Genomic DNA, 57,671 nt, shown 5'->3' on the forward strand with positions numbered 1-57,671 from the left:
TTTGCAACAAGCAAAGTAACAAAAGAGGCTGGAATCCTACAAGAGGGTTTCAGCCTTATTTTTTTGCCGTGTAAAACTTTTACCGGACAGCAATATTTTCAAATAGAATAAGGAAAAAACAGCTTTTAAACTCATTTATCGGTACCGTCCCCAAAAGTGTGTAAGCTCCCAAGTTCTTATATTTGTAGTGAACTTAAAACTCAAACAAAGAACAATGAAGCTTACAACAGAACAAAGATCGGAATTACTTTCTGAAATGGCCTCCAGTGAGGCTGGATTTAATGAGTTATTTCGCGTACTTTTGGAGAGTTTTTCCAAGCAGGAGCGCGCCCTCTTTCTCGAGGAACATAAGGGTGAACAAGCCAATGGCTTCCGTCCTCGGCGTTGGCGGGGTCATGGTTGGAGTTTTCAACTTCGCATCCCTCGCACGCGCTCCAATGCATTTCAACCCATCATTCTTGGTATTTTATCCTCTCAGGAGAGTGAGCGTACACAGCTTTTTTACGAGTTGTATTCTCGTGGACTTTCCTGTGAAGATGGTAATGTCCGATTTTTGTAATCGTGTAAGTTCCATTATTACTTTCTTTTTGTTTTGTCAACTACAGAGATAAGAATAAAGGGGCTTACACACTTTTTTAGGGCAGTATCCAGCTGATAGGCTTATTGTATCAGCTGACATAATAAGGATATTTTGAAATACAATAAGGATTTTTAGCACGCTTTATTATGTGCAGTATGATATTTCATAAGACCATCTAAAGGTGTTCTATATATTCGACCGATACGATATCCTAATGATTTTGCTACTTCCTGAAGTTCTATCCTTAGAAAGAAAGCTATACTCCCAACAAAGTTTATCGGAAGATTGGGACGATGATATTGATCTACATTTCTTCTAAAGAAACACTCGAACTCGTAAATTATAAACTTATGTATATCAGGATTATTCCGATTTTCTCCTATAAACAAAGCAAAAGTGGCTAAAAAACGATTAGGAAAAGGTTCTCTATATACTCTTTGGATAATTTGATCGGGAGTTAGTTGGTATTTTTCAAAAAATAAGGTAGATATTTTATCTGGCATTTGGTGCTTTAGAATGTCAGCAACAAGATGCTTTCCCATAACTGCTCCACTGCCTTCATCGCCCAATATATAACCTAATGGAGATACGTTTTCTACGATGTTCTTGCCATCATAAAGGCAACTATTAGAACCTGTCCCTAATATACAAGCAATGCCAGACTCGTTGCCACACACACTGCGAGCTGCTCCAAGTAAGTCTGATTCCACTTGAATATTAGCCGTAGGAAAAACACGTTTTATTGCAGATTTTACAATAGCTGATTGTTCACCTCGGCAGCCTGCCCCATAAAAATAAATAGCTTCTACACACTCTGGCAGCTGGGGTAATTCCTTGGTTAATATGATTACTATTTCTAATTCATTCAGCATAAAAGGATTGATTCCTTGCGTGCTGAATCTAGAGAATTCTTTATTGCCTTTTAGCAACAACCAATCTGTCTTAGTACTGCCACTGTCTGCAATCAGAACTATGTTAGTATTATTTTCCATCATTGGATAAATTGACTATTAACTCATCGTTAAAACCACCAATAAACAAATTATTTCTATAGTTTTCAAATTTGCTTGAACCATGAGAGAAAGAAATGGTATTCCCTAGTTTGTCCAAAGCATAAAGCACTTTTCCAACAGTGAGTAAAGATAGATCTGCTGCTGGAATGTATCCCTGATTGGAAGAATTAATTAGCAATACTTGGGCTGAAACTAATTTATCCAAAGAGGCTTCAAGAATGAATGTTGGAACTCGAAACGTCTCCTGAAGTTCTGCTATTTTTGGCGCAGTATTCCCTCGTTTAAATCTCTGAAAAACAAATATACAGATAGAAATACTTAAATTATCTAATGAAGTATTATTCCAATTCCTATTCCGGCCATAGGCATATTCTCCTATATGTTGATCTGCATAACTTAAAGCCGTACCATAAAGAATAATATACCAAAGAATGCGTATCCAAATCATGATGAGCGGTAGTGCTGCCAATGAACCATAAACAGCATTGTAGCTTGTCATCATCATTTGCAAATAGAAGTATCCATATACACTGCATTGTATGAGAATCCCCACTGGTAAGCCAGCAATGAATGCACTGCGTAAACGTACACTGGTGTTAGGCATAAAGCTATAGAGTAGCGTAAAGAAGAGTATCATAAGAATATATGGTACACTCCAAAGTAATGGCACCTGCTTGATGAAAGGTATATATCCTATTACGGACTCTAAAGAATTACTCAAGAAAATAGATAGTCCAGAACTAATAATCAAGAAGATAGCAAGAAAAATAGCTGCAAATATATAATCTTTTATTTGTGCAAAGATGCTTCGTTCTTCCTTTATTTGCCATATCTGGTTGAAGGTTGTTTCTATACCGCTCATTAAAGACCAAATCGTATAGAGTAGCATTAAAATACCCACACCTACAAAGACACCCTGCTGAGCATTCAACAAATAGCGATTTGCAAAAGTTAAGAGAGTATCAACGACTTGAGGTTGAGAAGAAAAAGCTGCATGTATTTGACTATCAATGTAATTATCTAAACCAAAGCCTTTAGCAATTGCAAAAATAAGGGCTAAAACAGGAACTAAAGCTAATATGAAAACATAGGTAAGTGCACCTGCACGAAAAGTCATACGCTCGTTCCAAAAGATACGCCCTGCCAATAACAAGCGTTGGAGCAGAGCTTGCCAATAATGCTGAAGATGCGGAAAGGACGCAAGCCATTGACCTTGCACCAGTCTGTTCTCAAAATCTTTCAAAGTCACAATAATTTATTAAGATGTAGATTGGTTTGGGCCGCTAAATTACGAATAAATTTGTAAGTTTGCATTCAAATCTCATAGAACATGCGACACTTGTGTTATTTCATACTTTTGGCACTATCTATATTCCAGCCACTTAAAAGTCAAAATCTTAATTTTAATCGTACACTCCGTGCAGATTTTATATTTTCTGGCAATGTTGACAAACAAGATATTTCTATTGAAGAACTCAGTTCTTTCAATGGGTGGGCAGGACGTCGTGGCCATTTAGACGAGGTGCCTATGCGCGGGAATGGCCAATTATGTTTGCAAGATGCGCGGACAAAAAAAGTTTTGTATCGACATTCTTTTTCAACGTTATTTCAAGAATGGCTGACGACTGAAGAAGCTAAAAAAGTAAATAAAGCTTTTCAAAACGTATTCTTAATGCCAATGCCAACAGATTCAGCCTTACTCAGCATCGAGCTATACGATACACACTCTAAAGTTGCATCAACTTTTTTTATGGGCATCCATCCCAAAGATATCCTTATTCGCTCCCTTGATGGTTTGCAAACGGCTCCTTATAAGTATCTCTGGAAAGCTGGTACTTCAGACAATAATATAGATGTTGCTATTGTGGCAGAAGGATATACAGAAGCAGAAAAGCATAGTTTTTATGCCGATGCCATTATAGCGATGGAATCGTTGTTTTCACATGAACCATTCAAAAGCAGAAAAGATTGCTTTAATATTGTAGCTGTAGCTTTGCCTTCACAAAATAGCGGTATTAGCATTCCCCAACAAGGACTATGGAAGCAAACAGCCCTATCTAGTCATTTTGATACTTTTTATTCTGATCGCTATTTAACAACATTGAATCTGCGCAAACTTAATGATGCCTTACAAGGTATCCCCTACGAGCATATTATTATTTTAGCCAATACGGATAATTATGGTGGGGGCGGTATTTATAACTCCTATACACTGACTACTGCAAAACACAATGCCTTTCGTCCTGTTATTGTGCATGAGTTTGGACATAGCTTTGGAGGTCTAGCAGATGAGTATTATAATGATACGCAATTCTCTGATACATATAATGCAGCAACAGAGCCGTGGGAAGCAAATATCACAACTCATCCTAAAGATTCTAAATGGAAGGATGTACGCGGAGCAAAGATGTATGAGGGCGCAGGTTATCAAGCTAAAAATGTATACAGAGGCTTTGAAAATTGCCGAATGAAAACAAATGAACATCCTGAATTTTGTGGCGTTTGTCAACGTGCGCTGAATCAACTTATAGACTTTTACACGAAATAGGAATCATGGCAAAGAAGCAAACAACTCGAAAGACTGCCAATAAAAATAAAACAAAAGATAGTAATGTTAATATCAAGTCGGTCTTCAGCCCTGAAGGCGGATGGAAAGAACTACTGTGTGGAGAAAAGCTAAAATTTATCTTAGGTTTGATTACCTTTGCGTTAGCTTTGTATATGTTACTATGTTTCACTTCATTTTTCTATACAGCAAGTGTTGATCAGACACAACTAGAGAATAATATAGGCAATCAACTGTTTGTTAACTATGGAGGAAAGCTAGGTGCATATATCGCCAACTATTTTTTTAATGAGGCCTTTGGCGTGTGTTCCTATTTCTTACCCATATTCATGATTGGATTAAGTCTGAAGTTCATGGATACGTATGGAATTCGCCTTCGTAAATGGTTTGTAAATTGTTCTGTTCTGATGATTTGGGGATCTGTTGTACTAACTCTTCTTTCTTCTAAAGAATTTCTTAATGTTTTCCCTGCAAAACTTATGAAAATTCCTTTCCAACCAGACTGGGGAGGAGGACATGGCCATCTTGTTAGTCAATATCTTACAAACAACATTGGATTGATTGGAACCGTCATTCTGATGATAGTGACTGGTATTCTCTATTTGATTTACTTCTCAGGACAGACTATAGAATTTATCCGCATACTTTTTAATCCATCTAAATATAGAGCAGAGCATTCTGTGACGAATGGTACAGAAGAAGAAAGTGATAAGGGTAGCAAAGAAGATGACGAGGATTACACTGAAGAGCTGAATGATGAAGACTCTAATGATGAATTAGAGGAACTGCATAGCGAAGAAGACATTATATCTAATTCTGAAGATGATGCAAAAGACCTACTGAATCTTACAGAAGAAAATCTGACGGATGAAGAAAATAGTGACGCTGCTACTACGATAGATTTAGGTGATTCAGAAACGGAAGTGGCTCCTAATGACATTATACCCTCTCTTACGGTTTCATCTACAGTAGAGACAGATATCAATGAAGAGTTGGAGATAACAAAGGCTGACGAGCCAGAGAAAGGTGCTAGCACTAAGACAGTTGCCTCTCCACTAGAAGTACTAGGTCCGTATGATCCACGTAAGGACTTAGAACATTATAAGTTCCCCACTCTCTCCTTGTTGAAGAAGTATGAGAATGAAGGTCCAAGTATCGATATGGAGGAACAAAAAAGTAACAAGGATCGTATCGTCACAGTTCTTCATGATTTTGGAGTAGAAATTACTAATATCAAAGCAACGATTGGTCCGACAATCACGCTTTATGAAGTTACGCCCGCCCCAGGTATACGCATCAGTAAGATTCGTAATTTGGGAGATGATATAGCCCTTAATCTTTCAGCAGAAGGAGTTCGTATTATTGCTCCTATGCCAGGGAAAGGTACAATCGGTATTGAGGTTCCAAACCGCAATAAGAAGATTGTTTCAATGGAAAGTATCTTGAACACTAAGAAGTTCAAGGAAGCCAACTTTGCTCTCCCGATTGCGCTTGGTAAAACTATTACGAACGATGTATACATGGTGGATTTAGCCAAGATGCCTCACTTGCTGGTTGCTGGTGCTACAGGACAAGGAAAGTCTGTTGGTTTGAACGCTATCGTCACTTCATTGCTCTACAAGAAGCATCCTGCTGAATTAAAGTTCGTTATCATTGACCCTAAGAAGGTAGAGTTTAGCATTTATGCACCCATAGAGAAGCATTTCTTAGCTAAGGTTCCAGACAATGAAGAACCTATTATCACTGATGTAAGGAAAGTTATTGAAACTCTCAAGAGTCTTTGCGTTGTAATGGATCATCGTTATGACCTACTAAAGAAAGCGCGAGTTCGCAATATTAAAGAGTACAATGAGAAGTTTATCAACCGTGAGCTGAATCCTGCTAATGGGCATGAATTCATGCCATACATTGTCATTATTATTGATGAGTTCGGTGATTTGATTATGACTGCAGGCAAGGAGGTAGAACTTCCGATTGCACGTATTGCTCAATTAGCGCGTGCGGTAGGAATGCACATGATTATTGCTACACAGCGTCCGACAACAAATATCATCACTGGTACAATCAAAGCAAACTTCCCTGCACGTATGGCCTTTAAGGTATCTTCTGGTATCGACTCTAAGACGATCTTAGATCGCACAGGTGCTCAGCAACTTATTGGTCGTGGCGATATGCTCTTCTTGAGTGGTAACGAACCAGTACGCGTGCAATGTGCCTTTGTTGACACTCCTGAGGTAGAACGAATCAATGAGTTCATCACAACTCAGCAAGGTTATATTTCAGCCTTTAAACTTCCAGAAGTTGCAGAAGAAAGTGATGGAGATGGAGCAGGGAGTCGTGATGATAGTGGACAACGTGACTCAATGTTTGAGGAGGTTGCGCGCTATATAGTTATGAACCAAGCTGGTTCTACTTCACTCATTCAGCGCAAGTTCTCCATAGGCTATAACCGTGCAGGTCGTCTGATGGATCAGTTAGAGAATGCAGGTATTGTAGGGCCTGCAAGAGGAGCAAAGCCACGAGAAGTCCTCGTGCAAGATGAATTCCAACTTGATCAAATGCTGGGTATTTAAGACTATAAATATTAGAAATAAAAATACAATGGTATGAAGAAAACACTTTCTACTTTACTTTTATCCTTTGCGCTATTGCCCTGTTTTGCGCAGAGTGCTAGTCAAATTCTCAATCAAGTGGCTGCTAAGTTACAAAATACAGGCGTTAAGGCTTCTTTTGAGGCTACCACCTTCAAAGGACTTAATCCTAATGGCACAGTTCTTGGTACTATTCAAGTAGAGGGAAATAAGTTTAAGATTCAGTCAAATAGTATGACAACTTGGTTCAATGGTACGACACAATGGACCATGATGTCAGGAAGTGACGAAGTGAATGTAAGCACTCCTACTGAGGCAGAGATTCAGAAGATGAATCCTACGGCATTTATTAACCTCTATCGTGACAACTGCAACTATTACATGGAATCAGACACCTACGATGGAAAGATGTGCCGTAAGATAACGGTAGTGCCTAAGGCACGCGCTTCTTTTCAGCGTCTAGTTGTACTAGTCGATGCTAATGGCAATCTTATGAATGTTCGATTGAAGGATGCGAAAGGCAACTGGATGCGCTTCCGCATTAGTCAGCTTCAGACAGGTGTTAAGCTTAGTAAGAGCACATTTGAATTTAGTAAGAAAGACTACCCAAAAGTGGCAGTAATAGACTTACGATAAACATTAAATATATAAATTATGGAAACTATACGTTGCCTAATTTTAGGTTCTGGTCCTGCTGGCTATACTGCTGGCATTTACGCTGGACGTGCAGGATTAAATCCTGTTATCTACGAAGGTTTGCAGCCTGGTGGACAGCTCACAACTACAAGTGAGGTAGAGAACTTTCCAGGCTTTCCTGAAGGTGTTGAAGCGTATGATTTGATGGATAATATGCGTCAGCAAGCAGAGCGTTATGGCGCTAAGATTCGTTCTAATATAGCTACTAAGGTAAATTTAGATAAAGCCCCCTACTCTGTTACATTTGATGATGGTTGTGAGATATTATGCCACACGCTGATCATAGCAACAGGAGCTGCTGCTAAATATCTTGGCTTAGCCGATGAAGAAACCTATAAGGGACACGGCGTTAGTGCTTGTGCCACCTGTGATGGTTTCTTCTATCGTAAGAAAACTGTAGCTGTTGTAGGTGGTGGCGATACCGCCTGTGAAGAAGCAAGTTATTTAGCTGGTTTAGCAGATAAAGTCTATCTGATTGTACGCAAACCTTTCCTACGCGCTAGCAAGACGATGCAGGATCGCGTAATGGAGAATCCTAAGATTGAAGTTCTCTTTGAAACCAATACTGTTGGACTCTTTGGTGAAGGAAAGTTAGAGGGAGCTCATTTGGTTCATCGTAAAGGAGAAATAGATGAGAAGCTATACGATTTGCCCATTGATGGATTCTTCTTAGCCATTGGTCATAAGCCTAATAGCGATCTCTTTACGCCCTGGGTTAAGACGAATGAGCAAGGATATATCCTCACTGAAGAAGACACTCCTTTGACTGGTGTACCAGGAGTTTATGCGGCTGGTGATGTTGCAGATCCGCTCTACAGACAAGCTGTTACAGCGGCTGCTAGTGGTTGTAAGGCTGCTATTGAAGCCAATCACTATCTCCAAGAAAATCATCTATAATAATCTCTCCATATAGGCCCTCTCCTTCGTGGAGGGGGTCTTTTGCTTCTTTATCGTGAAAGCTATCTTCCGAGTCATTGCTTTTCTTCTGCTACTCGTCACATTTCACTCGTGCGGTACACAGAAGAACTTATCTAACACCAACTTTCAGGCGTTGGCCTATGCAGGTTCAGCACTAGGCATTCGCATTGAAGAGCACGATAATCACGCACTCTTCCTTGAGGCTGCAACGTGGTTAGGCACACCCTATGTTGTGGGAGGTGCTACGCGAAGTGGAGTGGACTGCTCTGGCCTGACTATGACCATTTATGCACGCATCTATAATAAGCAGCTGCATCGGCGTAGTGTGGAACAATATGAAAAGGACGCTCAACTCAAAGGACGTCGTCAGTTGCAACAAGGCGACCTTGTGTTCTTCCGCACACCCAATAGTGGTGAAAAATGTGGTCATGTGGGAATATTTCTGAAGGACGATAAATTCATCCACGCTGGTAGCCGTGGAGTTGTTGTAGAGAGCCTAGAAAGCTCCTATTGGCAGCAATTTTGGCTAGCGGGAGGAAGTGTACGATAAAGGACAGGTAACGTTATACAAAGCCTAATAAAGCCCTTATAGTTTATGACAGATAGCATCATTATCCCCATTGAACGTCATCCACTTGAGCCTTTCTTACCTCCTCATGCTCGCCTGCTGATGATGGGAAGTTTCCCTCCACAGCAGAAGCGATGGAGCATGAACTTTTTCTATCCTAATTTCATCAATGATATGTGGCGTATCTTCGGTATTATATTCAAGGATGATAAGGACTTCTTTGTAGATGCAAAGCAGAAGACATTTAAGCTCAATGAGCTAGTGCCCTTTCTCACTGAGTTAGGGTGCGGCTGCTATGATACGGCCACAGAGGTGCGTCGTTTGCAGGACAATGCTAGCGATAAATTCTTAGAAGTTGTCACTCCTACAGATCTGCCTGCACTCTTGCATCGCTTGCCAGAACTTCAAGCTATCTGCACCACGGGGCAGAAGGCTACGGACACCTTCGTTGATAACTTCTGCGGAGAGCAGCCTACTGTGGGTAGCTACTCCACCTTTCAGTTTGAAGGACGCTCTCTGAGGCTCTATCGCATGCCTAGCAGCAGTCGAGCTTATCCGATGCGGTTAGACAAGAAAGCGGCCATCTATCGCCGTATGTTTGAAGAGTTGGGAATGTGTCCCACTCACTGACGGCGATATTTTGGTTTCTTGCCAAAATAGAAGCCCGCGTAGATATTGAGATAGTTCACTGAGTTCGCTATTGTCAAGTGTCGGCTATGATAGCCATAGAGATGCGTGACATACGACACACCGACAAATTTATCCCCAGTGTTCCACACAAAACCTGCACGACCTATAAAGTCTACTGCCACATAACGAATGGCGTTATAAAGCAATTTATCGTACTTCACCTTAGTGCCTTTCTCGGCTCTATAGCCCAATGCTGGTGTTGCCGATATTGACAAGAGACAATTACGAGCACACACCCAATTATAGGCATAGCCTGCGCTCAAGCAGAAGTCTTGGTAACTGAGACGTGAGAACTTCAACTCATCGCTCATAACAGACGGCACAGAATCTCTCTCATTCAGCGGAGAGGGCAGCTGAGTATAATCGAATATTAGCTTCTGTTTGTCGTAGCGAAAGCCCATGATAACGCTTCCTGCAGAGCGTTTCTGCAACGTACTCTGATTGTACGCTGCTGGATAGGAGAAGCGGCGGTGATTAAAAATATAATAGGCATTCAGACTCAGCGTGTTGACTTCTAAGCCATGAAAGTCGGTGCCGCTAAACTGAGACTTATCTATACCGTCGAATCCTTGCGTCTTACGCAGTCTGAACTTTCCGTTGTTATGAATATAAACAAGGTCTCCCCCCACTTTGCTGCTATACACGCTGAAGTCAAACTCCGCTGATTTGCCTGCACTCGAAGGTCTACTAACATCTACGCTGTATCCCAAGAATATCCAACGCCAACCAAGGTACGGGCCAATCTTGAACATGGGCTTAGGGCGGAATGAGAGTGTCTGATAATGATGCTTCTCAGTTTTAGCCGACATAGAGATCACTTGGAAGAAATTACTATTCTGTCCCATCACGGTCCAATCATAGTGGTTAGGCTCTATGTAGATGCTATCCGTCTTATCCAAGAAACGTATGCCCCTCTTTATGCTTTTCCCCGTTCGCTTCAAGAAGTTGCCAAATGAGCGTTCTGGCAGGAAAAGTTGATCTCCTGGCATGACGCCAGTGAGAGCTGTGTCCCCACACACGCTATCCACCACCTGTTGGGCCTGCGCCCCTACAGTCAGTAGCAAGAAGCAAAGGATGAGTAAAACTCTTTTCATTCGTTTACTAAAGGATTATATTTTACCCAGAATGCGGTCCATCACCCAGTTCACTGAAGTTGCACTCACGCAGTCGCAGGTACACACACTTTTGTTTTGCAGATGCTCCACCACATTGCGTATCAGTGGCAACTGCACATATTCGGGGGTATCTGGACTAAACTCATGCCTACCCTGCGCATCATGCAACACTATTGGCGCATAGGTAAAGACAGAGAAATGCAATTTACCTTTATCGCCAATGATTTCCACACTGTCCTCACGAGCAGAGTCGTGGGCCACAAAGCACCATGAACCGCTACCTGGCAGTCCATCATCAAAGCGGAAGCAAGCACTCACACTGTCCTCCGTCTGATAGAGTCCACCGCGATTACCTGTATAGCCTTCGGCGTCAATGATAGGACCAAACATCTCTTGTAGCAAGTCGAGCTGATGAGGGGCTAAATCGTAGAAATACCCTCCACCTGCAATGTCTGCTTGCACACGCCATGGCAGATTCTCATCGTTATAGTCGAGGTCACGAGGAGGCACGGCAAAGCGTATCTGCACGTTGATAACGTGCCCCACTGTGCCTGCTTTTATCAACTCTCTCACCTTCTGAAAGTAAGGCAGATAGCGCCGATAGTAGGCCACAAAGCATGGCACCCCCGTCTTCTCTGAAATCATATTCACACGGCAGCAGTCCTCGTAGTTGCTCGCTAGCGGCTTCTCCACATAGCACGGCTTACCTGCTTTCATAGCCATGATGGCATAGGTGGCATGCGTACTGGGCGGTGTGGCAATATAAACTGCATTGACGTCGAGGTCATGAATCAAGCTCATCGGGTCGTCATACCATTTGGGAATGCCATGACGCAGGGCATAGTCGCGCGCTTTGTCTTTGTTGCGGCGCATTACAGCAACGACCTTCGAGCCCTCTATAAGGCTGAAGGCTGGTCCACTTTTCTTCTCTGTGACTTCACCACATCCAATGAAGCCCCAACAGATATTTTTCGACATGATAACAGCGTGCTTTTATTCGTTTCGTAATGCTTTCATATAGGTGTCCACCACGTCTTCTATGATCGGTGCTGGCACCATCTCTCTCACATTTTCTCCTCGCCGGATGGCGGCTCTTATCTGCGTGCTGCTCCAAGAAAACAATGGAGCATTGACCACATGAATCGTTGCCTTTTCGTGCCCTTTAAGGGGCTCTACTGAGCTTCCTCGACGGGGATAGACAATGATGTCTGTAGTAGCGAGGATCTCCTCATAATGCGCCCAATGGTCGAAGGACACCCAATTGTCGCCTCCGATGAGGAGTTGCAGTCTGCAATGGGGATAGGCCTTCCGGAGAGCTTCTAACGTGCGCCAAGTAAAGGAAGGGCGCGGGAGGGAGAATTCAAAGTTGCTTGCCTTGATATGGCGTTCCTCTCTCACAGCCTCACAAGCCCACCTCAGGCGGTCGGCCTCAGGGGCTAAGTCGGTATCCTCCTTCCAAGGGTTCTGTGGCGACACCATGAGCAATACCTCGTCAGAGAGATGCTGTTCCACCACGGCCCTTGCTATGCCGATATGGCCTAAGTGAATGGGGTTAAACGACCCTCCGAAGATGCAGAGTCGCTTCACCGCAGTAAGTATTCGCTCACCACGCGGTAGATGTCGCTTTGTGCCTGTTCGAGGTTGTCGTTGGTCACGATACAGTCAAACTCTGGTGCGCGACTTATCTCATATTCCGCACGGGCGATGCGGTCATTAATCACCTCGGGCGTATCTGTTCCGCGCTTCTCCAAGCGTTCTCTCAGAGCAGCGATGGAGGGCGGTTGGATAAAAACTGTCAAGGCACGTTCGCCATAGGCTTGCTTCACATTGAGTCCGCCTATCACGTCCAAGTCGCCAATGACATTCTCGCCTTTCGCCAACTGCTGGTCCACCTGGCTGCGTAGCGTGCCATAGAAGCGGTCTTTATACACCTCGCAATACTCCAAAAAATGGCCTTGCTCGATATGTTCTTTAAACTCTTCGGGACTAAGAAAGAAGTATTCCACACCATGCTGCTCTGCTCCGCGAGGAGGACGGGAGGTGGCACTGATACTGAAATTTAGATTCAGTTCAGGGTGCTGCTCAATGAGGTAGTGTATCAGCGTACTCTTGCCCGTACCGGAGGGGGCACAGAAGATGATCACTCGCCCTTGACCCAACTGGTTTTCGTTTTTTTCTTGCATAATCTTCTCTGATGCGCTCCCCCAAAGGGAGTTTGTATGTGCGCGTGTTGCTTCGCTGTTCTACATCACGTTGAGCACCTGCTCTTTGATTTGTTCGAGCTCATCCTTCATCATCACCACGATGTTTTGCATCTCGGCTTGATTCGACTTCGAGCCCGTTGTATTGATTTCTCGTCCCATCTCTTGTGCGATGAAACCGAGCTTTTTCCCCTGCCCTGCATGACCTGTGTCCATCGTCTCACAGAAGTAGTTCAGATGATTTGTCAAGCGTTGTTTCTCTTCGCTGATGTCGAGTTTTTCGATGTAGTAAATCAACTCTTGTTCCAGTCGGTTCTTGTCATAATCCACACCGCGTAGCTCTTCCAGTCGGGCTTCGAGGCGTTCGCGTATTTTCTGCACTCGGCTTTTTTCGAAGGGTTCAATCTCTTTCATCAAGCGTGCGATATTGTCGATTTTCTCCTTAAACTTCCGATAGAGAGCTTCGCCCTCCTGCTTGCGGAAGTCCACCAAGTGTTGAAGCGCCTCTTTGATGGCTGCACTCATCACGTCCCATTCCTCGTCGGTAAGCTCCTCAGAGGTCTGCACCGCCGTTGTATCGGGCAGGCGCACCAGTAGTTGCCAAGCCTGGCTATCATCAAAAGGCAAGCCCGCCTCTTCGCTGATGCTGCGCAGTTGGGCCACATAGCTCTTCACTGCTTCGGCATTGATAGGAGCAGTTTCAGCAGCATTTTCATTTTCGGTCCAGATGCTGAAGTCCACCTTGCCACGCTCCACAAAAGGCGTAATCATCTTACGGATTTCTATTTCGCGTTCGCGATAGAGCGGAGCAATGCGTGCATTCAAGTCGAGCGACTTAGAATTCAGCGATTTAATTTCCACATGGATTTTCTTTCCTCCAAAGTGTGCATCAGCCTTGCCATAGCCGGTCATAGATTGTATCATTTCGAATAGCGTTTTATAGACTAAGCAAAATTACAACTTTTTCTCCATTTCCCTAATATCTCCCCTCCTCTTTTTTCAGCATTAACACATTTAAAACAGCTATTAACACATTCCCCAGATTAGCATATAAAAGTGGTTCATCCCCGAATTGAGGTTAGTACAATGTCTCTCGGTGTTTTTCATACATCAATCAGCCACCTCAAATAAAATAGAAAGCCAAATAAATAAAAATCCTTATCTTTGCCACCATAAGGCAAGTATCAACCTAAAACAGATTTAGGAAATAACAAAGACAACCTCCTCTAAACTTAAGTTTAGGAGCTGTCAACCAAAAGATAATTTAACAAACAGAACTGTCAATCTTTTTCAGTACAGAGCATATCTTTGCGCTATAATCTATATTGTATGGGAAAAGTAACATTACGTTTCTACATTTTCTTTATCGCATTCAGAATGTCGATAGTATTTATTCATGCTCAACGCACACAAGTATTGATGAATAATATAAATACTGTTATGATCTCTACTGGAAATAATTCTCATGCGTTACCAGTACTACGCCTTGGCTCACAAGGCCAGCTTGAGTTAAGCTTCGATCATATGTCGAAAGAGTATCATCGTTATCTCTATAGAATAATACATCTCGATGCTGATTTCAAAAAGTCAATAAATATTTTTGAGAATGATTGGGTGGCAACTTCCGCAGAATGGACTGTAATAGATGACTATGTTGAAAGCATGAATACTGTTACTAATTACACTCACTATCGAATTAGGATGCCAAACAGCAATGTGCGTCCTTTGCTAAGTGGTAACTATAAATTAGAAGTAGTTTTAGATGAAGATGGTACGCTAACCCCTGCACTGAATGCCTACTTCTTTGTTATTGATTCAAAAGTAAATATCAAACTTGATGTGACTACCGATACAGAAGTTGATAGGAATGCCACTCATCAACAAGTTCGGATGTCTATTGATACACGTCAATTAAATATACGAGCCCCAGAGGAAGAACTGCGAACTATTGTCCTTCAAAATCATCGTTGGGACAATGCAGTTTGGAATCCTAAACCTGACTATATAAATGGAACAAATCTAGAATGGCGCCACCAACGAAGTCTAATATTTAATGCAGGGAATGAATATCGCCGCTTTGAAATACTTTCCACGCAATATCCAGGAATGGGGGTGGATAATATGAAATGGACAGGTACTGAATACCAGGCAAATTTATTAACAGCCGAACCAAGGCGTAACTATTTAAATGATCAAGATCGAAACGGACAAATGATTGTTCGAACTCAGGACAATAATGATGCTTTATCACAAAGCGAATATGTTTGGGTAAATTTCAGTCTTACAATGCCGCAGATGAAAGATGCTGATATTTATGTTTGTGGTGATTGGAGTTATGATAGGTTCTCTCCTAAATACAAACTTACCTACGATGAGCTTTCGCAGACTTACCTTGGAAGCATTTTCTTAAAAACAGGTTTTTATAGCTACTTATATCTTACAGTCCCTCATTCAAGCGATGAGGGATTTACAGGACCTGTTGAAGGGGATTTTTTCCAAGCTGAAAATGAATATACAGTACTGACCTATTATCGCAGAATAGGCGATCGTTATTGGCAAATGGTTGGTATGTCAGAGATTTCGTATGATAATAAACGACTAACTCAATAAAATAATACAAGCAAAATGATAAATATAGTTTTTTTAGATGGCTTTACACTCAATCCTGGCGATTTAGACTGGCTATGCTTTGAAAAAATAGGAAATTTCAAAGTCTATGATCGTACAGAAAGTACTGACATTATCCAGCGCGCAAAGGATGCAGATATTCTTATTCTCAACAAAACGAGATTAGGAGAAAAAGAAATGCTCGAATTACCACAATTACGTTTGATTTGTGTAGCTGCTACTGGATATGATGTAGTAGATATAAATGCTGCTTCGCGTAGAGGAATCATAGTCTGCAATGCGGCAGGCTATGGCACAACGGCGGTTGCCCAAATGGTTGTTGCTCATCTTTTGAATGTTACTAATAGGGTTAGTCATTATGCAGAAAAGAATCGTAATGGTTTTTGGAAAAACTCATTAGACTTCTGCTGCTGGAATGAGCCTTTAATGGAACTTGAGAATAAGCGGGTAGCCATTGTAGGTTTTGGTAGTATTGGGCAAAAGGTAGCTGAAATGTTGCGACCTTTTGGCGTTTGTCTTTTTGCTGTTTCTTCAAAAAAGGAACTACCTGTCGATATTGGTCATATTTCACTAGAAGAAGCTTTTAGCACATGCGATGTTGTCAGTCTGAATTGCCCACTAACTTCTAATAATGTGCAGATGATAAATGGGGCGCTACTTGAAAAGGCCACCCCTAACCTTATTCTAATAAATACAGCTCGAGGTCGTTTGGTAAACGATGAGGATTTGGCCGAAGCACTTAAGATAAACCGAATAGCAGCTTATTGTGCAGATGTTTTGTCTGAAGAACCTCCCTGTAATGATAATCCTCTTCTCGATTTACCCAACGCTTTTATTACCCCGCACATTGCATGGGCCACATTAGAAGCCCGCCAACGCATTCTCCGCATCGTTGTTCAAAACATTGAAAGCTTCCTCGCAGGTAACCCTCAAAATATCGTCAATAAGTTGTAACTTCGTGGCAAAATTCAAAAGCTATGGATATAACGTTTATCAACGTTTGCGACTTTATAGGAACTTTGGCCTTTGCTATTTCGGGTATTCGATTGGCATCGGCCAAACATTTTGATCTTTTCGGTGCCTATGTTGTTGGATTAACTACAGCTATAGGCGGTGGTACTATGCGTGATGTAATGCTTGGCCTATCGCCTTTTTGGATGACAAACTCTTTTTATCTCATTTGTTCCGCTATCGCTTTAGTATGGGTCATAATTTTTCGAAAACTCCTTGTTCGACAAAACAATACATGGTTCCTATTTGACACAATAGGTTTAGCCCTTTTTACTGTTACAGGAATGGAAAAAACATTACAAGCTGGTTTTCCATTTTGGACTGCAATCATAATGGGCTCTATAACGGGAGCTGGAGGAGGTGTACTTAGAGATGTCTTTATCAATGAGGTTCCTCTTATTTTTCGTAAAGAAATCTATGCATTAGCCTGTGTCATTGGAGGTTTTGGCTATTGGATTTGTGCGCGGTATATCGTCCCCCCACTCTATTGCTCTATTATCTGCGCATCACTGGTGATTCTTATGCGCTTTTTGGCTGTTCGATACAGACTTCATCTTCCCGTTTTAAAGGCAGAAGATGAAAGTAAGAAAGCACAAAACTAATTATTCACGATATATGATTCTTTTTCCACTTCACTGAAGTATAAATGCAAGTTTTGTACTTTTCATATCGCAGATTATATTATCTTCCAAGAGAAAGAAAGATTTATCTGCAAAATTCTAAACTTTTATTGCCGCTTCAACCTTTTCGACTTAACTTTGCAAAGCAAAGCTAAATTTGTATATGGAACCACTGAAACATGAATGTGGCGTAGCATTAGTACGCCTACTCAAACCTCTAGATTATTATCAAGAGAAATATGGCTCTTGGCAATATGGATTGAGTAAACTCTACTTGATGATGGAGAAGCAGCACAACCGTGGCCAAGAAGGCGCCGGATTGGCTTGCGTTAAAACCTTAGCAGCACCAGGAGAAGAGATTATCTACCGTGAACGATCAATGGGGGCTGGGGGTATCTCTCAGATATTCTCTGCAGTGCGGCAACGCATAGATGAGTATTCGGCTGAACAGCGTCAAGATATGGATTTTGTAAACTACCATCTTCCCTATGCAGGGGAGATTTATATGGGCCACCTTCGGTATTCAACTACTGGCAAGCGTGGCCTTAATTATATCCATCCCTTTATGCGACGTTCGAATTGGCGCGCTAAAAATCTTTGTATTTGTGCTAATTTTAACATGGCTAATGTGCCTGAAATCTTTCAAACCATTGCATCTAAAGGCCAGCATCCGCGCATGATGTCGGACACTTATATTCTCCTTGAACAGCTTGGGCATCGTCTTGATCGAGAAAGTGATCGTTGCTTTGAAGAAGCAAAGAATTTGGGCTTACAAGATAAGGATATTACAAGCTATATTGAAAACCATATAGATCTCTCGAATATACTCAAATTGAGCGCTCCTGTTTGGGATGGAGGATATGCTATCATGGGGGTAACGGGAAGTGGGGAAACTTTTGTTATGCGCGACCCGTGGGGCATTCGACCTGTTTTCTTCTACAAAAATGAAGAAGTTTTTGCCGTTGCTTCAGAGCGTCCCGTTTTGCAGACAACCTTTGATATTGATAGTGAGGATATCATTGAAATAAAACCGGGTGAAGCTTTACTCTTAAATAAAAATTGTGAGTTGCGCCACGTCCAGATTCTTGAACCACGCAAGTTTGCTGCTTGCTCCTTCGAACGTGTCTACTTTAGTCGAGGGTCTGATTGCGATATTTATCAAGAGCGTAAAACCTTAGGTAGAAGTCTTATACCTGCAGTATTGAGAGCTATCAATAACGAATTAGACAACACTGTTTTTTCTTATATCCCCAATACTGCCGAAGCTGCCTATTATGGCATGATTGAAGGATTTGAAAACCATCTTAATGGCCTAAAAACTAGAGAGATTGAAATCTTGATAAAACAAAAGCTTCCTTCAGAGGAATTTGAACAAAAAATCCACAATATCCTTAATCGCCGTATCCGAGCAGAGAAGATTGCTTGGAAAGATATTAAAATGCGCACCTTCATTGCAGAAGGTAGTGCAAGAAATGATCTTGCGGCTCATGTCTATGACATTACTTATGGGGCGTTAAAACCATATGTTGATAATCTTGTTGTCATAGATGATAGCATTGTTCGTGGTACAACTTTGCGCGAAAGCGTCATCCGAATACTTGACCGCCTTCATCCTAAACGCATTGTTATTGTTAGTTCAGCCCCCCAAGTTCGCTATCCAGACTTTTATGGCATTGACATGAGTAATATGGATGATTTCATAGCATTTAGAGCAGCTATTGAATTGCTGAAAGAACACAAAGAAACGGGGCGTATCCACAGTATATATCAACGTTGTAAAGAGCAGTTGCTATTGCCCAAAGAAGAACAATCCGAAGTTGTGCGTGACTTATATGAAGGTTTCTCACAAGAGGAAATTAGTAATAAAATGGCAGAAATGCTACGTCCTGATGGAGTTACTTGCGAAATAAAAATAGTGTACCAAACCTTAGAAGGATTACACACGGCTTGCCCTGTGAGTCCTGGAGATTGGTATTTTTCCGGACACTACCCTACACCAGGAGGTATTATGCGCGTGAATGAAGCTTTTGTGGATTTCTATGAGCATAATTCTGATAAGTTTGACATTGATAAACAGCAATACTAAGATATGCGAAGTATAACATTAGTACTCAGCGATGGGACAAAGTTCCATGGTAAATCTTTCGGCTACGAGAAACCGGTGGCTGGAGAAGTGGTATTTAATACAGCTATGATGGGCTATCCGGAAAGTCTTACTGACCCCTCCTATGCGGGACAGTTGATGACTCTGACTTTTCCGCTTGTAGGCAACTATGGCATACCTCCCTTTACTGTAGAGGAAAAGGGCATAGCCACATTTATGGAAAGTGACCGCATTCATGCAAGTGCTATAATTGTCAGTGACTATAGCGAGAAGTATTCCCATTGGAATGCCAAAGAAAATTTAGCTGATTGGCTCAAACGTGAAGAAGTTCCAGGAATTTGTGGTGTTGATACACGCCAGCTCACAAAGGTTCTTCGCGAACATGGTGTGATGATGGGTAAAATCATCTTTGATGATGAACCGGCCAACATTCCTGAAGCTGAATACGAAGGCATTAATTATGTAGCTAAAGTATCGTGCAAAGAAGTTATACACTACAATCGAGGTGCTGGTAAAAAAGTGGTACTAGTAGATTGTGGCGTAAAAAACAATATTCTCCGCTGTTTGCTTGATCGTGGTGTCGAGCTCATACGAGTGCCTTGGAACTATGATTTCAACAATATGGATTTTGATGGCCTTTTTCTTGCAAACGGACCTGGCGACCCAGACACATGTGTGGAAACTGTAAAAAACATTCAGAAATTCCTCGCCAATCCCAAGGTGCGTCCTTGCATGGGTATCTGTATGGGTAACCAATTATTATCAAAAGCAGCAGGAGCTTCTATCTATAAGTTGAAATACGGGCATCGTAGTCACAATCAGCCTGTTCGTATGGTAGGCTCTAACCAGTGCTTTATCACAAGTCAGAACCATGGCTATGCTGTTGATAGCACAACTCTTCCTTCTGATTGGGAATCATTATTTGTCAATATGAATGATGGATCTAATGAAGGTGTAAAACATAAGAAAAATCCATGGTTTTCCGCACAATTCCATCCAGAAGCTTGTAGTGGGCCTCTAGATACAGAATTTCTCTTCGATAAATTTGTAGAACTCTTGTAAAATTAGGTTTCTTAGTATGAAAGATAATATTCAAAAAGTATTACTCTTAGGCTCTGGAGCCTTGAAAATCGGTGAAGCTGGAGAGTTCGACTATTCCGGTTCGCAAGCCTTGAAAGCCCTTAAAGAAGAAGGTATAGAAACTATTCTTATCAATCCCAATATCGCTACGGTTCAAACCAGCGAAGGTGTTGCTGATAAGATCTATTTCTTGCCTGTCACTCCTTTCTTTGTTGAAAAGGTTATTCAGAAAGAAAAACCACAAGGCATTATGCTTGCTTTTGGTGGACAAACGGCTCTCAATTGTGGTGTAGAGCTCTACCGAAGTGGTATTCTTGAAAAATACAACCTGGAAGTTCTAGGTACTCCTGTCCAAGCCATTATGGACACGGAAGATCGTGAACTTTTTGTAGAAAAACTTGATGAAATTAATGTTCATACCATCAAGAGTTATGCTTGTGAAAATATAGAAACAGCGCGAAAGGCAGCTAAGAAATTAGGCTACCCTGTCATTATCAGAGCTGCCTACGCATTGGGGGGGCTTGGTTCTGGATTTTGTGATAATGAAGAAGAGCTAAATAAAATTGCAGAAAAAGCATTCTCTTTCTCTCCGCAAGTTTTAGTAGAAAAGAGCTTAAAAGGCTGGAAGGAAATTGAATATGAAGTGGTGCGTGATAACTACGATAATTGTATCACTGTATGCAACATGGAGAATTTCGATCCTCTTGGCATTCACACAGGAGAAAGTGTTGTTATCGCGCCCTCTCAAACCCTTACGAATGCTGAGTATCATAAGCTGCGCGCATTGAGCATCAAGATCGTTCGCCACATTGGTATCGTGGGTGAATGTAATGTGCAATATGCTTTCGACCCTTATTCGGAAGACTATCGCGTTATTGAGGTAAACGCACGTTTGAGTCGTTCCTCTGCTCTTGCCTCAAAAGCTACTGGCTATCCTTTGGCCTTTGTTGCAGCCAAGTTAGGTTTAGGATATGGCCTCTTTGAACTGAAGAATTCAGTAACTAAAACAACCAGTGCTTTCTTTGAACCTGCACTCGACTATGTAGTTTGCAAAATTCCACGTTGGGACTTAGGAAAATTCCATGGTGTTGATCGAGAGCTAGGTTCCAGTATGAAGTCTGTGGGTGAAGTGATGGCCATAGGACGTACCTTCGAAGAAGCCATCCAGAAAGGCATTCGAATGGTAGGTTTAGGGCTTCATGGTTTTGTAGGAAACAAAGAACTCAAAATCGCAGATATTGAAGGAAGTCTTTCAGCTCCAACAGATAAACGAATACTTGTTATCGAGAAGGCTTTCTTCGATGGAATGAGCGTTGATCGTATTCATGAACTGACCAAGATTGACAAGTGGTTCCTTTACAAACTTGAACATATCTTCAAAATCAACAAGGACCTCAAAGCATGCAGAACTATCAATAATTTAGATAACGAGCTGCTGAAAACGGCTAAGATTTATGGCTTTACTGATTTCCAAATAGCACGTGCCTTAGGTATGGAAGCTGATGTGGATATGGAGAAAGCTGTACTTGTTGTGCGCGAACGGAGAAAACAAGCAGGTATCGTTCCTTATGTTAAGCAAATCGATACACTTGCTGCTGAATACCCAGCACAGACCAACTATTTGTATCTCTCCTATTCTGCCGTTGCTCATGATGTGCAGTTTGAAAATGATCATCGTTCTGTGGTTGTTCTTGGCTCTGGAGCTTATCGTATAGGCTCTTCTGTCGAATTCGACTGGTGTGGTGTGCAAGCTCTCAATACCATTCGTAGAAACGGCTATCGCAGTGTCATGATCAACTACAATCCTGAGACTGTTTCTACAGACTATGATATGTGCGACCGTCTATATTTTGACGAATTGACTTTTGAACGTGTCATGGACATCCTCGACCTTGAGAATCCATATGGCGTTGTCGTATCTACAGGTGGACAGATCCCCCAAAACTTGGCAATGCGTATGGATCAGCAGAACATTCCTATTCTGGGAACTCAAGCCAAGTATATCGACAATGCTGAAGATCGCGAAAAGTTCTCGGCAATGCTAGGACGTATCGGTGTAGATCAACCAGAATGGAGTGCATTGACGACACTAGAGGACATTCGCAAGTTCATTGACAAAGTAGGCTTTCCCGTTCTAGTGCGTCCTTCCTATGTACTCTCAGGCGCTGCTATGAATGTTTGCTCTAATGATGAAGAATTAGAACGCTTCTTGAAACTTGCGGCAAATGTGTCCAAGAAACATCCTGTAGTAGTGAGCAAATTCTTGCTCCATGCAAAGGAAGTGGAAATGGATGCAGTTGCAAAAGATGGTGAGATCTTTGCCTACGCTATCAGTGAGCACGTAGAATTTGCTGGTGTACACTCTGGAGATGCTACCATTCAATTCCCTCCCCAAAAACTTTATGTAGAAACGGTTCGCCGCATCAAGAGAATTTCTCGACAGATTGCACACGAGTTGCATATTAGTGGACCATTCAATATCCAATTTTTGGCAAAAGAAAATGATATTAAGGTCATCGAATGTAATCTGCGCGCCTCTCGTTCATTCCCATTTGTAAGTAAGGTACTGAAGATAAATCTTATAGAATTGGCTACCCGAGTGATGCTTGGTCTTCCTGTGGAAAAGCTCAATAAGAACCTTTTCGATTTAGATTATGTCGGTGTAAAGGCCAGTCAGTTCTCATTCAATCGTCTACAAAATGCTGACCCAGTGCTAGGTGTTGATATGGTTTCAACGGGTGAAGTAGGTTGTATTGGTGAAGATTCCAGAACAGCGCTGCTGAAGAGTATGTTGTCCGTTGGCTTGCGAATACCAAAGAATAGTGTACTCCTCTCAACGGGTAACGGACTTCAGAAAGCCGATATGCTGACTGCATCACAGTTATTAGCACAACGTGGTTATACCATCTATGCTACAAAAGGAACAAACCAATATCTAACAGAAAATGGCATCAAGAACACTCGTGTATATTGGCCCACTGAGGAAGGAACACCACAAGTCATCGACTTACTTCGTGAGAAGAAAATAGATATGGTTGTAAATATCCCACACGATCTCTCCAGTAGAGAAATTACAAATGGTTATCGTGTACGTCGTACAGCCATTGATTTAAACATACCACTACTCACAAACGCCCGACTTGCGAGTTCTTTCATCCATGCATTTGCAACGGTTGATATTGACGACTTAGACATTAAGAGCTGGGATGAATATTAAAAAGAATAAGTCCTACTATATTATCGCCACTTCCTGAATACCAGAAAGTGGCGATTTGCTTAATAACAACAGCAGGAAAAGTCTGTGTTTTATGCGGACTTCTTTCATTTACAGCTTTTCTTTATATTCTATTTTATAAAATAACGTGAGTTCGACGAATTCAGAACAGAGCAAGCTGTGTGTCAATTGTCCTTTGTACATTGATAGATGGTTTCTTTGGAAATAGGCAATAGGCTGCAATGCCCCCTAATAACCTCAATTCGGGATAAGCAGTTTTTCCTTTTCCTCAAAAAAGTTTCAATAAAAGCCTAAAAAGAGGAACTGCTTATCCCGAATTGAGGTTATTAGGCAAAAAAGGCACTCGAAAAGAACTTGCAAGTATAAATGTGTCATGTAATTTTCGTAATTTTGCCTTACAAATTTTTGAAGCAATCAAATCATTAGGAAAAATAATACAATGGGTGGTAGGTATAGTGCTTAGTCTATACCTACTCATATTATTTGTAATAAACTTCTCTCTAACTCAACGCATCATAGCAAATGGTATTCAAGAAGCATTGTCAGAGAAGTTACACACCACGGTAACAATTGGTGGTATCAATATAGGTCTGTTTAATCGCGTCATCATTAAAGACCTAAAAATAAAGGACCAAAGCCAGCACCCCTTACTTGGATGCGAATTGGCAACAGCTAAAATTGAAATAAAACCGCTACTATGGGGAGAGATTTCTCTAAGAACTATTTCGCTCTTAGACGCAAATATACAACTCTATAAGAAAACGGCGAACTCCCCCACGAATTTCCAATTCATCATCGATGCACTGAAATCAAAGGAGGAGAAAAAAGAAGCTGCACTAAATCTTCGTATCAATAGTATTATCTTGCGCCGTGTCAATCTCACCTGGAATGAATGGCACAAAGCACAGACTCCTGGGAAAATCAATTTTTCTCACCTCTCTGTAAGAGATATTAGTTCCAATATTAGTTTAAAACGTCTCACTCCAGATAGTATCAATCTTCGTGTGCGTGCTCTCGCATTTGAGGAGCGAAGCGGTTTGGATGTTGAAAAACTAACGCTCCGGCTTGTTGCCAACCATCATAAAGCAGTGCTGACAAACTTCGATTTACGGTTGTCAAACTCTTTTATAAATCAAAGTCGTATCATTTTTACATACGATGACAGCTCTACACAAACACTTGGACATACCCTTACATGCCGAGGCATTATAGATCAAGCCCAGCTGTCAACGGAGGACTTTGCTTTTGCTCTTCCTGTGCTTAAAGATCTTAAAGAAACTTTTTCACTATCCACTGATTACTCGGTGAACAACAATAGGTTAAAATTCAACAATATTCGAATAAAGAACCAAAATAAGAATCTAACTCTATTAGCTTCTGTTGCGCTAAATAGAACAAAAGGAGAAATCAACAACCTAGCCCTAAACATCCGCCAGTTCTCACTAACACAGTTTTTGGGAGAGAAACTTTTTACGCATTTCAGCCACAAACAAATGCCCGCTATTCTCACGCGCATAGGAAATGTTGAGTACTCTGGCATTGCACGAATAAAATTCGGCGAATCCTATTTAGCTAAAGGTCTATTGAAAACTAGCATTGGAAACTTCAATGAAGAGCTTGCTTATAAAGGCAAACGACTATCAGGAAATATTGAAGGAAAAGATTTTGCATTAGCCGAAATGATAGGAAAGAAAGAACTCCCCTCTCAAATAACATTCAAACTCAAAGGAGAGATGTTGCTTGACAAACAAACACCAGAAGCAAATGCCAATATAAATTTGGAGAAGTTTGAGTATAACAACTATCTCTACCACGGTGTTGCAAGCCAGCTAAAACTAGCAAAGCAGCATTTTGCTGTAAATCTCAAATCAACAGACCCCAATGCGCTACTAGGAGCAAACATTGAGGGAAATCTTGAAAAGTTGATACCCCAGAATATCCGCGTAATAGCAGATATTCACAAGCTGACCCCATCCGCTCTACACCTGACACAACACTTTGGAAAAGCCAGCTTTTCTACATCGCTTAAAGGAACATTGAAGGATATGGACTTCAAAAATCCTGTTGCCCAGTTACAAATACGCAACTTTAATATGTTTAATACTGATTCCGCCTATCAGTGTCAGCAACTAAATATCTCAACCACTACACAGTCCTTACACCTGAGAAGCGACTTTGCAGATGCAGACATCCAAGGGCCAATGGATTTACAGAGGGTCAAAAGGTGTGTACTCCATATCTTGTCTAAATCAGTCCAAGGCCTTAAAAAACCGACAGTAAAAGGGAAAGAAGACAAATGGGCTTTTAATGTACAAATAAAGAAAACGGATATTTTCCGCCGTCTCCTCAATATCCGCGTGTACACATCAAGTATCACGACACTCCGAGGCTATATTAATCAAGAAGGGAATGCCACATCTGTTGTTTTCGATACAAAAGACATCTCATACAATGAGCTTAAACTGAAATATATAAGCTTGTACTTCAACAGTAAAGAAGAATATAGCGAACTATTACTACAAGCTAAGAAAACCTTTGGAGAAACCGATATCCAAATGGTCATTGACGGAAAAACAGAAATGGGAAAAGTACTAACAAATGTCTATTGGGATGAGAATAGAAATCACGAAATTGGAGGCTCGTTAAAATTTACTACTAAATTCTCAAACGAAGGAAAACTTATCAACATTGATATTCACCCTACTAACTTTCACATAGGAGATAGTATCTGGGATATTGACAAAGGCCAACTTGCTTACATGCAAAAGAGTCTTGACATTAGAGTTTTTTCAATAAGACACGCCGACCAAAAACTAAATATTTTTGGAAAACTATCCTCCAGCCCGAAGGACTCAATTTGTGCTGAACTAGAAAAGATAGATGTAGCTTACATCATGAATCTTGTGGACTTTCACGCAGTAGATTTTACGGGGAAAGCATCAGGAACAGCAAGTCTTTCCCATGGTCAAAGAGGCAACCAACTTTCTGCAGATTTACACATTCCAGACTTCTATCTAAACGATGGACCTCTTGGTGATCTACATCTATTGGGAAGCTTTGACTTCCCTAATGAGCAAATCAATCTTGATGGAGATATCGTTGATGGTGATACAGCTAGAACGAAAGTAAAGGGATATGTCAATCTGCATCAGAAACAATTACAACTAGACATCAATAGTCAGAAAACAAACTTAGTATTTTTGAATCGTTATATCAGTGGAATCTTTGATAATTTCCAAGGAAGAGGAACGGGATATTGCCGCATCTTTGGCCCTCTCAAAGATTTAGATTTTGAGGGAGATGTGGATGCATGGGCAAAAGCAAAAATTCAAGCGACAGGAGGATCATATCTTATAAGCAATGGACACGTAACGATTCAACCTGGAATATTCTCTTTCCACAACTTTACTATATCTGATGAAAAAGGAGGAAATGGAACAGTTAATGGTACCTTACAACATACGCACCTAAAGGATTTGCGCTATAACTTTGATATAGAAGCAAAACAACTACATGTATTCAATCTGCCTCCAAATATAGATCTCCCCTTCTATGCTACTGCTTATGGAACAGGACACGTAGCACTGAAAGGCTTCCCTAATAATTTGCAGATAGATTTGAATATGCGCCCAGAAAGAGGTACGGTATTTACTTATATGGTCAACAGCCCGGATAATTTCACTAATGTTCCCTTTATCAGGTTTGGGACGCACAAAGATAGTACACATTCCTTTCCGTTCTTGTCCTTCGAAAAGCAAGAGCCGACAAAAATACTCAAAGACAGCACAGAGAGCAGTTCTACTAACATCCGTATGAATATGCTTTTTGACGTCACACCAGACGCCACAATAAAGGTGATTATGAACGAAAAAACGAGCGATGCCATTACTACGCATGGAAGCGGCCCAATACGTGTTAACTATTATAATAAAGGTAGTTTCAATATGTATGGAACTTATACGATTGAGAGTGGGACCTATAAAATGAGTATCCAGAATATCATACGAAAAGACTTTTCCTTTACCCAAGGCAGTAAAATAATCTTCAATGGCGCCCCGTATCAGGGCGACCTCAATATGCAAGCTGTATATGCCATCAATTCTGCTTCACTTGCCGACTTAAATATCGGAAGGAATTTCAGTACAAATACGACACGCGTGAATTGCCTGCTGAATTTCCGGGGAAAAGTACAGAAGCCTGAAGTAAACTTCGACCTTGATTTGCCAAATGTGAATGAAGACGAGAAGCAAATGGTAAGACGTCTGATTGCAACTGAAGAAGATATGAATATGCAAATTATTTACCTTCTTGGAGTTGGTAGATTCTACGCCCCGAATCACTCACAAATAGCGACAAATAGTAATGAAACTCAAACAGGAGCAGCAATGAAATCGTTTTTATCATCTACTCTTTCAAACCAATTTAATAGCATCATTTCCAATGTAATGAACACTTCAAACTGGACTTTTGGTGCAAATCTTTCAACAGGATCTTTAGGCACTAACACTATGGAAGTGGAAGGTTTGCTAAGTGGGCGTCTACTCAATAACCGTTTACTTATCAATGGAAACTTTGGTTACCGAGACAACACTTATAATACAACAAACTTTGTTGGTGACTTTAACGTACAATACTTTCTTACGAAAAGAGGGAGTTTAAGTTTGAAAGCATACAGTGAAACTAACGACAGATACTTCACTCAATCTACACTTACCACGCAGGGAATTGGGATCTTGCTTAAACGAGATTTCAATAACATGGGAGAACTCTTCCGATGGCTGAAACCTTCTCGTTCGTCACAAAAGAAGAAACGTTAGCACTCATATAAAAAATTACACTATAGAAAAGCGTCACTCCGCCATCACTTTTTCGAACAGATCAATAAGTTACCAGAAAAAATGGAAAATACTACCATTTGCGCCATATCAACAGCTCCAGAAGGAGCTTTGGGAATTGTACGTGTATCAGGGCCTAAAGCTATCGAAATTACAGAACATATCTTTGACCGTCCGTTAAAGAACCGTTCAGCGAACACTATTGTCTTTGGACATATAATAGACGAAGATTGCGTATTGGACGAGGTGTTGGTCAGCATTTTTCTTGCGCCACATTCCTACTCTGGAGAGGATGCAATAGAGATATCGTGTCATGGCTCTAAATACATACTACAGCGTTGCATTGAATTACTTATTCAAGCTGGATGCGCAATGGCTGAACCTGGAGAATTTACAAAACGTGCCTTCCTCAATGGGAAGATGGATCTTAGTCAAGCGGAAGCTGTAGCAGATTTGATCACATCATCGACAAAAGCCTCTCATCACTTGGCCATGAATCAGATGAGGGGGAACTACAGTATGGCACTGAAAAACCTTCGAGATAAGTTGCTGCATCTGACATCACTACTAGAGTTAGAACTTGACTTTTCTGACCACGAAGACTTAGTATTTGCAGATCGAACAGAGCTCACCAAAATCGCCACTGACATCAACAAACACATCGCTCAGCTATTGAAGAGTTTCCGCTTTGGAAATGCCATAAAAAATGGTATACCGGTAGCCATTATAGGCCAAACCAATGCAGGTAAGTCTACTATCTTAAATGCGCTAGTGGGAGAAGAGAAAGCTATTGTCAGTAATATTCATGGAACGACGCGAGACATCATTGAAGATGTTGTAAACATCGAAGGAATACCATTCAGATTCATTGACACGGCAGGTTTACGCAATACGACTGACACTATTGAACGATTGGGGATTGAGCGAAGCTACGTTCAACTAGAAAAGGCTGATATAGTACTATGGGTCATTGATGCTTTATTCCTCGAAAACGATATTCAAGATTTATCTGAACGCATTCTCCCCCATTGTGAGAATAAACAGTTAGTATTGGTCATCAACAAATGCGATTTAGCAGCTGATACCCCACAAGGCGCAGCGAAGATAAAAGAAAGCGTTGAGAAACTACTGAAAAGTTGTCCCAAAGAAACTCACAAAATCATGATGACTGCCCATCAAGAGAAAGACATCTCTCGCCTCCAAAACATTTTTCCTACACTCATTGATCGTACAAAGTTTGAAGGGGCCACCTCTTCTATTGTCGTAACAAATCTTCGCCACTACGACGCATTTAATCGTGCAAAAAAATCTATTGAGCAAGCTCTTTCCGCTCTCCACCTTGGCTTGTCGGGTGAACTGATCAGCGAAGATTTGCGATCCTGTATTCGCGCACTCTCTGAAATTGTTGGAGAAGTAAATACTCAAGAGGTCCTCTCCAATATCTTCTCCAAATTCTGTATCGGCAAGTAATTTCTAATTACAACCGATAATCAAATATCACCAAATATCGAAAAGGCGTTCATTATGAGCGCCTTTCTTTTTGCTCTTTCTCTTCGTTAGGCATCATTCGGAGCCGTTCTTTCGCTCATTCTTGTACCTTATTTGTACCGCAAGCAGCTCGCCAACCCTCCAACCCCTCGCGTATATACCGAGATACTGGACAAATGAGACATGGTGCTACACCAATAGACAGTACACAACAAGAATATAGCGAAATGACAGCGAGCAAAATTCCAATCAAAAAAGTATGTGAGCACTGCAAACAGGAGTTTGTAGCATGGAAGACTACGACCAAATACTGCTCACACCAATGTAATAGCAGAGCCTATAAAAGCAGACGAAGAGAAGAACGAGTACAGCGAACTGAGGTTAATGAGCAAGAGAAGAAAGTCAAAGACCTCATAGACAAACCTTACCTCTCCATTGCAGAAGCAGGGCGATTGCTGGGTATCAGTAGACATACGATATATAGGTATATCTACTCAGGGCGGTTGAGGGCTTATAATATGAGTTCTCAACGCTCAATCGTCAAGCGTGAAGACATAGAACAGATGCTGGCGGAGCGACCTTATGAAAAGCGACAGCCCCGAGATGCGATTGTAATCACTGAACTATATACAACCGACGAGGTATGCGATACCTACGACATTTCTCGTGCAGCTCTCTTTGCGATAGCTAAGCGAGAGAATATCCCTCGTACTCATAACCGAGGAAAGACCTATTGGAGCAAACGACACATCGATGCCTACTTTGCGAAGAAAGCTCCCGATGCTTCCATTACCGAATGGTGTACAGCCGAAGATATATCGGCTCGCTTTGGTATGACTATTACAGCGGTCTATAATTTCGTCTTTGACCACAACATTCCCAAGAAGAAGGTCAAAGGAAAGAGTCATTACTCGACTCGACATGTAGAAGAAACCAAAGGGGGACTTGATGCCACCGCACCGAGTTACTACACCGTCAAAGAGGCGATGGCTAAGTATGGTCTCACTCGTGACCAACTCTATCACTACACCAAGCAACACAACATACCGAAGGTGAAACAAGGGCGTAATGTCCTTATCTCCCAGCGAGAACTCGATGAAGCATTACAACCACCAACCATCATTCGATAAGTTATTTCTCGGTGCTTTGCCCCACCGAAAGAACACTGATTTCTTTTGCAGACAAACAATAAGTATCACCCACTAATCAATAAAAGTATGAGACATACATGTACTAAAGTAACATTGAGACAGAAATTGTATGACAGCGGACGGATTTCGCTTTATTTGGACTACTATCCTGCTATCCGTAATCCCGAGACAATGCAGATGACAAGACGAGAGTATCTGGGCATCTATCTATACGCCCATCCCAAGAATGAGATGGAGCGTTCGTTCAATAATGATATGCTGAACAAAGCCGAAGCCATCCGTTGTATTCGTGTTCAGTCGCTCATCAATGAGGAGTTCGGGTTCCTTGATAGGACTAAAATGAAAACCGATTTCCTTGCCTACTTCTTGAAGATGTGCCGAAAGAAAGATCAGAAGTGGCGCATCGTCTATCAACATTTCTATAACTATGTGCAAGGACATTGCACCTTCGGAGATGTGACAATAGAACTTTGTCAAGGCTTTCGAGAGTATCTCCTCAATGCCAAGCAACTCAAACGAAAAGGGAAAGTGTCCGTTAATTCGGCATCGGGCTACTTCTCCACCTTTCGGGGATTGCTGAAGATTGCCTACCGAGACAAATGGCTGAGAGAGAATATCAATGATTTCTTGGACAAGATAGAGGCTAAGGAGGTCAAGAAAGAGTATCTAACCCTTGATGAGGTGAAGTTATTGGCACAAACACCTTGTGAACACGAGGTTCTTAAACGAGCCTCCCTCTTCTCCTGCCTTACAGGATTACGTATCAGTGATATTCTGAACCTCTGCTGGGAAGACTTTGAACTTGCTCCAGACCAAGGGTATTGTATTCGTATCAAGACACAGAAAACTTCGACCGAAGCCACTCTCCCTATCAGCTACGAAGCCTATGAATTGTGTGGCGAACCGAGTTCGGGCAAAGTCTTTAGGGGCTTACAGCGAAGCATGATAAACTATCCGCTAAAGAAATGGATCAAGCAAGCAGGTATCACGAAGCATATCACCTTCCACTGCTTCCGCCATTCTTATGCTGTGATACAAATTTCATTAGGTACAGACATCTACACGGTATCCAAGATGCTAACGCATAAGAACGTCTCCACGACTCAAATCTATGCTGATCTTGTGAACTCGAAAAAGCGTGAAACGGCTGAGAAGATTTCTCTAAAGTGAAACTTGTATTTACTTCCTTTTCCCTATAGTTCCTGCTATTTCCCTAAGTAATGAATGGTGATGAATACTTGTCTATGTTTGCACCAAAGCATAGATAAGTATGAAACCATCAAGCATTAACGATAACTATATTCCTCAAATAATCACCCTCGGGTGTATTGCCCTATTGTCCCTTGCCGTTCGTTCTACTACTTTGAGTTGTGGAGCGGACGGCTTTACTGCGTTCTGCATTTTTCTTATTTGTTCCGTAATCTTCTTTTTGCTCTTTCTGGCGGTGCAATCATTGCTCGAAGAATTCTTCGGGCATATCTTCAGACCTCAGGAGAGAGAGGTCATCGAACCTCCGAAGACAACTATCCCCTCTCCATTGCCTTCCAACTATGAACAGTTTCGTCAAGAGGCTTTTCAAGTAAAGGCAAGAGAAGAGCAAAAGAAAATGGAAGTCGTCACCTCCTATACCCAAAGGACACTTGCAGCCTATATGAGCGAGGAAGAGCTGACAAAACTTTGCGAACAGATCATTCACTATCTATCCTCTGAATGGAGCGTAGAGAATAGCCAAAACATCAAAGTATCCTCCCAACTCAAAAGCATTGATCTAATGCACTTCGGATGGAACATATCTCGCCCTTTCGGAAAGAAAAGAGAGGATATAGCCCTTTTCCTCAAACACACTTTTGCCCATACCTTGAAAGATGTAGAGGTGAGTTCTATCCAACGAAAGCTCACCAATACAGAGGGGAAATACCTTATTCATCTCTGTAAAGACCTTGTCATTGATGAGCATTCAACCCCATTAGAAAAGTTATCCAAAAGTTACTTGAAGGTGTTGTAGCGCACCGAGAGAACACCGATTTCCTTTGCTCGCAAATAATCAGAAACCCGCAGGGCAACCTGCACAAATTTATTTGCGAACATGGACAAAGAAATTACATTCGACAAGTTACCTGAAGCGGTAACGTATCTGACCGAACAGGTCTCCGCCATCAAAGAGATGGTTTCGGCACTGCGCCCTCCTATACCTGAGGAGAAGTCTCTCATTGGTATAGATGAAGCGTGCGAAGTCATTCAAAAAGCAAAACCTACCATCTATGCTCTCGTCCGTAAGGGGATTATCCCTGCTTACAAACGAGGCAAGAAGCTCTATTTCTATAAAGAAGAGCTACTGCAATGGGTAGAAAGCGGACGTAAAGGCATCACTTATACGCCCTCCTCAGAGGAACAATTATCCTCTATAAGAGTAGGCATCCGACACAAGCCTAAATCATTCAAAGGATAATGGGCTATGGGAGAACAAACAATCGTGCCAGAAGTCCTGCTGGATAAAGCCATCGAATTGGGATTGTCATTCTCTGACTCTGCTTTTCCCATTGGTATCTTTCCCTCTGAGATACGAAACATCATTGCAGAAGTCCACGAGTGTCAAGGTTTTCCTATCGACTATATCGCATCGGCAATGCTGGTGGCTATCGCTGTTGGCATAGGGAATACGCATCTTGTCCAACTCAAACGAGGGTGGCAAGAGAGTGCAATGCTTTATGTGGCATTAGTCGGACGCCCAGGCACGAACAAAAGTCATCCTCTTAGTTTTGCGATGAAGCCTTTTCTTGACTTTGACTATCAGGAGAATAAACTCTACGAACAAGCCTACTCTGAGTATGACTATGTTGTACGAATGAGCCGTAAGGAGCGTATAGAGGCTGGTTATTCAGAGCAACCTACAGAACCGATACGAAGAAGATTTATCGTCTCTGACATCACGCCCGAAGGTTTGAGTTTTATCCATGCTCAGAATAAGCGAGGTCTTTGCTTGTGGACGGATGAACTCTCGGCTTGGTTCAAGAACTTCAATCGCTACAATAGCGGTTCCGAGGAGCAGTTTTGGCTCTCTGTGTTCAGTGCCAAGGCAACCATCAGTGATCGCAAGGGAAATCGGAGTTCCATCTTTATCAAGCGTCCCTTTATCTCTGTTGTAGGCACCATCCAAAAGAAGATCCTCGGAGAGCTATCCAAAGGAGAACGCTCCAGTAACGGCTTTATAGATCGTATTCTTTTTGTGATGCCCAACCTACAGCAGAAAGCACGATGGAGCAAAACAGAACTTCTCGAAAGCACTGAAGGACGATGGTCGAGTATCATTCAGCAACTTATTGAGATGCCTTGCTCCAAAGACGAAGAGGGCGAACTACTTCCTGAGATTATCCCTTTTGCCGAAGATGCTAAGGCTAGACTTTATATGTGGCAAGAGGAGCATGCCAAGCTTTGCGATACCGAACCCAACGAAACTCTCGTCGGAGTCTACTGTAAGTTGGAAGTGTATGTCATTCGCTTTTGTCTCATCATCCAAATGGCTCATTGGGCGTGTTCCGAGGGAGATAAAACCGAGATTGACCTCGTTTCTGTGGAACGAGCCATCACTCTTACCGAGTATTTTCTCCATTCGGCACAGCAAGTGCACTCAGAGATTGCAGGTATTCAGCTCACTCAGCAACAGCAACAACTCCTTGCCGAACTGCCAGCATCCTTTCAGACTGCCGAAGCCCTGAGTATTGCCGAGCGATTGGGGATGAAAGAGAGGGCTTTTAAGGATTTTCTCAGTCGTAATATCGGACACCTCTTCGCTAAGGAGCGACACGGACTTTACCATAAACTCAATGTTTAACCCAGCGCACTTTCTGCATTATCAGCATTTCCCTATTCCTTATTAACCCGAAAGTGTACAAAGTGCAGATAGTGTGCTATTCAAATCAAATTTATCAATGAGCAATTATAGATTCAAATTAGAACCATATAAAGGTGTGCGCACACGCCACACCTGCCCAGCCTGCGAACGTCCCAGATGCTTTGCTCGCTACATAGACACAGAGGGAAAAATCGAGTTCCCTGATAACGTAGGACGTTGCGATCACGAACAGCGTTGTGGCTACCACTTGACACCCAAAGATTACTTTACCGAGCATTCATTAGCGAAAGAAGAGTTGTATTCGTCTGATAGCACCGACTACAAACCGACACCAATCACTCTACCGCCATCCTTCATTGAGAAAGCAACGATGGAGCAGACCTTGAGAGGATATAAGCATAACAACCTCTATTGCTTTCTTTCCGAACAACTTGGAGAGGACGAAGCACTCCAATTGGTACATCGTTATCACGTTGGCACATCTAAACATTGGGAAGGAGCAACCATATTCTGGCAGATAGACACTATCGGAAGAGTCAGAACAGGCAAGATTATGCTCTACAATCCAGAGACTGGCAAGCGAGTAAAGCAACCTTTCAACCACATCACATGGGTACATAGTCTGCTCAAATCTCCAAACTACAACCTTAGTCAATGCTTTTTCGGAGAACATCTTCTTGATGCCGACAAGCAGAAACCAATCGCTCTGGTTGAGAGCGAAAAGACGGCACTTATTGCCTCTCATTATCTACCTCAATATCTGTGGCTGGCAACTAGCGGAAAGCATGGATGTTTCAAAAGCAGCAATCTCGTCCCCCTCTTCGGGCGTCAGGTAGTTCTCTTTCCCGACCTCGGAGCAACGGACTATTGGCAAGAGAAACTAAAGATGATGCAGAGCCTCGGAATGGAGGTGCAGCTCTTTGATTATTTGGAGAAACACGCTCCTCTTCAAGACCAGCAAGCTGGCTGCGATATTGCCGATTATCTCCTCCAAATCAAAACACAAACTAGTGTGCTGAAAGACCTCATTCGGCAAAATCCCAACCTCCAACTTTTGGTTGATAAACTCGGGCTTCAGGTCGTGAAAGAGCAAAGATTGGCACAACCTCTTCCACAGAAGAGAAGACTGCATAGGTAGAGAAGCAAGTTTGTGTTTTGGGTAACCCAAAACCTACTCAATGCCCATCAAACAAGGCGAAATAATCCCGATGGTCTCATCAATAAAAACGAAAGAAACAATGACAACAGAAGACAAAAAGAAAGGGGGACGCCCCACTAAAAAACTATCCGAGAAGAGAAGCTATTCCGTCCTACTCAAACTGAATACGATGGAGTACTTCACCCTCAAAAGTAAAGCCTCAGAGGCTGGTATCAATAAGAATGAATTTCTGAGAATGCTCATCTCAGAAAGTTCCATCAAGCCCAGAGTTACGCCTGAGCAGATGCGAGAGATACGCCAGCTCTCAGGCATAGCAAACAACATCAACCAAATTGCTCATCGCCTTCACACTTTTGGGATCTCTACCATATCGACTGAGTTACGAATGCTCAAGCTTTTAGTTGATGAACAGCTCAAAGCTCTGAAATCATGATAGTCAAGATAATCAAAGGAACATCCTTTTCTGGAGTGCTTGCCTATGTCCTCGGGAAGCAAGAGGGAAAAGCGAGAGTTCTCTATGCAGAAGGAGTTAGGAGGGATGCTTCGTCTCACGAGATAGCCAACGACTTTGCACTACAAGCCTCAATGCGTCCTAATGTGAAGAAGCCTGTCTGTCATACCATCCTGAGTTTCTCGGCTGAAGATGCTGGACGACTGGACGATGAATAACTTAGCACTACAATACTTGCAGAAAATGGGCTACGGAGATACTCAGTACCTCATTGTGCGCCACCTTGACAGAGAGCATCCCCACGTACACATCTGTATCAATCGTATAGACAACAACGGGAAAACAATTTCCGACAGCAACGAGAAGTATCGCTCAACAAAGATCTGCAAAGAAATCACCGAGGCTAACCAGTTGAAATGGGGCGAAGGAAAAGAGGCAGTAAAACGTCATAGGCTTCGAGGGAATGACCGACTTCTGTATGAAATCTTCGATACTATCAGAGCCGTATTACCTCGATGCCAGAATTGGGACGAACTCTCTTCCGCTCTGAAACGCCAAGGGATAGACATACAATTCAAGACAAAAGGACAGAGCGATCAGGTAGAGGGCATACTCTTCAGCAAAGATGGCGTAAGTTTTAGTGGTTCACACATCGACCGCTCATGTAGCTACTCCAAACTCACCTTTGCTTTAGAACAGAATGCAAAGCAAGCTCTTTCTTCGCCTCACCCCTCTTCTGAAACAGAAAGTTTTATCGGAGAGCTGGGTGAAGCCATAGAAGACCTTGGCGAGGGTCTTTTCGATAGCAATGCGCCTGCCGTAGATGTCGCAGAACTCGTATTCCAACGTAAACTAAGAAATCAAGCTAATAAGAAACTAAAACGTAGAAGATTATGAACGACCAAATGAACATCCTCCTAGAAGTACTCGAGGAAATCAAGCAACAGAACAGAGAACTCAAAACGAGTATCTCCAACCTTGCATCTCAACCAATCTCAACAACTACATCATCAGAAGAGGACGGCATCTCTCTTACGGATGTAGCACGCCTCATCGGGCAAAAGATTGAGATAGATGGCAAATTCAAGAATGAACTAACAGATGTCGCTATCGTCCTTGGTAAACGAATCCGAGAAATCAAAGATGACATCACAAAGACTCAAGAGCAACAAGCCGAAAACATTGCCTCTCTATCCGAGAAAATCCAAGAAACTCAATCTCCTCCAGAGATCAAGAAGTACTACCTCTTTGATGTCAAGCGATGGATGGAGTGGCTCATCTGGGGTATATCAATCATTCTCCTCACTTGCACTATCGGCTGGGCAGTGTATCTTCGCAATGCCAATCAGACTCTCGAAAGCTATGCTCTCCGCTACCGCATCATACGTATGGAGCAAGGCTATAATAGCCCCACTATCGCCCATCTCGACAGTCTCTTCTCTTCCGAAGACTCCTCCGACTCCATTCACCAACTACGCCACCAAGTCAGCAATTACGAACTCGCAGTCCAACGCCAAGCCGAACTGCAAATCAAACAACAACAGCTATCTAAGGAATGGGCAGAAATATCTATGAGGCTAAATAAGTAAAGATCCCCACTCACGAGCGATTGCTTAATGAGTGGGGAGTTATTTTGATATAGTATTTTTGGGGCAAAGCTATTCAAGTATACACAATACTTATATTAAGTAACCCCAATTCGGGATAAGCAGTTCTTCTTTTTCCTCAAAAAAAGTTTTAATAAAAGCCTAAAAAGAGGATTGTTTTTTGTATATTTACTGTTGATAATCAATCATATAACAAAATAACAATCCTCATGAAACTTGTCAGCAAAGTTACGGAAATCTATTGTATTGCAGATGATTTCTGCAAAGAATATAATTTAGAATTGAACAAAACCTCTCTTTCGCTCTCAAATCCCTCTGCCAATAGTCCAAAACATCGCAAGAGAAAAGGGCGGATGAGTGATGCTGAAATGATCACAATTCTTATTTTGTTCCACAGCAATACATTTCGGAATTTCAAACATTTCTATCTCTTTTATGTTTGCCGAGAACTAAAAAAAGAGTTTCCCAATCTACTCTCTTATACACGCTTTGTTGAGCGTATACCTCGTGTTGCAATACCCCTATTGCTCTTTCTCAAACTGGGATTAATGGGAGAATGCACAGGGATAACCTTTATCGATTCTACACGTATTCCTGTGTGCGACAACAAGAGACAATCCCGTAATCGCGTATTCAAAGGTTATGCCCAAAAGGGGAAAAGTACGATGGGATGGTACTATGGATTCAAACTTCATCTTTTGTGTAATGAACGAGGAGAACTACTCAATTTTGCTCTAACCCGAGCCAATGTAGACGACCGTAACCCAAAAGTATTCAACGATTTGACGAAGGATCTGTTTGGAAAATTATATGCCGATAAAGGTTATATTTCTCAATCACTTTTTGCTTTACTCTTTGATAGAGGTGTACACATCGTAACAGGAATACGGACTAATATGAAGAACAGATTAATGGATGTGCATGATAAAATCATGCTTCGCAAGAGAAGTATCATAGAGACTATCAATGATATGTTGAAGAACATTGCACAGATAGTTCACACACGCCATAGAAGTATCTCTAATTTCATCGTTAACCTTTTAGCTGGCATAGCTGCATATGCTTTCTACGACACAAAGCCTTCCATCAATATGGAGTTTGAGAGGGATGCAAAGCAGGGTGTAAAACAGCTCACGTTATTCTAACCTATAATTTGCGTGAAACAATTATACTTCGGTTTTAGGTCAAGGCCGAAAGGATGCGTGTGCGGTTTAAGAAACTCATGAAAGAGCGGTTCTTAAACCGAATTGGGGTAAGTAGGTAATTCTATCTCGTATCTCCAAACTCGGGCAATGCCATCGGAATTATCTACAATGTATTGTTGACAAAAAGGGTAGATAAGATTGATACTTTTCTCCCAACCCAGTTCCCAAAGAAAGTAAAGAGCCATACCAATAGCATGTGGTTTTGTTGAAAGTGGAGCTAAATAGATACTTGTAAAATTCTTATGACTGCTATTTTGTTGTCTCTGAATATATTCATTGATAGCCTGAGCTGTAACAAATGGGTCATAAGCTGGTGCATAGATATTAGAATCCATATCTTTAAAGCACTCTGTAGCAATTGCTTCCTCAGCTTTATACGCACGAAGAATATTTTCTTGAAACATACCTGGACTAACAGCTGGGAAACCAAATAGAAGGACCTTCTTCTTACAACTCTTACGGTCATTAGCGACATCTGCAATACGGCTATGATCATATCCTGCTGCAATTATTAAGAGATCATTATCATTGCGGGATGTATTAAGCCCTTTCATTCCCTCAATTAGCTTTACCTCGTTAAATATATCTGAGAATCGAGTATTTTCGGCTTCTCTGTACAAAGTTGGTTCTGTATAGATAATATCAAACTTTTTGATTTTAAATGCAACCATACATCTCATAAGATACATTAGATATGGGATTTTAAATCCCGTTGCATCAACACATATACGTTTACCTATCAACTTAAAATCTTTAAGTGCCTGCATAAATGTTGCATAGTCTTCATTAGCACTTATCTTGATTTTCTCTTTTCCAGATAGAAATAAATCAGGACCATCCTCAGTAGAAAAGAACCAAACCTTTCGGTCTGTTGGAATATGTTCTGAGGGCTCAATTACTCGATGTGAATTTACGTAACTTGAGATGAATAAATCATATTTAGGCAGCAATTTAAGCTCTGCTACATTCTTATAGTTGCTCTTATAAAAATAGGAATAATTCATTGGTCTTTAAAATCAAATAGAGATTTAGATTGTACTTCTTCCATGTTTATGTTAAATGGGAAATTATATCCCTTCAGTCTTGTAGCTACATAATCATCATACTTATCCTTCATCGTAAGATTGAAAAAAAGTTCAGCTATTTCTGCTGTAAAATTTACCGCACCTCTTTTCGCTAACGCTAACTCATATTTAGGATATAAAATTGTATTCAATGTATATACATGAGTTTTATTGTCTGAGTTAATTTGTCTACGTTCGTCAGTCTGCACGATATATGAATAGCTTACAAGGATCTCAAATATCTGACGTGCTGGTTCTGATAATTCGCTTGCATTCAATGTGAAGATATTAATACTGCATTGAGGTGGAACATCTGAAAAACGAGCCTTTCTCAAATAGTTTCCTATTCTCATAATTGCATCTGTAGCATGCACTTTGTCCTGTGATGGTATTCTATTCTCTTCAAAGAACCAATCGTATGTGCTCTCTATACCTATGCGCTGAGAGCGTATGGAAAGTTTTCGTCCTTCCTCAAAAGGAATCTTCCCTGTATTATAATATTGGTTATTAAACGCGGCTTTAAGTAAGCAAAGAATAGTACGAGGAGTACCACATGACAGATCAATCAACTTATCAATACCATTGTAAGGAATCTCCACTCTTCCTTCTCTTGCTAAGCTGTCTATAAGATCCTTTTTATATTTTTCAAGGACTCTTGCATGTTGCGTGTCTTTATCCTTATTTTCGTAATAACGCTTTGCTGAATCACGTATTTCTTTGGACGATTTAATTAAATCGTCTAAGGAATCGTTTCGCTTCCATTTTTTTATGGCTCTATACATCAGCATGATACTGGTTCTTTCTAATAGAATATCATCAGGAAAGGAAATATTGTCCATGATTATTTTAGCAGCATCATCATCGATATTAAGTTTCTTGATATTTGTATCCAGATAGGCAAGAGCCGATCTACTTTGCTTATCTTTCTTCTCAGCAACGGCACGGATAATATCATCGTTTGTTTGTTCTTCAATAAGTTCCGAAATCTTGAAATTTTTCGCAAGAGAGATGCCACTATTATATAATCTATTTTCAAGAATGCTTGTTACATACTGACGATACCCCTTATAGTCACGGAGAAATTCATCTAAAACCACGCCTTTAAATTCTGAACCATCACGATTTTCCTCCACTCCTTTAAGAGTTTTAAGTGTTCTAATGCCATATGGTCGAGTCCCAATTCTAAATGTGCAAGCTACAGGCTTTTCTCTTATCAATGTTTGTATCAACTGCTGCTGAGTAACAGAGAAATTCTCCATTTCATCGATAAGATACAGGATATATTTATTGCTGAAGAACTTTACTTTTGATCTTAGCAATGCTGGAATACCGTATGTCAAACTAGAATGAGATAAAAGGATTTCCACATCAGGTTTATCCTGCCCCAGGAACATAAAGTTCTGAACTTGGTAGTCAACATTTCTTTGAAGTTCAAGGAAGTACGCATTTAATTCTTTGAATGAATAAATTCCGTCTTTAGGTTTTAAAAATATTTCTAATATGTCACTAACGATTGATGACTCATCAACATCCCCCAATGAGCCATTCTCTTGCAAGTCAATAAGGACATCAAGCAATCTTTCACCAATCCATAGTTCCCAGAAATAAGAATATAGAAGAGCCCACATATCATCAGATATGTTCTTCCCGCTAAATTTATCAGAGTTGAAGCCACTGCAGCGAATATATATACCGATGAATTTCTCATTGGCTAATCCCATTTGCATTGTATTGGATTCTGCTTTGCAACGAATTTTCTGCAACTCATAGGAGAAATATTTCATCACATGAGTTTTGCCACTACCTTTACTTCCGACTATAATCTTAGGCATAAGAGACTCTGGTTCAATCAAAGTATTGAAACCATGGTTTTCTTTATCAAGATCTACCCAATACTTATAAATATCGTCATTGGTATAGTCTACCGCTTTTGTGACATCGAAAGGGTTCTTAATCATAACTCAATATTCTTTATTATAGCGTTTAAAAATCGGTATCCAAATACTTTCTTCTTCATCAAACCAAATTATTGGAAGCGTATTATCTGGCGTATTATGGTGCATGCTTATGAGTAGCTGACTATTTTTAAAACCAAGTGCAAACTCATCTGCAATTTTTTCGCGAACGGCTTTATCTTTTCCCAAAAGAGATAAATATTTATCCCAAATTTGACGGCCATACCGATGTGCTATTCCTTCTGCAACATCTCTTTTATGAATACCATCATTAAAGTACCTTGACTTATCGCCGAAACACTTGTAACTTTCATCTAGTTCTACTACAGCTTGCGCATCATCATAAAGGCCACTATTTCTAACAACCTCTATACCTTTTGTCGTACCAAAAAGCATTAGATAGGATATTTTCGCCTCCTTAGCAAAAAAACGAAGATTTGTAACGCACCTATGTACATTCGAAGTATTATTGGTGGCTTGATCTCCTGATCCACAAAGGTCATCAATAAAAACAAATCTCTTTACCTCCTTGTATTTCTCTCTCAACTTGGGTTGAAGATTACCATTCCCATCCTTTTCATAAATCACCAAATCATCTGTATTTACAAAGAGATCTTTTGATATTCTGTTTTCTTGTCGAAAATAATACAGTAAATGCACACCGCTTTCAGAAGGATTACCAACGCCCAAAAATCTGGTACGGTTGAGCTCCTCCCGATATAAATCCTCTATCAAGTTTGCGTCCAATGTATCAGCATTAGTTCTACGTATATCCTCGACAATTGGATATTGAAAAAGATCTCGATATAGTGATTTCAAAAGTTGACGAATATTTGAGGAATTAAAAAACATAAGTCGAGAAAGCATATACAATGCATATTCTTTCTCTTCATCGGTCTCAAAATTATTAAGCCATTCATCAATCCTAGGCCTCAATGCTCGTGATTCCCATAATGTGGAGTTTAGGATTTCTATTTGCCTATCGTAATCAGTATGTATCATTATTTTACTTCTTAAATACCAATATCCATTCACTCGTTATTGTACTAGCTGTTTTATTCCTTTTTGTCATCAAACCATACGATTTGATATCGTCAATCAGTTTAAACTCTAGATGCATGCCTTTTATCTGTAAATATGTAGTAAGATAGTCTTGAGTGTCAAACGGACGGTTACAAACCGTATTATTGCCAATGACTATTATCATATAACCATCCTTCTTCAACACACGTACACTCTCGTCTAATGCAAGTTTCATCTCGTTCAAATAGTTACCCACAATATATGCTCGCTCATATTTACCTTCCTTGTAAAGGGATTGTAGCACAGTATCAGCAGCTGGTATATTAGTTTTAATTTTCTTTTTAAATTCTGCTCTATGATAATCTTCACGTCCAATGTTCTTATTTTTGAGCAAGCGAATTTCCTCTGGCAACTTTCTGCCAAGCCAATAAAGATTTAACCATGATGAACGGATATACTTTTGAGCACCTGCATATGGAGGAGAAGTAAGAATAAGATCCACACTCTCATCCTCCAGTATTTCACTTTTACCGTAAGTCTCAGTCAGCTTACGGGCATCATGTGAGATAATCTCTGTTGTTATACCCTTTTCCTTGATAGTTGCCAATGATTCTATACGCTTTATATTGAGTTTGCATATCGTTTCAAATTTTTCAAACACATCAATACATTGAAGTGTCTTCAACTTAAATGTAGCTGCTTTCTTACGAGTTGAGTTTTTTGCCAATCTTTCTGGATTCAACTTAACAGGAACAGAGATACTTGGATCAGCAAAGCTTACCTTTTTGACTATGCTTGAAAAGGTAAGCATAAAAAAACGTCTTTGTTTCTCATTACCAATTTTACTGATAGCTTCTTCCAGTCTGGCTAATTGTTGAATGGTACTTGATGAAAACCATCGCTCAATATTTTTTGTACTAAAGGTAATTTCAGTATTACTCCTTCTGGCACTTGTCATCACCGAGCTCAATGTGGCCTGCAGTTCATTCGAAGGGACATATGTTGTCTTCACTTGTGATATCAGTACAGCCAATGGATTTGCGTCAGCACCAAGAGCTTTTCTTCCAGAAATGTTCGATTCTAGCATAACTGTCCCTGTACCACAAAAAGGATCAAGTACGATTCCCTCTTTTGGACAGAAATAATCAGTTTGTAGAAAAAAATATGGGATATTAGTCAACAGCTTTGCAGGATATGAATGAATTAAATGAGAGTACCTTTCGTTATTGTTGAGTTCTGGCACAAGCTGCCGAAAGTTAATATGAATAGGTTCGCATCGTTCAGAATAATCAGAACGATATTGTTCTATTCTATGTTTCAATTCTTCTTCTGTCATTTGTTTAACATTCTGATATTTTATCATTTTTCACTCAAGACTTTCCTGCTTATATAGAAATTATGAAAGTTTACAACCACTGGAAGGCCAGGATCTCTTTTGTATTAATTCTACGTACTGATCCTGCATTTTCTTAGGAAGAAAACTCTGGCGGATGCAGGCTTCCCATTCGGGGAGGATGTGCCCAAAGCGAGCGAAGATGTTGTCGCACACTTTCTCATCCAGTCCTGAGGCTATCATTGCTTCGACGAAGTGTTGGCGAGTGAGTTTGCGCTTCTTGCCACAGAGCGTTAGTGCAAGTTCTTCTGTATCCTCGGGAATAACGAGAGCCGTAGACAACAGATCATAGGCTGGAGTGAGTTGATATTCATTGCCCATTGGCGCATAGAGCGAGTAATTCTTAAGGTGCATATCTGCATTACCTATCAGCCACGAGAAGAGAACTTGCTCCCAGTACTTGACAAGATCAAGTTTCGGCACAGAGCTATACTTGGAGATGAGTTTGGCTATCTGCTCGTGTGAACCTTTGTATTTATATTCGGTCAGACGCTCTGACAACTGACACATATCTTCCATTGGGATTTTTTCGCCCTGCTCTGTTCGGTCTATGCGACGAGTGATATAGCATAGTTCGCCATCGCTAAATCGCATCAGTCCATGAGGAACTGTTTCAATCTTGGCAATCTCTGCAAGGTGTATCGACACATCTTCCAACTCGGGGAGATGCGGATAACGCTCTGTTTGAGGTTTAAGGATAAACCGTCCCCACAAGCCCACGATGGTAAATCGCTTGGGCGAATTGCTCATCTGATCAAAGTCGAGAGATAGCTTGGGTTGTACTCCTGTCACTGTGGTTTGCGAACGAACAACCTCGTCAGCCAACGCTCGTACTTCACTACTCGTATAAGGCAATATTGGTGCTTGGCTCGTTCCAAACAATTTGCGACAACACTTGGCATGATAATCCACCTCTCCATCGACCAAAGGCTCGTAGCAGTATAGGCATCTATTCTTCATCTTCAGTCGTATTTAGGGGTTCGATACTTACCGCTCCAATACAGTCACGGCAACAAGCCAATAGCAACGCCATTCGATCCCTTGCGTCTATCTTCCAATTCTTCTGAGCAATATCTAAAAGCCATCCCTCAGGAATAAGTCCGTCAAAGAATGGATGAAGTGTATTGCTTTGGAAAGGCTCTTCTCGCAAAGGCATTGTTAGGCTTATACCCTGAGCTTCGGGCATAGTCGGATAGTCCTTGTCGTAAGCAAAGGAATAACCCTCATCACTTTCTGTGAGGATGCCAGCTTTGAGCGTCTTCCAATAAACAATAGCCTGTTTCATACGTCATCTCCATCTCGTTTAATCGGCACAGGACCACACTCCGAGCCGAAGAGTTCGAATACTTTATTGACCTTGTCGAGGCGAAGCGTGGTCTTGCCTTGCTCTAGTTCACGCACAAAGCGTAGCCCCACTCCTGCTTTCTCGGAGAGGTCTACTTGTGTCAGTTTATATTTCTTGCGCATCTCTTTCACATACTGCGCTATGATTGTCTTCGCTACCATACATAACAACTCTTTTATACTAAGAGATAAACAAATCACATCATTTCCTAAAAACTCTGAAAATACAATCACTTATTGTTCTTCTTGCAACTATAAGTTTTATCTACCTTCTTTCCATATCATTCGTTATAACATTCACCTCAAAACACTTTGGGTAATCTGGTTTTTTATAGCATTTCTTGATACCTATGTCCAATTCATCCTTGAATCCAAGTCCAACATGGTAATAGGCATCAAAGATTGCCCCCATATCGGAAGTAGTGGTAAGAAGCATATTCTTGTCTGAATATTCCTTGAATTGTTTACGGTCATTCAAATACCAGCCACAGATTTCCAATTCATCAAGACACAGAACGTGCTCTTGCATTTTTTCTCTATAATCAAGAAACTCAATGAAACGTGCTGGAGCTATCCCTTTCAGCATCTTTTTCATTAATAAGAATAGCACTTCTAGATCATCAATAGAAACGGCCCACGGATAGAGAGCATCTTCGTCCTTCTCCAATAGCTTAGAAAGATCGGTCTGAATTGCTCCGTACTTAAAATCTGTAACAACAATAGACCAAACTTTGCCAATATCCTTTTTTTTAAGATGATACAGACTAGCATTCTTATTCTCTGCGTCATAGATGTCGACATCCTGATTTGCTAAGAAGATCTTCTCTACACGTCTACATTGTTCATATCCCGATTGAATAGCTTTCTGAAAATCTCTTTTTATCCGTTCATATGCTTTGATGGGGTCTCGAAATGGTTCTCGAAAATTACAACTCTTTATTTCTACTATAACGCAAGTGTTTCCAATTATTATTAATAAATCATTCTCCGAAGTACCATCAACGCTGTAATTAGCGAAAATCTTCGTCTTTTCAGGAAAAAACTCCTGAAACACCTCTTTGACCTTCTTCTCAAATGCTATTGCCTTGTTTTGTTTATACTTACCTGAGGGTTCTTCTTTCATTAACGCTTCATCCAATCTAAAGAACAACCCCTCAAATAGGAATTTAGTGATGGGGCAAACGAATTTTTCTTCTATTTGAACAAGAGGATGTGATTCCGAGTAATGCTTATTTGAATAGTAAACAATTTCCCCTTTTAATAAATCCTTGTCATACGAAAAGAAATCCAGAATGTGCTGTAAACTATTAGGAGATATCTCTACATTCATCAACTCCTTTGTCTCATGTACATGAATCTCCCCAGGGCTTGTTGTTATAGCTTTCTTGAGATCGCTGAGTTCGGGTTCATTCCACCAATCACGAGGATCATTAAGTCCTCTTTCTTCAAATTTTCGAGTCAAATTGCGCCATTCCTCTGGATGAGTTTTATAGAGAACGAATCTATCCGCATAAGGTTTAATTATATTGTTTAATTTATTATTATTCAAACTTCTTACATGCAAAATAAACTTTAATGCCTCATCTATTGTAAAACCATAGCGTGATTGAATATGCCCATCGTATGGTTTGATATATCTCACAATCCTATCCCGCGTCTGCTCCTCATAGCTTAATACAGCATTGCTGAAATAACCAAAAAAAGTTACCAATGAGACTTCTATTTTTTCATCGCGTTCATCGTGATATAATTCTCCATTATTGGGAAACCCGATACTGACGAAATAAGTCATTTCTATTTCATTGAGTAAAATAGCTATTTTATTCCAGCGCTCTTCATCCATGTTGACAGACTCTTCTCTTATCTCTATTGAGTAATAGACATCTATCAAATACAGTGTTTGCCTCATTGGAGATAACAGATGTGTATAAAGTGATGATGCCTCTTTAGAATCTAGTTCGAAAATCAACCGCATAGCGTGAATCAAGAAGGATTCCTCCTTTACGTATATGAGTTGTTTTTTAATGTCATCAATAATCTCTTCGACTGTTCGATGATGTTCTTTTGCCTCTATCATCTTTTGATAAGCAGATTGATAATTATCCTCCATCCTTATTTCAATTACTTGAAGTGCCACACTCTAAATATGTACCCATTTTGTCTCTTTTGGGTACATATTCAAGGCGTATCACTATCCACGACTCACTCCGCCAAAGTCATTATATACCTTATCAGTGGCAAATATAATGAATAGAAATCTATTATGCCCCTTTTCGGGGATATTCTTCCAATGAAAGAAGAAATTATACCCAATAGGGAGGACTATGATATTTTCCTTGCATCATTTTGCTTTGATATGCTCCGAAAAGGGTACTTTTGTAGTGAGCAAGCGTGCTAAAAACAAATGGGAGGTATTGTAATTAGCTGACTAACAGGTAACACCGACAAAAAGAAGATTGAAAGAGTGAGAACTAAGCCATGCGGTACAAGCACATAACCACCTATAAAACAGTTAGATAAAACTGATTTTTCATTTATTTCAGGGTGCCTTGTACCGATTAAATGGCTAATCGCCTAAGTGATAGAGGGGTAATGATGTTGCATCGAAAGTGAACCCACTGTAAAAAATCATAAAATCTACAAGAATACCGCCTTAAACCGCTTATTTTCAAGTGTTAAAGTTTATTCGGGTGTTTGCAGATTTTTGACTTAAGTATTGTCAATTTGCAGATTTTTTCTTAACTGTACCCCTCAAGATTACATCAAAGGTACAAAATCTGTCCCCCGGGGATAGAAAAAGTGTCCCTCGAAATTCAAGATACTGTCCTAAAAAAGTGTGTAAGCTCCCCAGTTCTTATATTTGTAGTGAATTCAAAAATCAAACAAAGAACAATGAAGCTTACAACAGAACAAAGATCGGAATTACTTTCCGAACTGGCCTCCAGTGAGGCTGGATTTAATGAGTTATTTCGCGTACTTTTGGAGAGTTTTTCCAAGCAGGAGCGCTCCCTCTTTCTCGAGGAACATAAGGGTGAACAAGCCAATGGTTTCCGTCCTCGGCGTTGGCGGGGTCATGGTTGGAGTTTTCAACTTCGCATCCCTCGCACGCGTTCCAATGCATTTCAACCCATCATTCTTGGTATTTTATCCTCTCGGGAGAGTGAGCGTACACAGCTTTTTTACGAGTTGTATTCCCGTGGACTCTCCTGTGAAGACATCGCCGAGGTGGGTCGTCGCATCTACCGTCACCTTTACAGCAAACAGCAGGTAAGCTATCTGGCAGGGGCTTGTTATAAGGAGATCCAAGAGTGGCTTTCGCGCCAACTTTCTCCTCACTATTTAGCCGTCTACATCGATGCCACGTTCTGTTCCACGCGTCGCGAGGGTAGCGTCTCAAAGGAGGCTTACTACACAATGTTGGGACTGCTACCCGACGGCAGTCGCGAGGTGCTCACGGTGGTAAATCACCCCACAGAAGGTGCGATTGCTTGGGAAATGGAGCTGCAAGCCCTCAAGGAACGTGGTGTGAAACAAATCGACTTGATTGTGTCCGATGCTTTGAGCGGCATCTGTTACTAGTGAGAGGTATGCCCAACCTTGTTGAGTGGCAACATAGGTGATGTCGGCAACACAGAGTTGACCGAAATGGGTGGGCTTGAGTTTTGGGGTTGTATTAAGTAAGTCATCGAAAATGAAATAATTATGATTTGAAAAGGTTGTCCGAGGACGTTTGCGGTAGCGCTGACACAGGCCGTTGGAACGGAAGAGATTGTAGCATTGGTCGCGACCAATGGAAAACTTATATTGGAACTTGCGACGACACAGTTCGTAGAGTTCGCGCATGCCTGCTTTGGGGAGGTCCTTACGCAGCTCTGTGGCATAAAGGACGATACTCGTTCCTAGGATTTCCTCTTCTTTTTCTTGAACTATATACTTGTAATAACCTTGTCTGCTTATGCCAAGATAATCGCAGAGAAAGGAGACATTACGCCGCACGGACGTATCCTCTTCCTGGCTCTGAGACAAAGTATTGATTACTTGGCATCGCGTTTTTTTCGGATGGGGATATTAAACATTTTCTCCGCTAAATCTATCATGGTGGAGTTGGCCAAACATCGCAATTCGGATTCAGAAAGAGCCTTCTTGAGGCGCTTAATCTCTGCCTCATAGGCTTTGCGCTCTTTAGAGAGTTGAGACTGGAGTTCTTCGACAGTATTCGGGATTTTTGTTTCTTTCATAAGTCCTTCGATTGTGGAGAGATCAGGAGTGCCATATTGCTTGCAAATATAGCGGAAGGTGGTATAAGGAACTCCACAACTACGTGAAAAATTTTTAGCGTTCATACCGCTCTGCAGGTAAGAACGCAACAACAGGACTTTCTCTGTTTCGCTGTACTTTAATCTTGACATATATCTTTTTTTGAGTTTATGAACTGTCAACTTATTTAGTACAGGACAAGGGATGCGAAGTTGAAAACTCCAACCATGACCCCGCCAACGCCGAGGACGGAAGCCATTGGCTTGTTCACCCTTATGTTCCTAGAGAAAGAGGGCGCGCTCCTGCTTGGAAAAACTCTCCAAAAGTACGCGAAATAACTCATTAAAACCAGCCTCACTGGAGGCCAGTTCGGAAAGTAATTCCGATCTTTGTTCTGTTGTAAGCTTCATTGTTCTTTGTTTGAGTTTTGAATTCACTACAAATATAAGAACTTGGGAGCTTACACACTTTTTTAGGACAGTATCGAGCAATAAGGGTATTGCAACACGAGGCATACGCTCAACAAAACGTGTATAAGAGAGTAGATCGGGAAACTCTTTTTTTAGTTCTCGGCAAACATAAATGAGATAGAAATGTTTGAAATTCCGAAAAGTATTACTGTGGAACAATATAAGAATTGTGATCATTTCGGCATCACTCATCCGCCCTTTTCTCTTGCGATGTTTTGGACTATTGGCAGAGGGATTTGAGAGCGAAAGAGAGGTTTTGTTCAATTCTAAATGATATTCTTTGCAGAAATCATCTGCAATACAATATATTTCCGTAACTTTGCTGACAAGTTTCATGAGGATTGTTATTTTGTTATATGACTGATTATCAACAGTAAATATACAAAAAACAATCCTCTTTTTAGGTTTTTATTGAAACTTTTTTTGAGGAAAAAGAAGTACTGCTTATCCCGAATTGGGGTATTAATACCAAAATAGAAAGACTTCCTTAAACCGAATTGTGGTTATAAAATAGCGTTAGATTGAGAAACACGTTTGTCAATAAATAAAACAATACAAAAGTTTCACAATAACAAATATGCTGCATTGCAAAAGTTATCACTAACTTTGCAAAGAATGCATGTAAGATATGATAAATATGAATAGATTTATATTCCTTGTCCTCCTTTTTACTTGGGCAACTCTCAATAGTATAGCTCAAACTCCAGCGCGCACGGAGAAACAAAAAATTGAACGTCTCGGAAAATTCTATTCTGATTCCTTAAAGCAGCTCAAAACGCTCTATGACAACTGGAAATATGAAAAGGCTGATACATTGGCCAATCCCTATTATTTCCGACTATTTGCCAGCCCAACGTTCTACGATAAAGCAGTTCAAGAACTCTTCTCTTTATCCACACCAGAAAAGGACTATCGAGCCATACTGGAAAGTAGGGCCTTAGCCTCAGTTTATGCCCAATCTCCGTGGCTTATTCAGCACCTAAGCGATGAAATAGAAAGTGCTACACCAAGTTCCTATGAGCAGGTTATAAAACCTAGTGTGCAACTTTCTAAACAAGTGGCAGAAAAGACGAACGACGACTTTAATCTTGAGAATTTGGACATAGCAGTACATCGTCCCTCTTTTTGGACATTTCGTGCAAACGTTTCATTCCAACTGATGCAGAACCATATCTCCGACAATTGGTATAAAGGCGGAGAAAGTAACCATTCATTCTTAGCAACCTTGAACGCACAAGCCAATTTCGATAATAAGCAGAAAATAATATTCAACAATTATCTAGAAATGAAGTTTGGACTTCAGAGCTCAAATTCTGATACCGAACACCGATATAAGACAAACACCGACCTTATACGTCTTACAAACGAATTAGGTATCAAAGCTTCGAAACATTGGTACTATTCAGCCATGCTTCAAAGTTGGACACAATTCTATCGTAGCTACAAGAAAAATGAGAGAAGAGTTCGCTCTGATTTTATGTCACCCTTTGAAAGTTTATTCACGTTGGGTATGAAATACTCTCTTCGTACAAAAAATAATCGCTTTAGTGTGAATGCCAACCTCTCTCCCTTTGCTTGCGACTTCAAGTATGTAAACCGTATGGGATTGGCTCCATCCTTTGGTTTAAAGTTAGATCATCACACGCGCTTTGATTATGGTTCGAACGTAACTATAACGGCAAAATGGACGCCTTGGAAGAATATCACCTGGGATAGTCGTCTCTTCTACTATACGAATTATAAGTACACACAAATAGAATGGGAAAATACGATTTACTTGAGAATCAATCGTTTCCTTTCTACAAAGCTCTTCCTTTATCCGCGCTTCGATGATAACGTGCGGAGAAAAGATAGTGAAAGCTATTTCCAATTCAAGGAATTTCTTTCTGTTGGTATAGACTATTCTTTTTAACCACAGGCATCACTATATCCTCTCCACAGAAAAAGTGTAAAACTTTGAATTAGCATTTTGTATCTCTCATCCACTCCTGTCTACACAAGGCACTTATTATGATTGATCACAGCACAATACAGAAAGTTCTTGACGCCACCGACATAGTTGACGTTGTGAAAGAATTTGTGACACTCCATAAAACTGGAGTAAACTACAAAGGCCTTTGCCCTTTTCACAATGAAAAGACACCTTCATTCGTAGTCTCTCCTGCAAAACAAATCTGTAAATGTTATGGCTGTGGCAAAGGAGGGAATGCGCTACATTTCGTGATGGAAATGGAACAGCTCACCTATCCCGAAGCTATCAAATGGTTGGGAAAGAAGTACGGTATAGAGATCCGTGAAAAAGAGATGACAGATAAGGACCGCCAAGCACAGACTGAGCGGGAAAGTCTTTTTATTCTTAATGAATGGGCACGCAACTATTTTGAAAAGAATCTACATGAATCAGCCGATGGTCTTGCCATCGGATTGGCTTATTTCCGGCAGCGCGGTCTTCGTGATGATATTATTCGTAAGTTCCATTTAGGCTATTCGCTTGTGGATAGGAATGCCATTGCTCAAGCAGCGATCGCAAAAGGTTTTAACCCAGAATTACTCATCAAAACGGGACTTTGTTTTAAAACAGAAGACAACAAACTCTTAGACAGATATCATGGACGTGTTATTTATCCAGTCCACAGCGTTTCGGGAAAAGTTGTTGCCTTCGGTGGACGTATTCTCACACAGAATAAGAACGTAGGAAAATATGTTAACTCACCAGAGTCGGAGATTTATAGCAAATCCCATGAACTCTACGGACTTTATGAAGCTAAGCGAGCTATTGTTCAAGAAAATAGTTGTTTTCTTGTAGAGGGCTATATGGATGTTATCTCCATGCACCAAAGCGGTGTCGAGAACGTTGTTTCCTCTAGTGGAACTTCACTCACTGAGGGACAAATCCGTTTGCTTCACCGCTTCACTAATAATATCACAGTTCTCTACGATGGTGACAATGCCGGTATTCATGCAAGTTTGCGAGGCATTGATATGCTTCTCTCTGAAGGATTGAACATAAAAGTTCTTCTTCTTCCAGAAGGAGAGGATCCGGATAGTTTCGCACAAAAATATGGCGCATCCAAATTTCAGGAATATATAAAGGAAAATCAGGTAGATTTCATCCGCTTTAAGACGGATCTACTGATGAAGGATAGTGATAACGATCCAATACAGCGAGCAAACTTTATCTCTGACATTATCAGCAGTATCAGTCTTATTCCTGAAGGTGTTATCCGCCAGATGTATTCGAGAGAGTGCGCGCAGATGATGCAAGTCAGCGAAGAGATGATTCTGTCTGAAGTGGCCAAGATTCGTAGAGGTGTCACAACACAGACATATCAAAAAGATGAACGCCAACGCAAGCAGGAACTTCAAGAGCAAGAGAAACAGCGCAAAGAAGGTTTGCAAATAGAATCGCACAATAAAGTAGCTCAAATGGAACGGCTGCTCATCAGAGATATTATTAGGTATGGTGAACAACTTCTTTTTGAAGCTGAAGGCGTTCAGTATACCGTGACGAGCTACATCTGCGACGATTTGAAGAACGATGGTTTGAAGTTGCAAAACAAACTTTATCAGTACATTCTTTCAGAAGCAGAACTCCATGTTTCTGATGAAAATTGGCGTTCGCTTCCTTTCTTCCTCAAAAACCCAAAAGGCTCCATAAGTATGCTTGCAGCAGAACTTTCAACAGATAAGAACGAACTCTGCACTAATAACCGCGTACAATATGGAGACGATACTGACCATCTTGCTAATCGTATCCCACAGCTCCTCAACGATTACAAGATGGCACTTATAGAGGCGGAGCTTGAAACTGCACGCCAAGAGTTGGCTGAAATATACAAGAGCGGTGACCTCCCAAAGGTGCTGGAATATATGAGAAAAATTAAAGAACTGGATGAGCTTCATAGAGCTATAGGAGAAGCTACACAGCGCATTATTACACTAAAATAAAAGAGCAATAAACAGTTGTTATTGCTCCTCAAGGATAATTTATAAAAGAACAGAGCAGCCTTACTCCAAAAGAGAATAAAGCTGATCTGTTTTATTACAGACTTAGAAACGGGCATAAACTTGCAGTTCGACCGTATTATAATACTTGTCTTGAATAGTACGATTATTTGTCAGATAATAATTGAGCTGGAGCATAAAGTTCTTTGCCAATCGGCAATTAGCCGCAAGGCCATAATTAGCAACAAGATTATTCCATTGCTTTGCTTCTCTATAGCAGTCCCAACGACCATAAAGTTTGAGATTCTTAGTAATAGGTGCACCAACAGTAGCATACCAAGAATCGGCACGTTCGGAACTCAGACTATTAGTTATTACACCGCCAACAGAATGTCCGTATTCGCCACGTACAATCCAATTATTTTCATAGTCTAGCCCTGCAGACCAACGTATACGCCTCACACTTTTCAGACTAAAAGGGTCAGTTGATTTGTAATTCTCATTGGTATATTTACCACTCCAACCAAACCATCCAAAGCGCAGGTTCTTGCAGGGATTTACCCAAAGTCCTCCAATAATATCTTTGAAATTATCTCTATCAGAATGGTTAATTCCTTGTCCATTAAAAAGCCCCACTTGATAATGCAGCCAATGATGACCGTCTTTTGCCGCCAACAAATCACCTTGTATCTGCAAACCCACATCACGACCGCCCGACTTATGTGCACCATTGCGATCAGCAGAGATTCCAGCCAACTTATTAGATAACTGTGAGAATGCCCCCCACCCTATTTCCCATGGGCTCATCGAATTCTCAAAGGTAAATCCACGCTTGAACTGGCCTAGCTTCACTCGTAGCTCTTTCCAATACTGCCACTCAACAAAAGCATCAAGCACACGCGGCCCATTGTCCTGTTTAGGCTGTCCGCTCGCCTCCAACTGTATGCAGTAGAAGAAATCCTTAAAGGCATATCCATTCATATAGAGACGAATGAGACGCAAGTCAAAATTAGAGTGCGTCTTGTCGGCTTGATCCGTCACAGTGGCTTTACCCACAACGTAACCTCCAAACTTAAAGCTTGGATCGAACGCAGCCATAAACTTTGATTTGCTCTCAGAAGCTGAAGCTTTAGTACCCAATGTGAATATTTTTTTCACTTCGCTAAGGTTATGTCTCGCCGCACTAGAATGCAACATACTATCTGCTGAAACAGATATGGGTATATTGGATACGGGGATGTCTGTTGCAGTAGCATTTACTACAGTAACGAACAGCACCATACCACAAAAAGTGGTTGAGAGTAGTTTGCTCATGATTTTTTTATTTGATTTACATTACGCTCACAAAATTAAGAATGTTTTTAGAGAAGTAAACAGGTTTTGAGTTTTTCTAATACTGATTCTATCAAATCTTTAAATCCATACTAGAACAATGGTTGTTACAAAAAAACACATGAATTGGCTGATATAGAAGTCTACAACTGGAAAAAGAAGTAGAACTCATAATATGCAGATTATTCACTTAGTAAAAGGTTTTAGAATGTGTTTGCTTTGTGCTCCCACGCTTTTCCCGTAACTTTGCAAAACTTCAAGAAAGATACAAAATTAGATATGACTATTAGACTTTCACTCGCAACTTTAGCTCTTTTCACAGGAGTAACCGCTCAGGCTCTTCCGCTGCGCACAGAATTCTTGCGTGAAAACGAGTTTGTACAGGACAACAAAGATAATGTCCAGTATATCAATTTCGGCAACTTCGACCAATGGATCACTCGCAATATTGAAGAAAGTGGTATTATTGGAGGAGAAACAAAACAGGTTTATGCCATTGGTCCAACATCTGTGATTAATGGCCGCACGCCATACTTAGGCACTGGTGGTTCTCCTTGGGCTACATCAAATGTTATGGCACATGTCAGCGGTATCTATAAGACAAATGTTAGTGTGTTTAAGCAAGTCCGCCCAGGGCATGGTTATTGCGCAAAACTCTATACTCATCTGGAGCAAGTAAAGGTTTTAGGCATTGTAAACATTAAAGTCTTAGCTGCAGGAAGTATTTACTTAGGACAAATGATGGAACCTATTACCAGTTCATCTAATCCTATGAAATATTTGAATTGTGGTGTTAAATTCTCTCGCAAGCCAAAAGCGATTATGTTTGATTATGCTACTAAATTGATCCTTGGTGATCGTATTCGCCAAACGGGTTTTGGCGGCGCCAAGAGTGTTGCTGGTCGAGACTTGGCAGATTGTGTTGTTTATTTACAAAAGCGTTGGGAAGATGCAAAAGGAAATGTCTATGCCAAGCGTATCGGCACGATGATCCACTACTTCACTCAGACAACAAGCTGGATGAACAACCAAGAGTTTACTATCAATTATGGCAATATCACGACACAACCATTCTACAAGAGCTACATGGGGCTGACGTCTCAATTTTACATGAAGAATTCCAAGGGTAAGATGGTGCCAATCAAGGAGATTGAATGGGGAACAGCAGATGATACTCCTACTCACCTTATTATAAAATTTGACTCAAGTAATGGTGGTGCCTATACAGGTACAGTTGGTAACACTCTTTGGATTGATAATGTGCGCTTAGTCTACTAATTCTTTTAATTACACCAATAAAGGATAAGAGGGAGATACTCTCAAACTAAAATATAGCTTTGAGAATTTCTCCCTCTTTCTTTTACCTCTTAAAGCAAGAAGGCTATGCTTTAAAGAAGCATAAAACTAATTATAGACCTTACAATTGATCTTAAAATACAATAAGGATTATTCAATTACTATAAGTATGCTTCTATTCAGAAATAGTTTGAATAAAAGATAGAGGGTTATAGAAATCTATAAAA

Annotated in this window: 43 protein-coding genes and 6 pseudogenes; 29 read left to right on the top strand and 20 right to left on the bottom strand. The window is 40.9% G+C overall.

The annotated features are described in order from the left end of the window. Positions 1-214: 214 nt before the first annotated feature. Positions 215-538 (top strand): annotated as a pseudogene (locus FHS60_RS07800) (transposase); the annotation flags it as partial. A gap of 173 nt (positions 539-711) precedes the next feature. On the opposite strand, the gene FHS60_RS07805 reads toward FHS60_RS07800, so the two are convergent. Together FHS60_RS07805 and FHS60_RS07810 are read right to left on the bottom strand one after the other, a co-directional pair. Then, the gene (locus FHS60_RS07805) at positions 712-1,554 is read right to left on the bottom strand and encodes an ATPase (protein WP_183697498.1); all 843 of its coding nucleotides are present in this window, start codon (positions 1,552-1,554) and stop codon (positions 712-714) included. Between the two features lie 7 nt (positions 1,555-1,561). Further along, a complete protein-coding gene (locus FHS60_RS07810) occupies positions 1,562-2,836 on the bottom strand; it encodes a YihY/virulence factor BrkB family protein (protein WP_183697325.1) in 1,275 nt (424 codons plus the stop codon). Between the two features lie 87 nt (positions 2,837-2,923). Here FHS60_RS07810 and FHS60_RS07815 point away from each other — a divergent pair, with 87 nt between their 5' ends. Genes FHS60_RS07815 through FHS60_RS07840 form a run of 6 tightly spaced genes read left to right on the top strand, consistent with a single transcriptional unit; the run spans position 2,924 to position 9,562 of the window. Then, positions 2,924-4,141 (top strand): M64 family metallopeptidase, encoded by a 1,218-nt coding sequence (locus tag FHS60_RS07815; RefSeq protein ID WP_183697328.1) that lies wholly within the window; start codon positions 2,924-2,926, stop codon positions 4,139-4,141. Positions 4,142-4,146: 5 nt separating this feature from the next. After that, positions 4,147-6,732: an FtsK/SpoIIIE family DNA translocase gene (locus FHS60_RS07820; RefSeq protein WP_183697331.1), complete on the top strand. Its 2,586-nt coding sequence runs from the start codon at positions 4,147-4,149 to the stop codon at positions 6,730-6,732. Positions 6,733-6,765: 33 nt separating this feature from the next. Further along, the gene (gene lolA1 / locus FHS60_RS07825) at positions 6,766-7,386 is read left to right on the top strand and encodes an outer membrane lipoprotein periplasmic chaperone LolA1 (protein ID WP_183697335.1); all 621 of its coding nucleotides are present in this window, start codon (positions 6,766-6,768) and stop codon (positions 7,384-7,386) included. An 18-nt stretch (positions 7,387-7,404) separates the two neighbouring features. Then, positions 7,405-8,343: a thioredoxin-disulfide reductase gene (gene trxB / locus FHS60_RS07830; RefSeq protein WP_183697338.1), complete on the top strand. Its 939-nt coding sequence runs from the start codon at positions 7,405-7,407 to the stop codon at positions 8,341-8,343. 55 nt (positions 8,344-8,398) lie between these two features. Beyond that, positions 8,399-8,914 carry an NlpC/P60 family protein gene (locus FHS60_RS10350; RefSeq protein ID WP_183697341.1) on the top strand — a complete coding sequence of 172 codons (516 nt, stop codon included), beginning with the start codon at positions 8,399-8,401 and terminating at the stop codon, positions 8,912-8,914. A 45-nt stretch (positions 8,915-8,959) separates the two neighbouring features. After that, positions 8,960-9,562 carry a uracil-DNA glycosylase family protein gene (locus FHS60_RS07840; protein WP_183697344.1) on the top strand — a complete coding sequence of 201 codons (603 nt, stop codon included), beginning with the start codon at positions 8,960-8,962 and terminating at the stop codon, positions 9,560-9,562. On the opposite strand, the gene FHS60_RS07845 is transcribed toward FHS60_RS07840, so the two are convergent. From FHS60_RS07845 to FHS60_RS07865, 5 genes are read right to left on the bottom strand one after another with little or no spacing between them, the layout of a single operon-like run. Next, positions 9,556-10,716, bottom strand: coding sequence for a DUF4421 domain-containing protein (locus tag FHS60_RS07845; RefSeq protein WP_183697347.1), 1,161 nt, complete (start codon positions 10,714-10,716; stop codon positions 9,556-9,558). The genes FHS60_RS07840 and FHS60_RS07845 overlap by 7 nt on opposite strands. Before the next feature lie 15 nt (positions 10,717-10,731). Next, positions 10,732-11,715, bottom strand: coding sequence for a Gfo/Idh/MocA family protein (locus FHS60_RS07850; protein ID WP_183697350.1), 984 nt, complete (start codon positions 11,713-11,715; stop codon positions 10,732-10,734). Positions 11,716-11,730: 15 nt separating this feature from the next. Beyond that, complete coding sequence (nadD, locus tag FHS60_RS07855) at positions 11,731-12,324, bottom strand: nicotinate (nicotinamide) nucleotide adenylyltransferase (protein WP_009346522.1); 594 nt, start codon at positions 12,322-12,324, stop codon at positions 11,731-11,733. After that, on the bottom strand, positions 12,321-12,920 hold the full coding sequence (gene gmk, locus FHS60_RS07860) for a guanylate kinase (protein ID WP_009346521.1): 600 nt from the start codon (positions 12,918-12,920) through the stop codon (positions 12,321-12,323). The genes nadD and gmk overlap by 4 nt, the downstream gene beginning before the upstream one ends. Positions 12,921-12,980: 60 nt before the next feature. Next, entirely contained in the window at positions 12,981-13,862 is an 882-nt protein-coding gene (locus tag FHS60_RS07865; protein ID WP_183697353.1) for a YicC/YloC family endoribonuclease, read from the bottom strand. A 405-nt stretch (positions 13,863-14,267) separates the two neighbouring features. Between FHS60_RS07865 and FHS60_RS07870 the strand changes: the two genes are divergently transcribed. The 6 genes from FHS60_RS07870 (at position 14,268) to carB (ending at position 23,598) form a co-directional block, all read left to right on the top strand. Next, complete coding sequence (locus tag FHS60_RS07870; protein WP_009346517.1) at positions 14,268-15,548, top strand: type IX secretion system plug protein; 1,281 nt, start codon at positions 14,268-14,270, stop codon at positions 15,546-15,548. 18 nt (positions 15,549-15,566) lie between these two features. Next, positions 15,567-16,520: a D-2-hydroxyacid dehydrogenase gene (locus FHS60_RS07875; protein WP_040597231.1), complete on the top strand. Its 954-nt coding sequence runs from the start codon at positions 15,567-15,569 to the stop codon at positions 16,518-16,520. A 23-nt stretch (positions 16,521-16,543) separates the two neighbouring features. Then, the gene (locus FHS60_RS07880) at positions 16,544-17,179 is read left to right on the top strand and encodes a trimeric intracellular cation channel family protein (RefSeq protein ID WP_009346515.1); all 636 of its coding nucleotides are present in this window, start codon (positions 16,544-16,546) and stop codon (positions 17,177-17,179) included. 181 nt (positions 17,180-17,360) lie between these two features. After that, on the top strand, positions 17,361-19,283 hold the full coding sequence (locus tag FHS60_RS07885) for an amidophosphoribosyltransferase (protein WP_040597179.1): 1,923 nt from the start codon (positions 17,361-17,363) through the stop codon (positions 19,281-19,283). A 3-nt stretch (positions 19,284-19,286) separates the two neighbouring features. Further along, positions 19,287-20,363 (top strand): glutamine-hydrolyzing carbamoyl-phosphate synthase small subunit, encoded by a 1,077-nt coding sequence (gene carA / locus FHS60_RS07890; RefSeq protein ID WP_183697356.1) that lies wholly within the window; start codon positions 19,287-19,289, stop codon positions 20,361-20,363. 16 nt (positions 20,364-20,379) lie between these two features. After that, positions 20,380-23,598, top strand: a complete 3,219-nt coding sequence (carB, locus tag FHS60_RS07895; RefSeq protein WP_009346512.1) for a carbamoyl-phosphate synthase (glutamine-hydrolyzing) large subunit — start codon at positions 20,380-20,382, stop codon at positions 23,596-23,598. Between the two features lie 160 nt (positions 23,599-23,758). Here the strand turns inward: carB and FHS60_RS10355 are convergent. Next, a pseudogene (locus FHS60_RS10355) lies at positions 23,759-23,857 on the bottom strand (IS982 family transposase); the annotation flags it as partial. A 76-nt stretch (positions 23,858-23,933) separates the two neighbouring features. Between FHS60_RS10355 and FHS60_RS07900 the strand changes: the two are divergent. The 12 genes and pseudogenes from FHS60_RS07900 (at position 23,934) to FHS60_RS07955 (ending at position 39,305) form a co-directional block, all read left to right on the top strand. After that, complete coding sequence (locus tag FHS60_RS07900; protein ID WP_183697359.1) at positions 23,934-28,433, top strand: translocation/assembly module TamB domain-containing protein; 4,500 nt, start codon at positions 23,934-23,936, stop codon at positions 28,431-28,433. Between the two features lie 81 nt (positions 28,434-28,514). After that, positions 28,515-29,921, top strand: coding sequence for a tRNA uridine-5-carboxymethylaminomethyl(34) synthesis GTPase MnmE (mnmE, locus tag FHS60_RS07905; protein WP_183697362.1), 1,407 nt, complete (start codon positions 28,515-28,517; stop codon positions 29,919-29,921). Positions 29,922-30,166: 245 nt separating this feature from the next. Next, positions 30,167-31,069, top strand: coding sequence for a helix-turn-helix domain-containing protein (locus FHS60_RS07910; RefSeq protein ID WP_183697365.1), 903 nt, complete (start codon positions 30,167-30,169; stop codon positions 31,067-31,069). Positions 31,070-31,156: 87 nt separating this feature from the next. Further along, positions 31,157-32,260: a site-specific integrase gene (locus tag FHS60_RS07915; protein ID WP_183697367.1), complete on the top strand. Its 1,104-nt coding sequence runs from the start codon at positions 31,157-31,159 to the stop codon at positions 32,258-32,260. Positions 32,261-32,360: 100 nt separating this feature from the next. Continuing rightward, the gene (locus FHS60_RS07920) at positions 32,361-33,095 is read left to right on the top strand and encodes a mobilization protein (RefSeq protein ID WP_183697370.1); all 735 of its coding nucleotides are present in this window, start codon (positions 32,361-32,363) and stop codon (positions 33,093-33,095) included. An 81-nt stretch (positions 33,096-33,176) separates the two neighbouring features. Then, positions 33,177-33,539 (top strand): helix-turn-helix domain-containing protein, encoded by a 363-nt coding sequence (locus FHS60_RS07925; protein WP_183697373.1) that lies wholly within the window; start codon positions 33,177-33,179, stop codon positions 33,537-33,539. 6 nt (positions 33,540-33,545) lie between these two features. Then, positions 33,546-34,922: a DUF3987 domain-containing protein gene (locus tag FHS60_RS07930; RefSeq protein ID WP_183697376.1), complete on the top strand. Its 1,377-nt coding sequence runs from the start codon at positions 33,546-33,548 to the stop codon at positions 34,920-34,922. Positions 34,923-35,019: 97 nt separating this feature from the next. Then, a complete protein-coding gene (locus tag FHS60_RS07935; RefSeq protein WP_183697379.1) occupies positions 35,020-36,081 on the top strand; it encodes a DUF6371 domain-containing protein in 1,062 nt (353 codons plus the stop codon). Positions 36,082-36,181: 100 nt separating this feature from the next. Beyond that, positions 36,182-36,535 carry a MobC family plasmid mobilization relaxosome protein gene (locus FHS60_RS07940; RefSeq protein WP_183697381.1) on the top strand — a complete coding sequence of 118 codons (354 nt, stop codon included), beginning with the start codon at positions 36,182-36,184 and terminating at the stop codon, positions 36,533-36,535. Next, positions 36,532-37,450, top strand: a pseudogene (locus FHS60_RS07945) (relaxase/mobilization nuclease domain-containing protein). The gene FHS60_RS07940 and the pseudogene FHS60_RS07945 overlap by 4 nt, the downstream one beginning before the upstream one ends. Further along, entirely contained in the window at positions 37,447-38,142 is a 696-nt protein-coding gene (locus tag FHS60_RS07950) for a hypothetical protein (RefSeq protein WP_183697385.1), read from the top strand. Before FHS60_RS07945 ends, FHS60_RS07950 begins: the two are co-directional and overlap by 4 nt. Positions 38,143-38,369: 227 nt before the next feature. Continuing rightward, complete coding sequence (locus tag FHS60_RS07955) at positions 38,370-39,305, top strand: IS982 family transposase (protein ID WP_183697387.1); 936 nt, start codon at positions 38,370-38,372, stop codon at positions 39,303-39,305. A gap of 92 nt (positions 39,306-39,397) precedes the next feature. On the opposite strand, the gene FHS60_RS07960 is transcribed toward FHS60_RS07955, so the two are convergent. The 8 genes from FHS60_RS07960 to FHS60_RS10475 all read right to left on the bottom strand — a co-directional run bounded on the left by FHS60_RS07960 (position 39,398) and on the right by FHS60_RS10475 (position 48,281). After that, complete coding sequence (locus FHS60_RS07960; protein ID WP_183697390.1) at positions 39,398-40,369, bottom strand: hypothetical protein; 972 nt, start codon at positions 40,367-40,369, stop codon at positions 39,398-39,400. Further along, the gene (locus FHS60_RS07965) at positions 40,366-42,387 is read right to left on the bottom strand and encodes an ORC-CDC6 family AAA ATPase (protein ID WP_183697393.1); all 2,022 of its coding nucleotides are present in this window, start codon (positions 42,385-42,387) and stop codon (positions 40,366-40,368) included. The genes FHS60_RS07960 and FHS60_RS07965 overlap by 4 nt, the downstream gene beginning before the upstream one ends. A 3-nt stretch (positions 42,388-42,390) precedes the next feature. After that, positions 42,391-43,386: a phosphoribosyltransferase-like protein gene (locus FHS60_RS07970; RefSeq protein ID WP_183697397.1), complete on the bottom strand. Its 996-nt coding sequence runs from the start codon at positions 43,384-43,386 to the stop codon at positions 42,391-42,393. Positions 43,387-43,390: 4 nt separating this feature from the next. After that, the gene (locus FHS60_RS07975; RefSeq protein ID WP_183697402.1) at positions 43,391-44,743 is read right to left on the bottom strand and encodes a DNA methyltransferase; all 1,353 of its coding nucleotides are present in this window, start codon (positions 44,741-44,743) and stop codon (positions 43,391-43,393) included. A 60-nt stretch (positions 44,744-44,803) separates the two neighbouring features. Further along, on the bottom strand, positions 44,804-45,760 hold the full coding sequence (locus tag FHS60_RS07980) for a HipA domain-containing protein (protein WP_183697405.1): 957 nt from the start codon (positions 45,758-45,760) through the stop codon (positions 44,804-44,806). Beyond that, positions 45,750-46,085 carry a HipA N-terminal domain-containing protein gene (locus tag FHS60_RS07985; RefSeq protein ID WP_183697407.1) on the bottom strand — a complete coding sequence of 112 codons (336 nt, stop codon included), beginning with the start codon at positions 46,083-46,085 and terminating at the stop codon, positions 45,750-45,752. Before FHS60_RS07985 ends, FHS60_RS07980 begins: the two co-directional genes overlap by 11 nt. Beyond that, entirely contained in the window at positions 46,082-46,306 is a 225-nt protein-coding gene (locus FHS60_RS07990) for a helix-turn-helix transcriptional regulator (RefSeq protein WP_074452762.1), read from the bottom strand. The genes FHS60_RS07985 and FHS60_RS07990 overlap by 4 nt, the downstream gene beginning before the upstream one ends. 103 nt (positions 46,307-46,409) lie before the next feature. Then, the gene (locus FHS60_RS10475; protein WP_183697410.1) at positions 46,410-48,281 is read right to left on the bottom strand and encodes an NERD domain-containing protein; all 1,872 of its coding nucleotides are present in this window, start codon (positions 48,279-48,281) and stop codon (positions 46,410-46,412) included. 755 nt (positions 48,282-49,036) lie between these two features. On the opposite strand from FHS60_RS10475, the pseudogene FHS60_RS08000 reads away from it, so the two are divergent. Beyond that, positions 49,037-49,714: pseudogene (locus FHS60_RS08000) on the top strand (IS256 family transposase); the annotation flags it as partial. 464 nt (positions 49,715-50,178) lie between these two features. Here the strand turns inward: FHS60_RS08000 and FHS60_RS08005 are convergent. The 3 genes and pseudogenes from FHS60_RS08005 to FHS60_RS10540 form a co-directional block, all read right to left on the bottom strand. Then, positions 50,179-50,553 (bottom strand): transposase, encoded by a 375-nt coding sequence (locus FHS60_RS08005; protein ID WP_183697502.1) that lies wholly within the window; start codon positions 50,551-50,553, stop codon positions 50,179-50,181. A 48-nt stretch (positions 50,554-50,601) separates the two neighbouring features. Then, positions 50,602-50,811, bottom strand: a pseudogene (locus FHS60_RS10535) (IS256 family transposase); the annotation flags it as partial. Between the two features lie 75 nt (positions 50,812-50,886). Continuing rightward, positions 50,887-51,207, bottom strand: a pseudogene (locus tag FHS60_RS10540) (IS982 family transposase); the annotation flags it as partial. 301 nt (positions 51,208-51,508) lie between these two features. Here FHS60_RS10540 and FHS60_RS08020 point away from each other — a divergent pair. Together FHS60_RS08020 and dnaG are read left to right on the top strand one after the other, a co-directional pair. Beyond that, positions 51,509-52,783 (top strand): DUF3078 domain-containing protein, encoded by a 1,275-nt coding sequence (locus tag FHS60_RS08020; protein WP_183697416.1) that lies wholly within the window; start codon positions 51,509-51,511, stop codon positions 52,781-52,783. Positions 52,784-52,881: 98 nt separating this feature from the next. Beyond that, positions 52,882-54,819, top strand: a complete 1,938-nt coding sequence (gene dnaG / locus FHS60_RS08025; RefSeq protein WP_183697419.1) for a DNA primase — start codon at positions 52,882-52,884, stop codon at positions 54,817-54,819. Positions 54,820-54,921: 102 nt separating this feature from the next. Here dnaG and FHS60_RS08030 read toward each other — a convergent pair whose 3' ends face one another. Beyond that, positions 54,922-56,130 carry a porin gene (locus FHS60_RS08030; protein WP_183697422.1) on the bottom strand — a complete coding sequence of 403 codons (1,209 nt, stop codon included), beginning with the start codon at positions 56,128-56,130 and terminating at the stop codon, positions 54,922-54,924. Positions 56,131-56,427: 297 nt separating this feature from the next. On the opposite strand from FHS60_RS08030, the gene FHS60_RS08035 reads away from it, so the two are divergent. Next, complete coding sequence (locus FHS60_RS08035; protein WP_183697425.1) at positions 56,428-57,426, top strand: PCMD domain-containing protein; 999 nt, start codon at positions 56,428-56,430, stop codon at positions 57,424-57,426. The last annotated feature ends 245 nt before the right edge of the window (positions 57,427-57,671 follow it).

The sequence above is a fragment of the Alloprevotella rava genome (assembly GCF_014195585.1).
Classification (GTDB): domain Bacteria; phylum Bacteroidota; class Bacteroidia; order Bacteroidales; family Bacteroidaceae; genus Alloprevotella; species Alloprevotella rava.

What these genes read in the sequence shown, in the direction of transcription:
- FHS60_RS07815 (WP_183697328.1), top strand. Translation starts at nt 2,924, where the DNA reads ATGCGACACTTGTGTTATTTCATACTTTTGGCACTATCTATATTCCAG.
- FHS60_RS07820 (WP_183697331.1), top strand. Translation starts at nt 4,147, where the DNA reads ATGGCAAAGAAGCAAACAACTCGAAAGACTGCCAATAAAAATAAAACA.
- lolA1 (WP_183697335.1), top strand. Translation starts at nt 6,766, where the DNA reads ATGAAGAAAACACTTTCTACTTTACTTTTATCCTTTGCGCTATTGCCC.
- trxB (WP_183697338.1), top strand. Translation starts at nt 7,405, where the DNA reads ATGGAAACTATACGTTGCCTAATTTTAGGTTCTGGTCCTGCTGGCTAT.
- FHS60_RS07840 (WP_183697344.1), top strand. Translation starts at nt 8,960, where the DNA reads ATGACAGATAGCATCATTATCCCCATTGAACGTCATCCACTTGAGCCT.
- FHS60_RS07845 (WP_183697347.1), bottom strand. Translation starts at nt 10,716, where the DNA reads ATGAAAAGAGTTTTACTCATCCTTTGCTTCTTGCTACTGACTGTAGGG.
- FHS60_RS07850 (WP_183697350.1), bottom strand. Translation starts at nt 11,715, where the DNA reads ATGTCGAAAAATATCTGTTGGGGCTTCATTGGATGTGGTGAAGTCACA.
- gmk (WP_009346521.1), bottom strand. Translation starts at nt 12,920, where the DNA reads ATGCAAGAAAAAAACGAAAACCAGTTGGGTCAAGGGCGAGTGATCATC.
- FHS60_RS07865 (WP_183697353.1), bottom strand. Translation starts at nt 13,862, where the DNA reads ATGATACAATCTATGACCGGCTATGGCAAGGCTGATGCACACTTTGGA.
- FHS60_RS07870 (WP_009346517.1), top strand. Translation starts at nt 14,268, where the DNA reads ATGGGAAAAGTAACATTACGTTTCTACATTTTCTTTATCGCATTCAGA.
- FHS60_RS07880 (WP_009346515.1), top strand. Translation starts at nt 16,544, where the DNA reads ATGGATATAACGTTTATCAACGTTTGCGACTTTATAGGAACTTTGGCC.
- FHS60_RS07885 (WP_040597179.1), top strand. Translation starts at nt 17,361, where the DNA reads ATGGAACCACTGAAACATGAATGTGGCGTAGCATTAGTACGCCTACTC.
- carA (WP_183697356.1), top strand. Translation starts at nt 19,287, where the DNA reads ATGCGAAGTATAACATTAGTACTCAGCGATGGGACAAAGTTCCATGGT.
- carB (WP_009346512.1), top strand. Translation starts at nt 20,380, where the DNA reads ATGAAAGATAATATTCAAAAAGTATTACTCTTAGGCTCTGGAGCCTTG.
- mnmE (WP_183697362.1), top strand. Translation starts at nt 28,515, where the DNA reads ATGGAAAATACTACCATTTGCGCCATATCAACAGCTCCAGAAGGAGCT.
- FHS60_RS07910 (WP_183697365.1), top strand. Translation starts at nt 30,167, where the DNA reads ATGACAGCGAGCAAAATTCCAATCAAAAAAGTATGTGAGCACTGCAAA.
- FHS60_RS07915 (WP_183697367.1), top strand. Translation starts at nt 31,157, where the DNA reads ATGAGACATACATGTACTAAAGTAACATTGAGACAGAAATTGTATGAC.
- FHS60_RS07920 (WP_183697370.1), top strand. Translation starts at nt 32,361, where the DNA reads ATGAAACCATCAAGCATTAACGATAACTATATTCCTCAAATAATCACC.
- FHS60_RS07925 (WP_183697373.1), top strand. Translation starts at nt 33,177, where the DNA reads ATGGACAAAGAAATTACATTCGACAAGTTACCTGAAGCGGTAACGTAT.
- FHS60_RS07930 (WP_183697376.1), top strand. Translation starts at nt 33,546, where the DNA reads ATGGGAGAACAAACAATCGTGCCAGAAGTCCTGCTGGATAAAGCCATC.
- FHS60_RS07935 (WP_183697379.1), top strand. Translation starts at nt 35,020, where the DNA reads ATGAGCAATTATAGATTCAAATTAGAACCATATAAAGGTGTGCGCACA.
- FHS60_RS07940 (WP_183697381.1), top strand. Translation starts at nt 36,182, where the DNA reads ATGACAACAGAAGACAAAAAGAAAGGGGGACGCCCCACTAAAAAACTA.
- FHS60_RS07950 (WP_183697385.1), top strand. Translation starts at nt 37,447, where the DNA reads ATGAACGACCAAATGAACATCCTCCTAGAAGTACTCGAGGAAATCAAG.
- FHS60_RS07955 (WP_183697387.1), top strand. Translation starts at nt 38,370, where the DNA reads ATGAAACTTGTCAGCAAAGTTACGGAAATCTATTGTATTGCAGATGAT.
- FHS60_RS07960 (WP_183697390.1), bottom strand. Translation starts at nt 40,369, where the DNA reads ATGAATTATTCCTATTTTTATAAGAGCAACTATAAGAATGTAGCAGAG.
- FHS60_RS07965 (WP_183697393.1), bottom strand. Translation starts at nt 42,387, where the DNA reads ATGATTAAGAACCCTTTCGATGTCACAAAAGCGGTAGACTATACCAAT.
- FHS60_RS07970 (WP_183697397.1), bottom strand. Translation starts at nt 43,386, where the DNA reads ATGATACATACTGATTACGATAGGCAAATAGAAATCCTAAACTCCACA.
- FHS60_RS07975 (WP_183697402.1), bottom strand. Translation starts at nt 44,743, where the DNA reads ATGACAGAAGAAGAATTGAAACATAGAATAGAACAATATCGTTCTGAT.
- FHS60_RS07980 (WP_183697405.1), bottom strand. Translation starts at nt 45,760, where the DNA reads ATGAAGAATAGATGCCTATACTGCTACGAGCCTTTGGTCGATGGAGAG.
- FHS60_RS07985 (WP_183697407.1), bottom strand. Translation starts at nt 46,085, where the DNA reads ATGAAACAGGCTATTGTTTATTGGAAGACGCTCAAAGCTGGCATCCTC.
- FHS60_RS07990 (WP_074452762.1), bottom strand. Translation starts at nt 46,306, where the DNA reads ATGGTAGCGAAGACAATCATAGCGCAGTATGTGAAAGAGATGCGCAAG.
- FHS60_RS08005 (WP_183697502.1), bottom strand. Translation starts at nt 50,553, where the DNA reads ATGTCAAGATTAAAGTACAGCGAAACAGAGAAAGTCCTGTTGTTGCGT.
- FHS60_RS08020 (WP_183697416.1), top strand. Translation starts at nt 51,509, where the DNA reads ATGAATAGATTTATATTCCTTGTCCTCCTTTTTACTTGGGCAACTCTC.
- dnaG (WP_183697419.1), top strand. Translation starts at nt 52,882, where the DNA reads ATGATTGATCACAGCACAATACAGAAAGTTCTTGACGCCACCGACATA.
- FHS60_RS08030 (WP_183697422.1), bottom strand. Translation starts at nt 56,130, where the DNA reads ATGAGCAAACTACTCTCAACCACTTTTTGTGGTATGGTGCTGTTCGTT.
- FHS60_RS08035 (WP_183697425.1), top strand. Translation starts at nt 56,428, where the DNA reads ATGACTATTAGACTTTCACTCGCAACTTTAGCTCTTTTCACAGGAGTA.